The 53,567-nt window shown below is 72.5% G+C and carries 57 protein-coding genes (2 of these 57 cut by a window edge); 34 read left to right on the top strand and 23 right to left on the bottom strand.

Features of this window, described 5'->3' with window-relative positions; all coding sequences use genetic code 11:
• The 6 genes from FHS88_RS12565 to FHS88_RS12540 form a co-directional block, all read right to left on the bottom strand.
• Nucleotides 1-182, bottom strand: the 5' portion of a protein-coding gene (locus FHS88_RS12565) for a hypothetical protein (protein ID WP_184485121.1). It extends 19 nt beyond the left edge of the window; the window shows 182 of its 201 coding nt (coding positions 1-182); its start codon is at nucleotides 180-182; the stop codon falls past the left edge of the window.
• Nucleotides 179-1,936, bottom strand: coding sequence for a flavin-containing monooxygenase (locus FHS88_RS12560; protein WP_184485119.1), 1,758 nt, complete (start codon nucleotides 1,934-1,936; stop codon nucleotides 179-181). Before FHS88_RS12560 ends, FHS88_RS12565 begins: the two co-directional genes overlap by 4 nt.
• A gap of 79 nt (nucleotides 1,937-2,015) precedes the next feature.
• Nucleotides 2,016-2,960 carry an N-carbamoyl-D-amino-acid hydrolase gene (locus FHS88_RS12555; RefSeq protein ID WP_184485117.1) on the bottom strand — a complete coding sequence of 315 codons (945 nt, stop codon included), beginning with the start codon at nucleotides 2,958-2,960 and terminating at the stop codon, nucleotides 2,016-2,018.
• Complete coding sequence (locus tag FHS88_RS12550; protein ID WP_184485115.1) at nucleotides 2,957-3,250, bottom strand: hypothetical protein; 294 nt, start codon at nucleotides 3,248-3,250, stop codon at nucleotides 2,957-2,959. Before FHS88_RS12550 ends, FHS88_RS12555 begins: the two co-directional genes overlap by 4 nt.
• The gene (locus tag FHS88_RS12545; RefSeq protein ID WP_184485113.1) at nucleotides 3,234-4,625 is read right to left on the bottom strand and encodes a dihydroorotase; all 1,392 of its coding nucleotides are present in this window, start codon (nucleotides 4,623-4,625) and stop codon (nucleotides 3,234-3,236) included. Before FHS88_RS12545 ends, FHS88_RS12550 begins: the two co-directional genes overlap by 17 nt.
• 80 nt (nucleotides 4,626-4,705) lie before the next feature.
• The gene (locus FHS88_RS12540; protein ID WP_184485111.1) at nucleotides 4,706-5,608 is read right to left on the bottom strand and encodes a LysR family transcriptional regulator; all 903 of its coding nucleotides are present in this window, start codon (nucleotides 5,606-5,608) and stop codon (nucleotides 4,706-4,708) included.
• Nucleotides 5,609-5,714: 106 nt separating this feature from the next.
• Between FHS88_RS12540 and FHS88_RS12535 the strand changes: the two genes are divergently transcribed.
• The 5 genes from FHS88_RS12535 to FHS88_RS12515 all read left to right on the top strand — a co-directional run bounded on the left by FHS88_RS12535 (nucleotide 5,715) and on the right by FHS88_RS12515 (nucleotide 10,390).
• On the top strand, nucleotides 5,715-7,241 hold the full coding sequence (locus FHS88_RS12535; RefSeq protein ID WP_184485109.1) for an MmgE/PrpD family protein: 1,527 nt from the start codon (nucleotides 5,715-5,717) through the stop codon (nucleotides 7,239-7,241).
• A 69-nt stretch (nucleotides 7,242-7,310) separates the two neighbouring features.
• Entirely contained in the window at nucleotides 7,311-8,444 is a 1,134-nt protein-coding gene (locus FHS88_RS12530) for a bifunctional 2-methylcitrate synthase/citrate synthase (protein WP_184485107.1), read from the top strand.
• Between the two features lie 630 nt (nucleotides 8,445-9,074).
• Nucleotides 9,075-9,602 (top strand): histone H1-like repetitive region-containing protein, encoded by a 528-nt coding sequence (locus FHS88_RS12525; protein WP_211842311.1) that lies wholly within the window; start codon nucleotides 9,075-9,077, stop codon nucleotides 9,600-9,602.
• Between the two features lie 76 nt (nucleotides 9,603-9,678).
• A complete protein-coding gene (locus tag FHS88_RS12520; protein ID WP_184485103.1) occupies nucleotides 9,679-10,143 on the top strand; it encodes a GNAT family N-acetyltransferase in 465 nt (154 codons plus the stop codon).
• 94 nt (nucleotides 10,144-10,237) lie between these two features.
• Nucleotides 10,238-10,390: a hypothetical protein gene (locus FHS88_RS12515; RefSeq protein ID WP_184485101.1), complete on the top strand. Its 153-nt coding sequence runs from the start codon at nucleotides 10,238-10,240 to the stop codon at nucleotides 10,388-10,390.
• A gap of 11 nt (nucleotides 10,391-10,401) precedes the next feature.
• On the opposite strand, the gene FHS88_RS12510 is transcribed toward FHS88_RS12515, so the two are convergent.
• The 4 genes from FHS88_RS12510 to FHS88_RS12495 form a co-directional block, all read right to left on the bottom strand.
• Nucleotides 10,402-11,280 carry an MBL fold metallo-hydrolase gene (locus FHS88_RS12510; RefSeq protein WP_211842310.1) on the bottom strand — a complete coding sequence of 293 codons (879 nt, stop codon included), beginning with the start codon at nucleotides 11,278-11,280 and terminating at the stop codon, nucleotides 10,402-10,404.
• A 64-nt stretch (nucleotides 11,281-11,344) separates the two neighbouring features.
• Complete coding sequence (locus tag FHS88_RS12505) at nucleotides 11,345-12,253, bottom strand: DMT family transporter (RefSeq protein ID WP_184485097.1); 909 nt, start codon at nucleotides 12,251-12,253, stop codon at nucleotides 11,345-11,347.
• Nucleotides 12,253-13,188 (bottom strand): DMT family transporter, encoded by a 936-nt coding sequence (locus FHS88_RS12500; protein ID WP_338146553.1) that lies wholly within the window; start codon nucleotides 13,186-13,188, stop codon nucleotides 12,253-12,255. The genes FHS88_RS12505 and FHS88_RS12500 overlap by 1 nt, the downstream gene beginning before the upstream one ends.
• Nucleotides 13,189-13,218: 30 nt before the next feature.
• Entirely contained in the window at nucleotides 13,219-14,808 is a 1,590-nt protein-coding gene (locus FHS88_RS12495) for a hypothetical protein (RefSeq protein WP_184485095.1), read from the bottom strand.
• A gap of 144 nt (nucleotides 14,809-14,952) precedes the next feature.
• Here FHS88_RS12495 and FHS88_RS12490 point away from each other — a divergent pair, with 144 nt between their 5' ends.
• From FHS88_RS12490 to FHS88_RS12465, 6 genes are all read left to right on the top strand, one after another.
• A complete protein-coding gene (locus FHS88_RS12490) occupies nucleotides 14,953-15,681 on the top strand; it encodes a methyltransferase domain-containing protein (protein ID WP_184485093.1) in 729 nt (242 codons plus the stop codon).
• A gap of 17 nt (nucleotides 15,682-15,698) precedes the next feature.
• Complete coding sequence (locus tag FHS88_RS12485) at nucleotides 15,699-16,664, top strand: glycosyltransferase family 2 protein (protein WP_184485091.1); 966 nt, start codon at nucleotides 15,699-15,701, stop codon at nucleotides 16,662-16,664.
• The gene (locus FHS88_RS12480) at nucleotides 16,664-17,011 is read left to right on the top strand and encodes a DMT family transporter (protein ID WP_246419857.1); all 348 of its coding nucleotides are present in this window, start codon (nucleotides 16,664-16,666) and stop codon (nucleotides 17,009-17,011) included. Before FHS88_RS12485 ends, FHS88_RS12480 begins: the two co-directional genes overlap by 1 nt.
• Nucleotides 17,008-17,415 carry a DUF3574 domain-containing protein gene (locus FHS88_RS12475; RefSeq protein ID WP_184485087.1) on the top strand — a complete coding sequence of 136 codons (408 nt, stop codon included), beginning with the start codon at nucleotides 17,008-17,010 and terminating at the stop codon, nucleotides 17,413-17,415. Before FHS88_RS12480 ends, FHS88_RS12475 begins: the two co-directional genes overlap by 4 nt.
• 97 nt (nucleotides 17,416-17,512) lie before the next feature.
• Nucleotides 17,513-18,646 (top strand): glycosyltransferase family 2 protein, encoded by a 1,134-nt coding sequence (locus FHS88_RS12470; protein ID WP_184485085.1) that lies wholly within the window; start codon nucleotides 17,513-17,515, stop codon nucleotides 18,644-18,646.
• A 155-nt stretch (nucleotides 18,647-18,801) separates the two neighbouring features.
• On the top strand, nucleotides 18,802-19,800 hold the full coding sequence (locus tag FHS88_RS12465; protein WP_184485083.1) for an NAD(P)H-dependent flavin oxidoreductase: 999 nt from the start codon (nucleotides 18,802-18,804) through the stop codon (nucleotides 19,798-19,800).
• Nucleotides 19,801-19,981: 181 nt separating this feature from the next.
• Here FHS88_RS12465 and FHS88_RS12460 read toward each other — a convergent pair whose 3' ends face one another.
• Genes FHS88_RS12460 through FHS88_RS12445 form a run of 4 tightly spaced genes read right to left on the bottom strand, consistent with a single transcriptional unit; the run spans nucleotide 19,982 to nucleotide 23,486 of the window.
• A complete protein-coding gene (locus FHS88_RS12460; RefSeq protein ID WP_184485081.1) occupies nucleotides 19,982-21,118 on the bottom strand; it encodes a DegT/DnrJ/EryC1/StrS family aminotransferase in 1,137 nt (378 codons plus the stop codon).
• A 12-nt stretch (nucleotides 21,119-21,130) separates the two neighbouring features.
• The gene (locus FHS88_RS12455; protein WP_184485079.1) at nucleotides 21,131-22,123 is read right to left on the bottom strand and encodes an NAD-dependent epimerase/dehydratase family protein; all 993 of its coding nucleotides are present in this window, start codon (nucleotides 22,121-22,123) and stop codon (nucleotides 21,131-21,133) included.
• 59 nt (nucleotides 22,124-22,182) lie between these two features.
• Nucleotides 22,183-23,136 carry an ion channel gene (locus tag FHS88_RS21220; RefSeq protein ID WP_184485077.1) on the bottom strand — a complete coding sequence of 318 codons (954 nt, stop codon included), beginning with the start codon at nucleotides 23,134-23,136 and terminating at the stop codon, nucleotides 22,183-22,185.
• The gene (locus FHS88_RS12445; RefSeq protein ID WP_184485075.1) at nucleotides 23,133-23,486 is read right to left on the bottom strand and encodes a RidA family protein; all 354 of its coding nucleotides are present in this window, start codon (nucleotides 23,484-23,486) and stop codon (nucleotides 23,133-23,135) included. Before FHS88_RS12445 ends, FHS88_RS21220 begins: the two co-directional genes overlap by 4 nt.
• Before the next feature lie 89 nt (nucleotides 23,487-23,575).
• Between FHS88_RS12445 and FHS88_RS12440 the strand changes: the two genes are divergently transcribed.
• The 13 genes from FHS88_RS12440 (at nucleotide 23,576) to pcaB (ending at nucleotide 35,611) form a co-directional block, all read left to right on the top strand.
• Nucleotides 23,576-24,055, top strand: a complete 480-nt coding sequence (locus tag FHS88_RS12440) for a YqhA family protein (protein WP_184485073.1) — start codon at nucleotides 23,576-23,578, stop codon at nucleotides 24,053-24,055.
• 216 nt (nucleotides 24,056-24,271) lie between these two features.
• Entirely contained in the window at nucleotides 24,272-24,922 is a 651-nt protein-coding gene (locus tag FHS88_RS12435; protein WP_184485071.1) for a hypothetical protein, read from the top strand.
• 158 nt (nucleotides 24,923-25,080) lie between these two features.
• Entirely contained in the window at nucleotides 25,081-26,103 is a 1,023-nt protein-coding gene (locus FHS88_RS12430) for an ABC transporter substrate-binding protein (RefSeq protein ID WP_184485069.1), read from the top strand.
• A gap of 5 nt (nucleotides 26,104-26,108) precedes the next feature.
• A complete protein-coding gene (locus FHS88_RS12425) occupies nucleotides 26,109-26,918 on the top strand; it encodes an ABC transporter ATP-binding protein (protein WP_338146550.1) in 810 nt (269 codons plus the stop codon).
• Nucleotides 26,908-27,741, top strand: coding sequence for an ABC transporter permease (locus FHS88_RS12420; RefSeq protein WP_184485067.1), 834 nt, complete (start codon nucleotides 26,908-26,910; stop codon nucleotides 27,739-27,741). The genes FHS88_RS12425 and FHS88_RS12420 overlap by 11 nt, the downstream gene beginning before the upstream one ends.
• Nucleotides 27,741-28,457, top strand: a complete 717-nt coding sequence (locus FHS88_RS12415; RefSeq protein WP_184485065.1) for a maleate cis-trans isomerase family protein — start codon at nucleotides 27,741-27,743, stop codon at nucleotides 28,455-28,457. Before FHS88_RS12420 ends, FHS88_RS12415 begins: the two co-directional genes overlap by 1 nt.
• 69 nt (nucleotides 28,458-28,526) lie before the next feature.
• On the top strand, nucleotides 28,527-29,465 hold the full coding sequence (locus tag FHS88_RS12410; RefSeq protein WP_211842306.1) for a 2-dehydro-3-deoxygalactonokinase: 939 nt from the start codon (nucleotides 28,527-28,529) through the stop codon (nucleotides 29,463-29,465).
• Nucleotides 29,462-30,082 carry a 2-dehydro-3-deoxy-6-phosphogalactonate aldolase gene (locus FHS88_RS12405; RefSeq protein WP_184485063.1) on the top strand — a complete coding sequence of 207 codons (621 nt, stop codon included), beginning with the start codon at nucleotides 29,462-29,464 and terminating at the stop codon, nucleotides 30,080-30,082. Before FHS88_RS12410 ends, FHS88_RS12405 begins: the two co-directional genes overlap by 4 nt.
• 61 nt (nucleotides 30,083-30,143) lie before the next feature.
• Nucleotides 30,144-31,190: a TRAP transporter substrate-binding protein gene (locus tag FHS88_RS12400; RefSeq protein WP_184485061.1), complete on the top strand. Its 1,047-nt coding sequence runs from the start codon at nucleotides 30,144-30,146 to the stop codon at nucleotides 31,188-31,190.
• 16 nt (nucleotides 31,191-31,206) lie between these two features.
• The gene (locus tag FHS88_RS12395; protein WP_184485059.1) at nucleotides 31,207-31,701 is read left to right on the top strand and encodes a TRAP transporter small permease; all 495 of its coding nucleotides are present in this window, start codon (nucleotides 31,207-31,209) and stop codon (nucleotides 31,699-31,701) included.
• Complete coding sequence (locus FHS88_RS12390) at nucleotides 31,701-33,023, top strand: TRAP transporter large permease (protein WP_184485056.1); 1,323 nt, start codon at nucleotides 31,701-31,703, stop codon at nucleotides 33,021-33,023. The genes FHS88_RS12395 and FHS88_RS12390 overlap by 1 nt, the downstream gene beginning before the upstream one ends.
• Before the next feature lie 61 nt (nucleotides 33,024-33,084).
• A complete protein-coding gene (locus FHS88_RS12385; protein ID WP_184485054.1) occupies nucleotides 33,085-34,197 on the top strand; it encodes an S-(hydroxymethyl)glutathione dehydrogenase/class III alcohol dehydrogenase in 1,113 nt (370 codons plus the stop codon).
• Nucleotides 34,198-34,249: 52 nt separating this feature from the next.
• The gene (pcaB, locus tag FHS88_RS12380) at nucleotides 34,250-35,611 is read left to right on the top strand and encodes a 3-carboxy-cis,cis-muconate cycloisomerase (protein ID WP_184485052.1); all 1,362 of its coding nucleotides are present in this window, start codon (nucleotides 34,250-34,252) and stop codon (nucleotides 35,609-35,611) included.
• Here pcaB and FHS88_RS12375 read toward each other — a convergent pair.
• Both FHS88_RS12375 and FHS88_RS12370 read right to left on the bottom strand, forming a co-directional pair.
• Entirely contained in the window at nucleotides 35,604-36,245 is a 642-nt protein-coding gene (locus FHS88_RS12375; RefSeq protein ID WP_184485050.1) for a transglycosylase SLT domain-containing protein, read from the bottom strand. The two genes, pcaB and FHS88_RS12375, sit on opposite strands and share 8 nt — an antisense overlap.
• Nucleotides 36,246-36,683: 438 nt before the next feature.
• Complete coding sequence (locus tag FHS88_RS12370) at nucleotides 36,684-38,321, bottom strand: thiamine pyrophosphate-binding protein (protein WP_184485048.1); 1,638 nt, start codon at nucleotides 38,319-38,321, stop codon at nucleotides 36,684-36,686.
• Between the two features lie 91 nt (nucleotides 38,322-38,412).
• Here FHS88_RS12370 and FHS88_RS12365 point away from each other — a divergent pair, with 91 nt between their 5' ends.
• Genes FHS88_RS12365 through chrA form a run of 10 tightly spaced genes read left to right on the top strand, consistent with a single transcriptional unit; the run spans nucleotide 38,413 to nucleotide 45,881 of the window.
• Nucleotides 38,413-39,150, top strand: coding sequence for a succinate dehydrogenase/fumarate reductase iron-sulfur subunit (locus tag FHS88_RS12365; protein ID WP_184485046.1), 738 nt, complete (start codon nucleotides 38,413-38,415; stop codon nucleotides 39,148-39,150).
• Nucleotides 39,147-39,485: a succinate dehydrogenase gene (locus FHS88_RS12360; RefSeq protein WP_184485044.1), complete on the top strand. Its 339-nt coding sequence runs from the start codon at nucleotides 39,147-39,149 to the stop codon at nucleotides 39,483-39,485. Before FHS88_RS12365 ends, FHS88_RS12360 begins: the two co-directional genes overlap by 4 nt.
• A complete protein-coding gene (gene sdhC, locus FHS88_RS12355; RefSeq protein ID WP_184485042.1) occupies nucleotides 39,485-39,826 on the top strand; it encodes a succinate dehydrogenase, cytochrome b556 subunit in 342 nt (113 codons plus the stop codon). Before FHS88_RS12360 ends, sdhC begins: the two co-directional genes overlap by 1 nt.
• Complete coding sequence (locus FHS88_RS12350; protein WP_184485040.1) at nucleotides 39,816-40,547, top strand: sulfite exporter TauE/SafE family protein; 732 nt, start codon at nucleotides 39,816-39,818, stop codon at nucleotides 40,545-40,547. The genes sdhC and FHS88_RS12350 overlap by 11 nt, the downstream gene beginning before the upstream one ends.
• Nucleotides 40,548-40,564: 17 nt before the next feature.
• Nucleotides 40,565-41,473 (top strand): fumarate hydratase, encoded by a 909-nt coding sequence (locus FHS88_RS12345; RefSeq protein WP_246419852.1) that lies wholly within the window; start codon nucleotides 40,565-40,567, stop codon nucleotides 41,471-41,473.
• A gap of 1 nt (nucleotide 41,474) precedes the next feature.
• The gene (locus FHS88_RS12340) at nucleotides 41,475-41,990 is read left to right on the top strand and encodes a GNAT family N-acetyltransferase (protein ID WP_184485038.1); all 516 of its coding nucleotides are present in this window, start codon (nucleotides 41,475-41,477) and stop codon (nucleotides 41,988-41,990) included.
• Nucleotides 41,987-42,595 (top strand): fumarate hydratase C-terminal domain-containing protein, encoded by a 609-nt coding sequence (locus tag FHS88_RS12335; RefSeq protein WP_184485036.1) that lies wholly within the window; start codon nucleotides 41,987-41,989, stop codon nucleotides 42,593-42,595. Before FHS88_RS12340 ends, FHS88_RS12335 begins: the two co-directional genes overlap by 4 nt.
• Nucleotides 42,595-42,774: a hypothetical protein gene (locus FHS88_RS12330; protein ID WP_184485034.1), complete on the top strand. Its 180-nt coding sequence runs from the start codon at nucleotides 42,595-42,597 to the stop codon at nucleotides 42,772-42,774. Before FHS88_RS12335 ends, FHS88_RS12330 begins: the two co-directional genes overlap by 1 nt.
• 45 nt (nucleotides 42,775-42,819) lie before the next feature.
• Nucleotides 42,820-44,565, top strand: coding sequence for an L-aspartate oxidase (locus FHS88_RS12325; RefSeq protein ID WP_184485031.1), 1,746 nt, complete (start codon nucleotides 42,820-42,822; stop codon nucleotides 44,563-44,565).
• On the top strand, nucleotides 44,562-45,881 hold the full coding sequence (gene chrA, locus FHS88_RS12320; protein WP_184485029.1) for a chromate efflux transporter: 1,320 nt from the start codon (nucleotides 44,562-44,564) through the stop codon (nucleotides 45,879-45,881). The genes FHS88_RS12325 and chrA overlap by 4 nt, the downstream gene beginning before the upstream one ends.
• Nucleotides 45,882-45,899: 18 nt before the next feature.
• On the opposite strand, the gene FHS88_RS12315 is transcribed toward chrA, so the two are convergent.
• The 7 genes from FHS88_RS12315 to FHS88_RS21090 form a co-directional block, all read right to left on the bottom strand.
• A complete protein-coding gene (locus FHS88_RS12315; protein WP_184485027.1) occupies nucleotides 45,900-46,853 on the bottom strand; it encodes a sterol desaturase family protein in 954 nt (317 codons plus the stop codon).
• A gap of 10 nt (nucleotides 46,854-46,863) precedes the next feature.
• Nucleotides 46,864-47,631, bottom strand: a complete 768-nt coding sequence (locus tag FHS88_RS12310) for a polysaccharide deacetylase family protein (protein WP_338146549.1) — start codon at nucleotides 47,629-47,631, stop codon at nucleotides 46,864-46,866.
• A complete protein-coding gene (locus tag FHS88_RS12305) occupies nucleotides 47,615-48,559 on the bottom strand; it encodes a YncE family protein (protein WP_184485023.1) in 945 nt (314 codons plus the stop codon). The genes FHS88_RS12310 and FHS88_RS12305 overlap by 17 nt, the downstream gene beginning before the upstream one ends.
• Nucleotides 48,560-48,742: 183 nt before the next feature.
• Nucleotides 48,743-49,171, bottom strand: coding sequence for a peptide-methionine (R)-S-oxide reductase MsrB (msrB, locus tag FHS88_RS12300; RefSeq protein ID WP_184485021.1), 429 nt, complete (start codon nucleotides 49,169-49,171; stop codon nucleotides 48,743-48,745).
• Between the two features lie 11 nt (nucleotides 49,172-49,182).
• Nucleotides 49,183-49,743, bottom strand: a complete 561-nt coding sequence (msrA, locus tag FHS88_RS12295) for a peptide-methionine (S)-S-oxide reductase MsrA (protein ID WP_408902408.1) — start codon at nucleotides 49,741-49,743, stop codon at nucleotides 49,183-49,185.
• A 39-nt stretch (nucleotides 49,744-49,782) separates the two neighbouring features.
• On the bottom strand, nucleotides 49,783-51,939 hold the full coding sequence (locus tag FHS88_RS20835) for a hypothetical protein (RefSeq protein WP_184485017.1): 2,157 nt from the start codon (nucleotides 51,937-51,939) through the stop codon (nucleotides 49,783-49,785).
• A protein-coding gene (locus tag FHS88_RS21090; RefSeq protein ID WP_184485015.1) for a calcium-binding protein crosses the window boundary here: on the bottom strand, nucleotides 51,836-53,567 show its 3' portion. It continues 557 nt past the right edge of the window; the window shows 1,732 of its 2,289 coding nt (coding positions 558-2,289); its start codon lies off the right edge, out of view; it ends in the stop codon at nucleotides 51,836-51,838. Before FHS88_RS21090 ends, FHS88_RS20835 begins: the two co-directional genes overlap by 104 nt.

Here is a 53,567-nt window from a genome sequence, read left to right as displayed (position 1 = left end):
GCCGCGCCGTGCTTCATGCGCGCCCGCGCGACGGCGGCGGCGACCGCCTCCTCCCAGGCCTCGAGCAGCAGGTCCGCGAGATCATCCGCCGCGGCCCGGGTGCGGGCGATGCCGAGCGTCTCCGCCCGCGTGCTGACGATGCGGAAATGGCCGGTCGCCTCGTCGCGCACCACCGCGATCACGACACGAGGCCGAGCTCGCGCGCCTTGATCTGCAACGCCAGCACCTTCGAGAAGATGCGGCACTGCGCGAGGCCGCCGGCATGGAACCACAGCCCGGGCTGGCCCGTCGGGCGCCACATGCCGTGCAGTTCGCCCTCCTCGTTCCAGCCCCAGACCTGGCCGACGCGATCGCCCACCGCATCGCCGAAGAGCCGGCGCGCCGAGGCGGCCTGGCCCTCGTAGCCGGTCGCGAGCACGATCAGGTCGGCCGCCTTCACGCTGCCGTCCTTCATGTAGGCGCCTTCGGGGCCGAAGCGGGCGATGTCGTCGTACTGGATCAGGCCGACCTTGCCCTCGATGATCAGTTGCGAGCAGCCGGCATCGAAATAATACCCGCCGCCGCGCTGCTGATACATGATCTGCCAGCCCGTGCCGTCCGGGCCCGAGGTCAGGCGGAAGCCCTTCGCCTTCAGCCCTTCCAGCAGTTCGCGGTCGGCATGCTCGTTCATCCGCGTCATGCGCTGGTGCGCGGCGCGATAGACCGGGAAGGGGAAGGAGACGGCGAGCAGGTCCTTGTCCTCGAACGGGATCTCCTCGTCGTAGAGGGCGTAGGGCGCCTGGGCTTCCTTGAGGCTGACCACCAGCGTCGGGCGGCGCTGGATCAGCGTCACCTCCGCCGCACCCGAGACGGCGAGGTCCTGCGCCACGTCATGGCCCGAGGTGCCGGTGCCGAGCACCAGCGCCCGCTGCCCCGCCCAGTCGCGCCCGCTGCCGACGGCCGAGGAATGCCGCACCGCGCCCCGGAAGTCCTTCAGCCCCGGCAGGTCCGGCATGAGCGGCGTGGTGGAGGTGCCGTTGGCCATCACGATGTGGCGCGGGCGCATCCGCCGCTCGAACCCGTTCGGGCGGCGCAGCGTGACCTCCCAGCAGCCCGCCGCCTCGTCCCATGAGCCGCCCGTGAGTTCCGTGCCGGTCCAGACGTTCAGCTCCATCGCCTCGGCGTAGAGCTCGAACCAGTTCGCCAGCATGTCCTTCGGGATGAAGACCGGGAAGGATTTCGGGAAGGGCATGTAGGGCAGGTGGTTGACGCGCGTCTCGTTGTGCAGCGTCAGGGCGTGGTAGCGCTTGCGCCAGGACTCGCCGATGCGCGCATCCTTGTCCACGACCAGCGTGTCCACGCCGAGCATCGAGAGCCGCGCCGCGACCGACAGCCCCGCCTGCGCCGCGCCCACCACCAGGACCGCCGGGTCGCGGTCGGCATAGGCCGCGGCCTTGCGCCGCCGGTCGAGCCAGTTCTCGCCGCCGAAATTGCGCTTCCAGTCCACGTTCTGCCAGCGCGCGCCATTGGCCGGGTCCTCGTGCCCGCGGATCTCCTCGAGCACGGTCATCAGCGTCCAGGCGCGCGGCTCGCCGGCCTCGCTGACCAGGCGGACGACGCCGCTGCAGGGGCCGACCTCGGTCTCGAAGGCGAGGATGGCCTCGATCGCCTCCACGCCCGCGCGGCTGACCCGGCGCGGCGGCGTGCGGCCGGAGGCGAGCGCGAGCCCGCGCGGGCGCATGGCCGCAAGGCTGCCGGCGAGGCGCTCGGCGATCGGCCCCGCGCCCGAGGCGGTGCGCAGGCTCCAGGTGAAGGCGAGGATGTCCCGCCAGTGGCATTCGGCGGCGAAGAGGGCGGCGATCGCGCCCGGATCGCGGGCATCGAGCGCCGCCTGGAAGCCGCGGATCCAGGTCTCCGCCGCCGCCTCGGCCGTCGTGCCGGTCAGGATGCCGTCCATGGCGCCGTTCTCCTCCGCGTTTTGGTCTTTGGGCGGAGTTTGGGCGCCGGGGGGCGGCGGGGCAAGCGCGCGCCGCGGGTCAGGGCGGCGGGACGGCGCCCACCTGGTCGATGATGGGCCGGTACCATTGCGGCCGGCGATGGGCGGCGAAGTTGAACATCTTCTCCTTGCCCTGGCGGCAGGCGTCGAAATCCACATCCGCGACGATCACCTCGTCGCCGAGCGAGGTCGCCTGCGCCACCACGACCCCGTTCGGGTCCACGATCACCGAGCCGCCGATCAGCCCCGAGCCGTCCTCGTTGCCCGCCTTCGCCACGCTCACTGCCCAGGTCGCGTTCATGTACGCATTGGCCTGGACCGCAAGCGTCGAATGGAAGGTGCGCAGCTCGGCGCTTTCCGTGGTGCCGCCCATCGGGTCATAGGCGGCGGAGTTGTAGCCGATGAGCATCAGCTCCACCCCCTGCAGGCCGTAGACGCGCCAGCCTTCCGGCCAGCGGCGGTCGTTGCAGATGAGCATGCCGAGCACCGGCCGCCCCCAGGATTCCGGCCCGCGGAAGGCGGGGAAGCCCATGTCGCCGTATTCGAAGTAGCGCTTCTCGAGCTGCTGGAAGCGGTCCCCCGGACGGGGCTCGACCGTGCCGGGCAGGTGGATCTTGCGGTACTTGCCGAGGATTGTCCCATCCGGTCCCACCGTGACGGCGGAATTGAAGCGCTGCCCCTGCGGCGTGAGTTCCGCGTAGCCGACATACATGCCGACGCCGAGTTCGCGCGCCCGGTCGAACAGCGCCGCGGTGTTCGGGCCGGGCAGTTCGCGCTCGAAATAGGTGTCGAGCTCCTGCGTCGTCTCGATCAGCCAGCGCGGGAAGAAGGTGGTGAAGGGCAGTTCGGGAAAGACGACGAGCCGCGCGCCCTGCCCAGCCGCCTGCTCCAGCAGCGCGATCATGCGCTCGAGGATCGCCTTGCGGCTGTCGGCCTTCTGGTTCGGGCCCATCTGGGCGCCGGCGATGCGGAGGATGCGGCTCATGTGAACAGGTCCCTGACGTCCTGACGCGTTCCGCCGAAGCCGCGCCAGACCAGCACGGCGCCGAGGCAGATCCCGATGCCGGCGGCGAGGCCCGGCACGCCCTCCGGCGCACCGGCCCGCGCGGCGAGGCTGGCGCCGAGCAGCCCGAGCAGCAGCCCCGCGCAGACCGCGAGCGCGGCATGCCAGATGCCGGGCTTCTGCCGCGGCGGCGGAGCGTTGCCCGCGCGCGAGGGGCGCGGCGGGCGCTTGATCCAGTGGCGCGGCGGGCGCGCGTTATTCTTCCCCGACATAGGTCCCGTTGTGCTGCCGCGGCACGAAACGGCCCGTCCCCGGCTTCGCGAGCACGGTCTGCCCGTCCCAGATGCAGGTGCCGCGCAGCCAGGTCGCCGCCACGCGCGCGGCCATGCGCCGCCCGTCATAGGGGGACCATTTCGCGTCCTCCTCGTCGCGGATGTCGCGCGCATCGAAGGTGAACTCGCCGGTCTCGAGCACCACGAAGTCGGCATCGGCGCCGATGCGGATGGCGCCCTTCTTCGGAAAGAGGCCGTGGAACTTCGCCGGACGCTCGGCGCAGTACTTCGCCATCAGCGTCACCGGCAGGGAACGTTCGGAGAGCAGCGTGTACATCAGCGGCGCGAAGGACTGCAGGCCGGTCAGGCCCGCGCCGACGGCGAAGATGTCCCCGCTGTAGGTCTTGCGGTCGCGCGGCCAGGGCGCGTGGTCGGTCGAGACATAGGCGACCTGCCCGGCGGCGAGCGCCTCCCACATCCGCGCCACTTCCTCATGGGTGCGGAAGGGCGGGTTGCATTTCCCGAAGCCTTCCAGGCGGATGATGTCCTCCTCGGTCATGCAGAGATACTGGATGCAGGCCTCGCCGGAGGCCTTGCCGCCCATCCTGCGGAACACCTCCGCGATCTCGAAGCCGCGGGCGAGCGACGAATGGGCGATGTGCACATGCGCGCCCGTCTCGAGGCCGATCTCGAAGATCTCGAGATCCGCCATGGTCTCGCAGAGCGGGGGGCGGGTGCGGCAATGCCAGATCGGGCTGGTGTTGCCCGCGGCCTTCGCCTCCTCCGTCAGGCGGACGACGATCTCCTGGTCCTCGTTGTGGACGGCGACCATCAGGCCGGTCTTGGCGATCTCCCGGAAGGCGGCGACCATGGTCGGGTGGTCGATGCGCGGGAAGCGCACCGGGTCATACTCATATGTAGAGAGCTTGAAGGAGCAGACCCCGGCCTCGGCGAGGCCTGCGATGGCGTCCACGCCGCCGGTCTTGGTGATGGTGCCGTAGAGCGCGAGGTCCACATGGGCGGTGGCGTTCACCACCGCGATCTTCTCGGCCAGGATCGCGGCATCGGTCACCGGCCGCGGCACGTCGTAGGGCATGTCCACGCAGGTGGTGACACCGCCCGCCGCGGCCGACATGGACGCGCCCCTGATCCCCGGCCAGCCGCGGGCGGAGGAGGTGTGCATGTGCCCGTCCACTAGGCCGGGCAGGACATACTTGCCCGAATGGTCCACCACATCCTTCGCCGGCGGGCTGATCCCCTCCCCGATCGCGGCGATCGTCTCGCCGCGGATGGCGACATAGCCGTCGCGCAGCACGCGGTCTGTCAGCACGATGTCGCCGCGGATGACGCGGTCGAAGGGGGCGGCGTCGGACATGCGGGCATCTCCCGGGTGGTTCGGCGCCGACCCTACCGCCGCGCCCCTGGCCTGCCCACCCCGCCCCGGGGCTGCGAGCATCAGCGCGCGGGCGGGAAGCGCGCCTCGGCGATGCCGATGGCAAGCCGCGTCGCCTCGCTCTCGCGCTCCGCGTTCCAGGCGAGCGCCACGCCGACGCCGCGCACCGGCCCGGCGAGGACGCGGAAGGCCACGCCCGGCGGCTTCAGCCGCGCCATGCCCTCGGAAACCAGCGCGACACCCAGCCCCGCCGCGACGAAGCCGAGCTGCGCCATCGCCGAGCCGACCTCCCGCACCGCATGGGGTGCGAAGCCCGCGGCGCGGCAGGCGGCGGTCATCGCATCCGAATAGGCGGGGCTGATCGCGCGCGGCAGCACGAGCATCGGCGCCTCGGCCAGCAGCGCGAGCGGCAGCGGGTCCGGCCCGCCGAGCAGCGGGTGCCCCTCGGGCAGGGCCGCGACCAGGCGATCCTCACCGAGCGGGCGGAGGCGGATCGGCGGCACCTCCCGGTCGGCGCGCAGCAAGGCGAGGTCCACCTCGCCGCGCCTGAGCGCCTCCATCGCATCGGCGGTGTCCATCTCGCGCACGCCGATCGCCGCCTCGGGGCGCGCAGCCTGCATCGCGCGGACCAGCGGCGGCAGGTAGTCGAACAGCGCCGAGGTGACGCAGGCGAGCGCGACCGGCGCCGAGCGCCCGGCGCGCAATTCGCGCGCGAGCGATTCGAGATCCGCCGCATGGCCGGCGATGCGGCGGGCCAGCGGCAGCAGCGCCTCGCCCTCGCGCGTGGGCCGCGCGCCCTTGCCGGTGCGCTCGAGCAGCCGCACGCCGAGTTCGCGCTCCAGCGCCTGGATCTGCGCGGTCAGCGGCGGCTGGGAGATGCCCAGCCGCGCGGCGGCGCGGCCGAAATGCCCTTCCTCGGCGACGGCCAGGAAATGCCCGAGGCGGCGCACCAGGCGGAAATCCATCGCGATACGGAAAACCTATCCCGCCGCGCGGTCAATCGGATTGGACGATCAGGCGATCCAGGCGCACAAAGCGCGCCACCGATCCATGCAACCGGGGAGAACGCCGATGAAACTCCATCCCGTGAAAGTCCACCCCTCCAAGGCGCTGCTGCCGCGCGAGGAGCAGCTCGCCTGGAAGATGGCCGGGGTCGCCGTGGACAAGGTGGGCGTCGAGCGCGACGTGCAGGAGATGATCATCAACCGGATCATCGACAACGCCTCGGTCGCCATCGCCGCCATCAACCGCCGCCCCGTCGTCTCGGCGCGCGGCATGGCGCTCGGCCACGCGAAGAAGGAGCGCGGCGCGCAGGTCTTCGGCGTGCGCTCCGGCACCACCGTCTCCCCCGAATGGGCGGCCTGGGCGAACGGGACGGCGGTGCGCGAGCTCGACATGCACGACACCTTCCTCGCCGCAGACTACTCCCACCCCGGGGACAACATCCCGCCGATCCTCGCGGTGGCGCAGGCGATGGGGAAGTCGGGGCGCGACCTCATCCGCGGCATCGCCACCGGCTACGAGCTGCACGTGGACCTGGTGCGCGCCATCTGCCTGCACGAGCACAAGGTGGACCACATCGCCCATCTCTGCCCGGCCGCGGCGGCGGGCATCGGCACCCTGCTCGGGCTGAGGCAGGAGGTGATCTACCAGTCCATCCAGCAGGCGCTGCACACCTCGATCTCCTTCCGCCAGTCCCGCAAGGGGGAGATCTCCTCCTGGAAGGCCTTCGCCCCGGCCCATGCCGGCAAGCTCGCGGTCGAGGCGGTGGACCGCTGCATGCGCGGCGAGGGCGCGCCCTCGCCCATCTATGAGGGCGAGGACAGCGTCATCGCCTGGGTGCTGGCCGGGCGCTCGAACCGCCAGGACGTCTATGGCCCGGTCTACTACCACGTGCCCCTGCCCGAGCCCGGCGAGCCCAAGCGCGCCATCATGGCGACCTACACCAAGGAGCACTCGGCCGAGTACCAGTCCCAGGCGCTGATCGACCTCGCCTTCCGCATGCGCGAGCACATCACGGATTTCGAGGACATCGAGAAGATCACCATCCACACCTCCCACCACACCCACTACGTGATCGGGACGGGGGCGAACGACCCCCAGAAGATGGACCCCAAGGCCAGCCGCGAGACGCTCGATCACTCCATCATGTACATCTTCGCCGTCGCCCTGCAGGACGGGCGCTGGCACCACGTGGACAGCTACGCGCCCAAGCGCGCCGGGCGGCCGGACACCGTCCGCCTCTGGCACAAGATCGAGACGAAGGAAGACCCCGAGTGGACCCGCAAGTACCACTCGAAGGACCCCGACGAGCTCGCCTTCGGCGGGCGGGTCGAGATCCTGTTCAAGGACGGGCGGAAGCTGGTGGATGAGCTGGGTGTGGCCAACGCCCATCCGAACGGCGCCCGCCCCTTCGCCCGGCCGCAGTACATCCAGAAGTTCCGCACCCTGACCGAGGGCATCCTCTCGGCGCGGGAGGCGAACCGCTTCCTCGAGGTGGTGCAGGACCTGCCGCGGCTGAAGGCGGGCGAGCTCGGCGCGCTCAACGTCGCGCTGCCGGCGGGCGCGCTGCTCGAGAGCAAGCCCGGCATCTTCTGATCAAGGACCGGCGGCGGGCGCCCCGGCCGGGCGCGCCCGCCGCCCCGACACGCAAGAGCGAGGAAAGCCATGAGCGAAGCGATCGAAGTCCGGAAGGGACTGGTCGGCGTCTATGCGGACGATTCGGCGGTCTCGAAGGTCATGCCGGAGACCAACTCCTTGACCTATCGCGGCTATGCCGTGCAGGACCTGTGCGAGAACGCCTCCTTCGACGAGACCGCCTACCTGCTGTGGAACGGGGAGCTGCCGAACCGCGCGCAGCTCGCCGCCTTCCAGGCCGAGGAGAAGGCGAACCGGGCGCTGAGCCCGGCGCTGCTGCGCGTGTTGCGCGAGTTCCCGAGGGAGGCGCACCCGATGGACATGATCCGCACCGCCGTCTCCTTCATGGGGATGGAGGATCCCGAGACGGCCGACATCTCGGACGCGGCCCAGCGGCGCAAGGCGATGCGGCTGCTGGCCAAGATCCCGACCGCGGTCGCCGCCTCGAACCGGCTGTCCAAGGGGCTCGAGCCCATCGCGCCGGACCCGGCGCTGCCCTTCTGCGAGAACTTCTTCCACATGGTCTTCGGGAAGGTGCCGCAGAAGGAGGTCATCAAGGCCTTCGACGTCTCGATGATCCTCTACGCCGAGCACACCTTCAACGCCTCGACCTTCACCGCCCGGACCATCACCTCGACCATGGCGGACATGCACGGGGCGATCACCGGGGCGATCGCCGCGCTCAAGGGCCCGCTGCACGGCGGCGCCAACGAGGCGGTGATGCACATGCTGAAGGAGATCCCCTCCCCCGAGGCGGCCGAGGCCTGGATCCAGGACAAGTTCGACCACAAGGCGCTGGTCATGGGCTTCGGCCACCGGGTCTACAAGACCGGCGACAGCCGCGTCCCCACCATGAAGAAGTACGCCGAGATCATGGCCGAGGTGGTGGGCGACAAGCGGTGGATGAACACCTCCGCCGTGCTGGCGCGGGTGATGCTCGAGAAGAAGAACATCCACCCCAACCTCGATTTCCCGGCCGGGCCCGCCTACTACCTGATGGGCTTCGACATCCCGCTCTTCACGCCGATCTTCGTCTGCTCGCGCATCACCGGCTGGGCGGCGCATGTGCTCGAGCAGGCGGCGGACAACCGGCTGATCCGCCCGCTCTCGCGCTACACCGGGGTCGAGCAGCGGCCGGTGGTGCCGCTCGCCGAGCGCGGCTGAAGCCGCCACCTTCCCGCCGCATTCGCGCGCGGCGGGAAGGCATCGCGCGGTGCAGAGCACCGCGCCGCGCCGAGCGCCGACGCGACACGCGCGCCACACCCGACGCATCGCGATGAAGGCCGCGCGCATTTTGCGCGCGTGCATGTGCGGATTCTGTTGACACCGAACATGCGCGTGCAGATAGCGTGACGTTGCGCGAATCATCTTGCACGATTCGTCGGACTCGCTCTCAGGCACGACGCTCCGCACGACAGAGTCCGGATCGTCTGGCACCGGAAGCCGACGACGCATCGGGACAGGTGACCGCCGCAGCAGGGAAGGACGGTCGATGGACCGCGGACTCTCGGGACGGGTGGCGAGCATCGCCTTCCATCCCGCACCGCCAGGACGAGCAGCCGCGATGCTGCCGCCCGGCGGCCGAGACGCCGGACGCAGCGCGCGACGGGGATATGCCGCGCGCGTAAGCCGGGCCGGCGGCCGCGATCCGGAGAACGCCCTTACGCCCAAGGAGCGCGCCACGGGATCCGCGCGCCACGGGCTGGCCCGCCCGGTCCTGCTGTCCCCTGGGCGAGCGGCGCGCGGATGCGCTCCGCCCTCCCCTCACCGGAACGCACGGAGACACCACTCACCATGACGGACATCATCGAGACCACCGAGACCGAGGAAGGCCTGCGCGCCCAGCCCATGGCGATGGCCGCCGCCAAGAAGAAGGCGCCGGCGAAGCGCAAGCCCGCCGCGAAGAAGGCCGCGGCGAAGAAGCCGGCGGCGAAGAAGGCCGCGGCGAAGAAGCCCGCCGCGAAGAAGGCCGCCGCCAAGAAGAAGCCGGCTGCCAAGAAGACCGCCGCCAAGAAGCCGGCCGCGAAGAAGGCCGCGCCGAAGAAGGCCGCCGCCAAGAAGGCCACCGCGAAGAAGCCCGCCGCGAAGAAGGCCGCCGCCAAGAAGCCTGCCGCGAAGAAGGCCGCGCCGAAGAAGGCCGCCGCCAAGAAGGCCGCGCCGAAGAAGGCCGCCGCCAAGAAGCCGGCCGCGAAGAAGGCCGTGGTGAAGTCCGCCGCGCGCGTCGAGGCCGCGAAGAAGGCCGCCGCCACCCGCGCTGCCAAGCGCGCCGCGGCGGCTGCCGCCGCGGCCGCTCCCGCGCCGACCGACACGCCCGCGAGCTGACACCAGCGCCGATCCCGGCGAGGGGGCGCCGTCCGCGATGCGGGCGGCGCCCTTTTCGCGTCGAGGGCCACACGCGATGACCGCCATCCGCATGCTGCCACCGGCCGAGCGCCACCGCCTCGCGCCGCTGCTCGAGACCTATGCGGCGGAGATGCGCGCGACGCTCGCCGGCAGCAGGCCCGCGCGCGGAGCCGAGGCCGCGGCACTGCTCGCGGACGACCCGCGCGCGGAGGTGCTGGTGGCCGAGGAGGAGGACGCCATCCTCGCCTTCGCCATCGTCTTCGACCTGCCCGAGGCGGTCTTCGCGCGGCGCTGCGGCGCGCTCGACGACCTCTTCGTCAGGCCCGACCGCCGCGGCCAGGGCCTCGCGCGGCGCATGATCGAGGCGCTGGCCGCGCTGGGGCGCGCGCGCGGCTGGTCGCATCTGCGCTGGTTCGTGCCCGAGGGCGATGCCGGGGCGATCGCGCTCTACGAGCGGGTGGCGAGCCGGGCGGACTGGCGTTCCTATGTCATCCGCCTCGATCCCGAGGCCTCGCTGTAGCGCACGCCGGACCTGACAAACACCGGAAGTCCTGCACGCCGTCCCGCCGGGCGCGATCGCGAGCCTGCTCCCGACGCGCCGGCCCGGCCGCGCGATGCGGGAGCGTTGGAAACTGCCGCGGGGGGAGAGCGAGACGGCGGTGCGCGAGGCGCTCAGCCGCCGCTCCGACCTCCGCGACTGGACGGCGCCCTGCACCACGACGCTGCCGATCGCGACCGACCGGGCGAACCTCGCCCGCCGGGCGTGAGGGCGCCCCCCCTAGCGCGCTTCCCACGCCTCGCCGTCGCGCATCACCGCCCCCTCCGCGCCGAGCTTGATCAGATGCGCGAGCAGGCTGCGCGCCGCCGCGGGCACCAGCCGCGGGTCGAGCGCCGGGCCATAGACCGGCGCGACGAGATCGCGCGCTGTCGCCCGGCCCGCCGCGCGCAGCGCGTCGAGCACCATCGCCTCCCGCTCGCGCCGGTGGGCGGCGAGCGCGGCGAGGAAGGGCGCGGGCTCGGGCAGCGGCGGCCCGTGCCCGGGCAGGAAAAGGCGATCGTCGCGGGCCGCGAGCCGCGCGAGGGAGGCCATGTAGGCCGCCATGTCGCCATCCGGCGGGCTGACCACGCTGGTGGACCAGGACATCACATGGTCGGCGCTGAAGAGGATGCCCGTGCCCTCCAGCGCGAAGCAGAGATGGTTCGCGCAATGCCCCGGCGTGTGGATGGCGGCGAGGCGCCAGTCATCGCCTTCGAGCACGGCGCCGTCGGGCAGCGTCGCATCGGGGCGGAAGGCGTGGTCGCCGCCCTCCCCGCCCTGGTCCGGGGGCGTGAGATGCGGGCCGAAGCCGAAGGATGGCGCGCCGGTCGCCCGCTGCAGCGCCGCCACCCCCGGGGAATGGTCGCGATGGGTGTGGGAGACGAGGATATGCGTGATGCGCTCGCCCGCGGTCGCGCGCAGGATCGCCGCGGCGTGCGCCGCATCCTCCGGCCCGGGGTCGAGCACGGCGACCGAGCCGCCGCGGCCGATCAGCCAGGTGTTCGTGCCGCGGAAGGTGAAGGGGCCCGGATTGCCGCAGAGGATGCGCCGCACGCCGGGCGCGACCTCCTGCACCTCGCCCACCGGCAGCGGGTCGTCCTTCAGGAAGGGAATGCTCACGCCGTCCTCCGCACCGTCTTCGGCCATCCTGGCAGGGCGCGCGCGGGGGGCAAGCCGGCCCGGCTCAGCCGCCCCGGCGCTGGCGCGCCCGGACCAGTTCGCGATGCAGGATGTAGAGGCCCGAGGCGACGATCAGCGCGGCGCCGGCCAGCGTGCTCAGGCCCGGCGCGTCGGAGAACACCACCCAGCCGATCGCCACCGACCACAGGATCGAGGTGTAGGAATAGGGCCCGAGTGCCGAGACCTGCGCGGAGGCATAGGCCTCGGTCAGCATCACCTGCGCCACGCCGCCGACCAGCCCGACCAGGATCAGCAGCAGCCATTCGAGCGGGCTCGGCGTCGTCCAGAAGAAGGGCAGGGCGGCGAGGGTGAAGGCCGTCATCAGCAGGGACTGCCAAAGCACGATGGTGGCCGAGGATTCGGTGGCCGACAGGCTGCGGACCAGAAGCGTGGTCATGGCCGACCACACGCCCTGCGCCACCGCCACCGCCATGCCGATCGCCACCACCCGGTCGGGCAGGCTGCCGCCCTGGAAGGCGCCCTCCCCCAGCGCGATCACCATGATGCCGGCGAAGCCGAGCAGCACCGCCGACCAGCGATGGATGCCCACGCGCTCGCCCAGGAAGGGGATGGACAGCAGGGTCACGAACAGCGGCGTGGTGTAGGTGAGCGCCGTCTGCTCCGCGAGCGGCAGGACCGTGAGGGCGTAGAAGGAGCAGCCCTGCGCCATGGTCCCGGTGAAGGCGCGCACGACATGGGCGGGGAAGCGCCGGGTCCGCAGCAGCCCCCAGTCCCGCCCGCGGGCGGCGATGAACAGCATCACCGGCAGGGCGAAGGCGGAGCGGAAGAACATCACCTCGATGAAGTGGATGCTGTCCGACACGCCCTTGATGATGGCGGACATGATGGTGAAGAGCGCGGTCGCACCGAGCATCAGCAGGGCGCCGCGGCGGATGTCGTGGCGCAGGGGCATCAGCCCGGCCCGGACCGGCGCCGCTCCTCGGCCCGGCGCACCCGCTCGCGGTGCAGGTTGTAGAGGCCCGCGGCGATGACGATCAGGCTGCCCCCGATCGTCGTCCAGGCCGGGACTTCGAGGAAGACCAGGAAGCCCAGCACGCCGCCGAGCAGCAGCGGCGAGTATTCGTAGGGCGCGAGGGCGGAGACCGAAGCCAGCGAGAAGGCCCGGGCGAAGAGCATGTGCGCGACGGCATTCGCCACGCCGAAGAAGACCAGCGCAAGCAGGACGCCGGGGCCGGGGATGGCCTCGGGCGGCGGGAAGAACGGCAGCAGCACGAGGCCGACGGGGATATGGGCGACCATCAGCCAGAAGGCGATCGCCGCCGGCCCGTCCGTCGCCGAGAGCACGCGCGTCCAGATCCGCGTCACCGCCATGACGATCACGGCCAGGAGCAGCACCGGCGTCTCGATCCGCCAGAGGTCGCCCCCGGGCTGGAGCATGACGAGAACCCCGAGGAAGCCGACCGCCGTCGAGGTCCAGCGCCGCCAGCCCACCCTCTCGCCCAGGATGGGAATGGCGAGCAGCGTCATGGCGAGCGGCGCGGCGGCGGCGATGGCGTAGGAATCCACGAGCGCCATCCCGCTCGCCCAGGCCCAGTACCAGACGGCCGAGACGCCGCAATGGAGCAGCCCGCGCGCGGTCAGCAGGCCCCGGTTGACCGGGCCGATGCCGCGCCCGCCGGTCAGGGCCAGCACGGCGAGCGCGCCGATCACGCCGCGCACCAGCATCGAGACGGCGACGCCGACCTCGGGCAGCGCCCATTTCACCGCGACATCGGCACCGGTGATGACAAGGTAGGCGAACAGGATCAGGCCGATGCCGCGGACGGATTCGGCGCCGGTGGGCGTGCTCAGCCCGCGCGATGCGGGCCGCTTGCCAAGGTCATCCACGCCGCTTCGCGCGCCCCCGTGCCGCCACCGTCACCCGCGGCGGACATAGAGCCGGTAGCCGTCCATCTCGCCCACCGGGCGGAAGAGCTGGAAGGTCCGGGCGAAGAGCGGATCGCGCGAGAAATACTCGAGCAGGTCGAAGCGGTCCGGGCAGCCGCGCATGTGCGCGAAGCGGCTGACCAGCACCGCGCGGGGCGGGCGGCGCGCGAAATCCTCGGCGACGGTGCGGAACACGGAGGCCTCCACCGTGCCCATCTCCGCCGGCTGCCGGTACGGGGACTGGCCCGCGGGGCAGGTGCGGTAGGCCCCCTGGAGCAGCCATGTGCTCATGGTCCGCAGGGTTGGACGCGACTTCGCGTAGATCACGGATGGATAGACCGGCAGGATCTCGGGGCTCAGGACAAGGATACTCCCCCCTCGGACCTCGCGGCGCAACCATTCCGTGAGGCGCCCGGCCTGTTCCTGCGCGAACCAGATCTGCCGCCACGGCGTCTCGCCTCCGCGAACCGCATAGGCGCCGATCACGAAGGCGCCGATCACCGCCAGCACGGGCGCGGCCGCACGCGCGCGGCGCGGCGGCAGCCAGCGGTCGGCCTGGCGCGCCGCCGCCGCGGCCAGCGCCGCGAGCGAGAGGATCGTGACCGGCAGGACGTGGTAGGTCCATCCCTTGTGCTGCACCCAGGCCGAGAGGAAGGCGCCGATCGCCGCAAGGCTGAGCGCCTGCGCCGCGCTTCCCGAACCGCCCCTGAGCCCGATCGCCGCCGCGAGCAGCAGCAGCGGCAGCGCCGCGCCCATCAGCTCCGTGACCAGCACCGAAAGCGGCCCGGCGCCGTGTATCTCGCCGTAGAATTCAAGCGCAATGGGCACGATCTCCCGCAGATAGGCGGGGAACAGCAGCGGGATGCTGAGCGCATAGGCGCCCCAGACCGCCCCCATCACCGCCGGGACCGGATCGGCCAGCGCGCGGCCGAGCCCACGCCGCCACAGCACGAAACCCTCGACGAGCATCGGCACGGCCAGGAAATGCGGCTTCAGCGCGAAGGCCAGCGCGGCGGCGACGGCGGCCGTGATCGCCAGCCGCGGCGGAACCGGCGGCCCCTCGATCCGGCGCGCCGCCAGCAGCGCGTAGGGGATGGCGCTGATCGCCATCAGCGTCTCGCGCTGGCCGAAATCCGAGCCGGGCAGCACCATCAGCAGAGGGATCGCGGCGGCGAGGAGGGCGGCCTCGACAGGGCCTTCCGCGCGGTCCTGGCGCAGGGCCACGCTCAGCCGCCACAGCAGCGCCGCATGGGCGAGCAGGCAGAGCAGCAGCGCCTGGTGCGGCTCGAGCGGGGTGTATTTCGCGATCGCCGCCGGCAGGAGGGAGAGGATGAAGATCAGCGGCGGGTTGATGTCGATGAGATCGCCATAGAGCCGCCCGCCGTCGAGCCAACGCATGGCGAAATCGAGCACCGCCGCCACGTCGTGGTTCAGCGGCGGCATCAAGACCAGGACGAGGAAGCACAGCGCGGGCACGCCGGCGATCCAGTTGAGGGCATAGGCCCGGCCCAGCGCCGCGCCGGGGCTGTCCACCGCAGGCGCGGGCAATGCGGCATCCACCTCGGGCCGCGCCGATTCCATGTCGTGATGAGCCATAGGTCCCCTGACGTTTCGTCCCCCAGACCCGGCTTCTTGTTCTTGGCTGCGAAACTGCCGATGCGGCGGCCGCGCGGCAAGCGCGATCTGCCTTGTTCCGGCCTTGCTCGCCGTGCATGAAGCCATGCCGTGGAACCCGCCGAATACGACCTGATGGATGCGGCGGAGGAGCGCATGTGGTGGTACCGCGCCCTCCATGCCCGCGTGCTGGACGCGCTCGCCCGCCGCCCCGGGCCGCCGGGCGCGCTGCTCGATGCCGGCTGCGGCACGGGCGGGCTGCTGCGGCGCATGGCGGCCCTCGGGCGGCCGCTGGTCGGGCTCGACTACAACCCCGGCGCCGCCGCGCGCGCGGCGGCGAAATCGGGCGCCGTGGCCGCCGCCGGGGATGTCAACCGCCTGCCCTTCGCCGATCGCGCCTTCACCGCCCTCACCTCCTGCGACGTGATCAGCCACCGGGCGGTGGACCCGGGGGCGGCGCTGGCCGAGTTCCGCCGCGTGCTGGCGCCGGGCGGGACGATGGTGCTGAACCTGCCGGCCTACCAGTGGTTGTATTCCGCGCATGATGCGCGCGTGCACAACGCCCGCCGCTTCACCGCGCGCGGCGCGCGGGGCCTCCTCGCCGCGACCGGCTTCACCGCCATCGAGGCGCGCTACTGGAACGCGCTGCTGCTTCCGCTGATGATCCTGCAGCGCAAGGTGCTGCGCTCAGACGCTGAGGCGCGCAGCGACGTCGCGCCCTTTCCCCCCTTGCTCGATGCCGCGCTGCACGCCGTCACGGCGGCCGAGCGCGGCGCGGCGCGCCTCGGCCTGCGCTATCCTGCCGGCGGCTCGATCCTTGTGGTCGCGACGCGGCCATGACCCCGGAGAACCCTTCCATGCCCACCACCGCGGCCGGGACCACGCCCCCGGTCGGCCTGTCCATCGTCGTGCCCGTCTATCGCGGCGCCGCCACGGTCGGCACGCTGGTCGCCGAGCTTTCGAAGCTGCAGCCCGAGGGCGGGATCGAGATCATCCTGGTCAACGACGGCAGCCCGGACAATTCCGGCGAGGTCTGCCGGGAACTGGCCCGCATCGCCACCGTGCCGCTCACCTACATCGAGCACGCGCGCAACTTCGGCGAGCACAATGCGGTCATGACCGGCCTGCGCCATGCCCGCGGGGCCTATGTCATCACCATGGACGACGACCTCCAGAACCCGCCGGAGGAGGTGCTGAAGCTCTACGACCATTGCCGCCTCGGCGGCTTCGACGTGGTCTACACGCGCTATGCGGTGAAGGAACACGAGGGCTGGCGCAACCTCGGCTCCCGCTTCGCCAACTGGGTCGCCGACCAGCTCATGGACAAGCCGAAGGGGCTCTACCTCTCCTCCTTCCGCTGCATGTCGGCGCTCGCGGTGCGGGAGGTGATCAAGTATCGCGGCCCCTACCCCTATGTGGACGGGCTGCTGATGCAGGTGACGCAGCGGCTCGATTCCATCGAGGTGAAGCACTTCGCCCGCGCCGAGGGGCGCTCGAACTACACCATGCGCCGGCTGATCCGGCTGTGGCTGAACCTCGCGACCAATTTCTCGGTGCTGCCGCTGCGGCTCGCGATCATCGCCGGGGTGGCGATGGGCTTCCTCGGCCTGGTCGCGGCCTGCTGGGTCATCATGGAGGCGCTGCTCGGCGAGACGCCCTCCGGCTGGGCCTCGCTGATGACCGTCACGCTGCTCATCGCGGGCGTGCAGTTCATGATCCTCGGCGTGCTCGGCGAATATGTCGGCCGCGCTTTCATGTCGGCCAACGGCAAGCCGCAGGGCGTGGTGCGCGAGGTGATCGGCCCGGCGGAGCGCGCGTCATGATGCCCTATTGGCTCGCGCTCGCCGCGGCCATCACCACCTCGCTGGTCGGCCAGGTGCTGCTGAAGTCCGGCGCATCGGGCGCGGTGGCGGCGTCGGGGGGGTTCCTCGACCAGCTCTTCCGCCCGGCGACGATGATCGGCCTCGTCTGCTACGGCGGGGCCGCGCTGCTCTACATCGTGGCGCTGCGCCGCATCCCGATGAGCGTCGCGCTGCCCTGCACCGCGGCCTCCTACGTCGTCATCGCGCTGGTCGGCTGGGCGGTGTTCGGGGAATCGCTCGGCCCGGCGAAGATCGCCGCGATCGCGCTGATCTCCGCCGGCGTCGCGCTGCTCGCCACCACCGCATGAGGGCGCTCGTGGCGGCGGCACTGCTGCCGCTGCTCGGCGCCTGCGCGGGCGGGGCGCCGCCCTGCCCGCCGGGCACCACCGCCGCGACCGTCGCCGAGGCCTATTTCGGCCGCCATGCCCTCGGCCGCGCCGAGGTCAGCGAGGCCGAGTGGCGCGACTTCCTCGCCGACACGCTGACGCCCGCCTTTCCCGACGGGCTGACGGCGCTCGACGGTCTCGGTCAATGGCGCGACCGCGAAGGGCGCATCCTGCGGGAGGCGAGCAAGGTCGTCGTCATCGTCCTGCCCGGCGCGGATGCCCCGGCTGCGCGGGCGCGGATGCGCCCGGTGGAGGAAGCCTGGAAACGCCGCTTCCGGCAGGACTCGGTGCTGACGGTGTATCGGAGCGCCTGCGTCGGGTTCTGAACGGGGTGGCCGCGCGATGCGCCGCCGAGGCCGGCAAGGCCGCCATCCCGCCATGCGGCCCCTTCCGGCAGGGCGCGATATCCCCGATGGTCGCGCCATGACGACGGGACAGGCCACGCCGCGACCGCTGCTCTATCCGGCGACGCCGATCGCCGACATGCCGCCGGCCGGATCGCCCGGAAGCGTCGCGATCGTCATGCGCACGCGCGACCGTCCAGAGTTCCTGGGCCGTGCGCTGGACAGCGTCTGCGCGCAGGCCTGGAGGGACTGGCATCTCTACCTCGTCAACGACGGCGGCCCCGTCGCGCCGGTGGAGGCCGCGCTCGCGGCCCGCGAGGCCCGCCTCGCCGGGAGGGTCACCATGATCCGGCTTGCGGAGCCCGCCGGCATTGCTGGCAGCGCCAATGCCGGGCTTGCTCTTGCCAGGGAGGAGCTCGTCGCCGTGCACGACGACGACGATTCCTGGGAACCAGGCTTCCTCGAAGCCACGGTGGCGTTCCTCGCTGCGCCCGAGCACCGCGGCTTCGTCGGCGTCACCACGGGCTGCACGCTGATCGAGGAACGCCTGACGCCGGACGGACCGCGGGAGGTGCGGCGCCATCTCTGGCCGCATCACCGCGGCACGGTCGATCTCCGGCGCGCCCTGGTGGACCTCCAGATCCCACCGATCGCGTTGGTGTTCCGGCGCGCCGCGCTCGCGGCCATCGGCCCGCTGAACGACGCGCTGACATTCGTCAGCGACCTCGAGTTCAACTACCGGCTGCTTCTGCTCGGCGACATCGGCTTCGTGGACCGGCTTCTCGCCGCCTACCACCATCGCGTCCCCGGCACGGACGGGGCGGCCGCGAACTCCATCGCCGCCGGCCCGGACCGGAAGGAGCAGCATCTTGGCCTGCGCAACGGGCTGCTGCGGGCATCGCTCGCCGGCAGGCCGGAGGCCATCGGCGCGCTGCAGGCGGTGCTGCAGGCGATCGAGGAGAGCCGTCGCGCGTCCGAGGCGCGGATCGCCATCCTCGAGAGACGGCTCGAGACGGCTCTCCTGGCGCTGGAGCGTCGGGCGGCCGATCAGGACGACACGGCCCTCGTCATGCGGCGGGCGCTCGAGGAGATCCGGGAGGTCGCGGCCTGGCAGCGCACCATGTTGCGCCCGGTCCGCTGGGCCTGGACCCGCGCCCTGCCGCTGCGCCGCGCCATCGCGCGGGCGCGGGGGCGGAGCGGCCCGCGGCCATGATCGGCGCGGCGCAGGCGGCGGGTTTCCGCGCCCTCGCCGCCGCGATCCGGCTGGTGCGGGGGCCGGACGGCGCCGCCTGACCGATCGGTCGGGCGGGCCTCGACAAGCCGCACGGTTCCGGCAAGGCTTGCCGAAACGCGTCGCGAGGAACCGCCATGACCCTGCTCGAGAGCCTGAAGGGCCGCCTGCGGCTGCCCCTGATCGGATCGCCGCTGTTCATCGTCAGCGTGCCGGACCTCGTGGTGGCGCAGTGCACCTCGGGCGTCATCGGCTCGATGCCCTCGCTGAACGCGCGCCCGGCCGAGCAGCTCGACGAATGGCTGGCCGAGATCAGGGAGCGGCTCGCCGCGCATGACGCCACGCATCCCGACCGGCCGGCCGCCCCCTTCGCGATCAACCTGATCGTCCACCGCACCAACGACCGGCTGGAGCAGGACCTCGCCCTCTGCGTGAAGCACAGGGTGCCGCTGATCATCACGAGCCTCGGCGCGCGGCCGGAGGTGAACGAGGCGATCCACGGCTATGGCGGCCACGTCATCCACGACGTGATCAACCAGACCTTCGCGCACAAGGCGATCGAGAAGGGGGCGGACGGCCTCGTGCTGGTGGCCGCCGGCGCGGGCGGGCATGCCGGCGCGCAATCCCCCTTCGCCCTGCTGCAGGAGACGCGCGCCTGGTTCGACGGGCCGATCGCGCTCTCGGGCGCGATCGCGCATGGGCGCTCCATCCTCGCCGCCGAGGCGATGGGCGCGGACTTCGCCTACATGGGCAGCGCCTTCATCGCGACGGAGGAGGCGCGCGCGGTGGACGAGTACAAGCGCATGATCGTCGAGTGCAGCGCCGAGGACATCGTCTACACCAACCTCATCACCGGCGTGCACGGCAACTACCTGAAGCCCTCCCTGCGCAATGCGGGGCTCGATCCCGACAACCTCGCGGGGCTGGAAGGGTCGCAGATGAATTTCGGCACCGACCGCAAGCGGAAGTGGAAGGACATCTGGGGCGCGGGGCAGTCGGTGGGCGGCGTGGACGCGGTGGTGCCGGCCGCGGCGCTGGTGGACCGGCTCGCCGCGGAGTATGCGGCGGCGCGGCAGCGGCTCGCGGCCGGCTCGCCGCTCGTCAACGCGAATTGGGGGCGGCGCGCGGCGGCGTGAGGCGGCGGAGGGGGCGCCGCCTCCCTTAATCCGGCTCTTCTGAGAGGCGACTCACGGGAGTTCACGCGCGCGACCAACCCCCCCCCCCGAAACTCCCGACCACGTATCGGTTCCCAAAGGCCCTTCGGCCTTTGGCGGGTGGGGGCCCGGGGGAGGGCAGCGCCCTCCCCCGCCGCGCAGGCTACAACCCGCGCAGCGCGGCGCAGATCCGCTCCACCTGCGCGTCCGTCAGTTCCGGATACATGGGCAGGCTGAGCACTTCCTCCGCCGCGCGCGCCGTCTCGGCGCAGCCGGCGGGGCCGAGCGGCGTGCGGTCGCGATAGGCGGGCTGCAGATGCACCGGCACGGGATAGTGGATGCCGGTGCCGACGCCCTGCGCCTTCAGCGCGGCCTGCACGGCGGCGCGGCCCTCGCAGCGCAGCACATACTGGTGGAAGACATGCTCCGCGCCGGGCCGGCGCGCGGGCGGGGCGATGGGCCCGCCGGCGAGCGCCGCGTCATAGGCCGCCGCGATGGCCCGGCGGCGGGCATTGCCGGCATCGAGCGCGGTCAGCTTCACCCGCAGGATCGCCGCCTGCACCTCGTCGAGGCGCGAGTTCACCCCGACCATGGCGCTGATGTAGCGCTCCTTCCAGCCGTATTGCCGGATGGCGCCGATGCGCCCGGCGAGGTCCGCATCCGCGGTGGCCAGCACGCCGCCATCGCCGAGCGCGCCGAGATTCTTGGTGGGATAGAGGCTGAAGGCCGCCGCCGTGCCGAGCGTGCCGAGCTTCCGCCCGTCGAGCGTGGCGCCGTGGCATTGCGCGCAATCCTCGATCAGCGGGATGCCCCTGGCGGCGCAGGCGGCGAGCATGGGCACGAGGTCGCAGGCCTGGCCGTAGAGGTGCACCGGAATCACCGCCTTGATCGGCGGCAGACCCGGCGGCGGATGGTCGAGCACCGAGACGAGCTCGTCCGGGTCCATGGTGTAGGTGTCGGGGTCGATGTCGAGCAGCAGCGGCGTCGCGCCCACCATCTCGATCGCCGCGACGGTGGCGACCGCGGTGTGGGAAACGGTGACAACCGTCATCCCCGGCCCGATGCCGAGGCCGCGCAGGATCAGCGCGATGGCGTCGGTGCCGTTGGCGCAGCCCACGGCGTGCTGGCCGGCGCCGAGCCAGGCGGCGAATTCCTGCTCGAAGGCTGCACCCTCGCGGCCGAGGATGTACCAGCCGGACTCGAGCGCGCGCTGCACGGCGGCGTCGATCTCGGCCTTCTGGGCGCGGTAGCCGGCGCCGGGATCGGCCTGGGGAATCATCGCGAGCGTCGGGGCATTCATGGGCTTCGGGCCTTACAGGTAGTCGGCGAGGCGGGGACGATACCACGCGAGGGAGCGTCGCAAGCCCTCGTCGAGGTCCACCTTCGGCGCCCAGCCGGTGGCGGCGCGGAAGGCGCGGTCATCGGCGGCGTAGGAGCCGATGTCGATCGGCGCGCGGTCGGCCGGGAACGCCTTCGTCACGAAGGAGCCCTGCCCGTCATTGGCGGCGATCAGCCGCTGCGCGAGCTCGAGCAGCGAGGTCGGCGGGCTGCCGCCGATGTTGAACACCTGGCCCGCGAGCGCGGGTTCGGCGGCGCGCTCGGCGGCGAGGAGGAAGGCCGCGGTCACGTCATCGGCATAGGTCAGGTCGCGCAGCTGTTCCCCGCCCCAGACCTCGAAGGGCTCCCCTTCGAGCACGCGGCGGATCCAGATGCCGAGGAAGGTCTGGCGCGCATCCTTGATGCGCAGCCGCGGCCCGTAGCAATTGGTCAGGCGCAGCGAGACCACGGGGCGGCCATGCACGCGGTTCTCGAGCAGCCAGTACTGCTCGCCCGCCCATTTGGAGACGCCGTTGGCATCGGGCGGGTTGACGGGATGCAGCTCGTCCACCGGAAGGCTGCGCGGGCGGCCGTAGAACTGGCGGGTGGAGGCGTGCACCACCGTCGCCTTCGGCGCCACCTCGCGCATCACGCCGATCAGGCGCACCTGGGCCACCGCGTTGATGGCGATGTCGGCCACCGGATCCTTCTGCCCGCCCATGTGGGAGGTCTGCGCGGCCATGTTGAACAGCACGTCCACGCCCTCGCAGAGCGAATGCAGCTCGGTGTCGCGGATGTCCCCGCGCACCAGCAGCACGCCCGCCCCTTCGAGGTTGCGCGGGGAGGCGCCGCCATCGGGCACCATGGCATCGAGGGCGGTGACGCGCGCGCCGAGCCCGGCCAGCGCATGGCAGAGGTTCGAGCCGAGGAAGCCCGCGCCCCCGGTCACCAGAACGCGCCGCCCGCGCCAGTCAGCCTGTCCCGCCATCGCAGCCACTTCCTCTCGCCTGCATGCCAGCATCGGGCAGGATTGCGGCCGAAACCAGCCTAGTCCCCGGCGGGTTCGCGGCGGCGCGGCTCCCCGCCCGTCACGCGGCGCGTGCGCATGATCTCGGCGAAGCCGAAGAGCAGCAGCACCTGGCCGGCGATGACCTGCACCGAAGCCAGCAGCCGGATGCCCTCGTCATGCGGCGTGACGTCGCCGTAGCCCACCGTCGCCTGGGTGACGAGGCTGAAATAGAGCGCATCGGGGAAGCGCAGCGGCACCGGCCCCTGCGGCCCGGCGAAGAGCGGCACGACCGAAAGCCCCTGGGCGATGCGGTAGAAGCAGGCGAAGGCCACGACCAGCATCGCATACATGGCGAGGAAGGCGACGACCGGCACCAGCAGCCGCGAGGCGCGGGAGGCGAGCTCCTCGGTCAGCAGCGCCATGTCCGTCAGCAGCCGCACAACGCCGCCGACCGAGGCCGCGACGACGACGGAGATCACCCCCATCGCCGCCAGCAGCGCGACCGCCTGCTCGGGCGGCGGCAGGCGGTTCACCGGCAGGGCGAGGCAGAGCGCGCCGACCGACCACACCGGGACCAGCCAGCGCGCCATGCGCGGCAGGTGCACGAGGTCGAAGGGCCGCTCGGCCTCGGCGACCAGGCGCAGCGATCGTCGCCGCCGCCATATCGCGACCAGGAAGGCCGCGACCGGCAGCAGGAAGGCGGGTGCGCGCGCCCAGCCCGGCGCCTCGGGGAAGGCGGCGCGCCCCATCACCGCGAAGAGGCAGGCATAGACGGCGAAGCCCGCGCTCGCGCCGAAGGCGAAGTGCAGCCCGTGCGGGAACAGCAGGTAGAGTGTGCCGACGCCGAGGGCGGCGACGCCGATGACGAGGAAGGGAAAGACCGTGCCCTCATCCGCGACGCCGCCGGCGACCAGCAGGCCGAAGCCGAAGGTCATCAGCACCGAGCGCAGCCAGCCCTCGGGCGGGCGGTAGGGTTCGGGCGGCGCGTTCACGCGGGGGCGCGGGCCACGCCGGTGATCTCGACCCGCCAGGCGGGATCCACGAGCGGGGCCTCGATCGTCATGCGCGCGGGCTTGTGGCCGCGGTCGAGCCAGGCATCCCAGGCGCGGTTCATCGCCGGCGCGTCGCGGATGTCGGCGAGCACCACGGTTACGCTGAGTAGCGCGCGCTTGTCGGTGCCGGCCTCGGCCAGCAGGGCGTCGATCTGGCGCAGGATGTCGGCGGTCTGGCCCTCGGCATCGAGGCTCGCATCGTCGGCGACCTGTCCCGCGAGCCAGATGAAGCCGCCGGAGACGACAGCGCCCGAGAGGCGCTCCTCCTCGGCGATGCGTCGGATGTCCATCGGTTCACTCCCCTCCGGTCGCGCGTTCGGCCATAAGCATGCCCGCGGAGGTTCATCCCATGCGGCCGATTCTCGCCAACCTCATTCTCATGAGCCGCTGGATCGCGGCGGTGTTCCTGCTCGGCCTCGTCGTCGCGCTCGGCTTCTTCGCGGTGCGCTTCCTGGCCAAGCTGTGGAAGTTCGGCACCGGCATCCTGAGCGCGCCCGAGGACCAGGCGCTGCTCGACCTGCTGCACCTGCTCGACTGGACCCTGGTGGCGGCGCTGGTGGTGATGGTGATCCTCGCCTCCTGGGACAGCCTCGTCTCGCCCTTCGGGGAGCAGGGCAAGGCGCAGGGGATGGGCTGGATCCGCAAGCTCGACCCGGGGAACCTCAAGGTGAAGCTCGCGGGCTCGATCGTGGCGATCTCCTCGATCCAGCTCCTGCAGATGTTCCTGCGCGCGGATGGCTATTCCGACCGGACGCTCGCCTGGGCGGTGGGGCTGCACTGCGTCTTCCTGGTGGGCGCGCTGATCCTCGCGCTGACCGACCGGATCGCGGCGGGCGGCAAGCCGGAGAGCAAGGCCTGAGCCGGGCTCGGCGCGGCGGAATCACGCCCCGGCAGGGGTTTGGACCGCACTGCTGAGATCCGGTCAAAAAGCGCGCCGCGTTCATTTCCATGGCGCGCGTTTACTTTTCGTCAAATCAACCATTGAGCGTCCCAAGGACCGGGATTCCGCTTGCCCGGCGTCAAGCTCGCGATATTTTCGCGTTTAGGTTGATAACAAGGTCCGTGAATTCCTCTCATGAGCGAGCTCCGCCGTTTCGCACGTCGTCCCGAGCGTCTCGACACCCTGGTCCGCGACCGCCTCAAGACCTGGCCGCAACGCCCCCCGGGCACGGCCAGCCTCGGGGCGGAGGGCGCCTGGCTGCGCGGCCGCCCCTCGGACGGGGAGCCGGTCGCGCAGCCCTATCTGAAGATCCCCGGCTCGGACCGCATGCGCACCATCCCCGACGGGCTCTGGCTGCATTTCGGCGGCACCGCGGAGGATCCCTATGCCGACATCCTCTGCATCGAGGCCTGCTCGACCTACCAGAACCTGCTCGACAAGCGCTCGCGCTTCGCCCCCTCGACGGTCGCGCTGCTGGCCCATTGCCCGCTGCCCTGGCTGCTCGCCCCGCTGCAGGCCAATGACCCGACGCCGCGCTGGCGCATCATCCCCTTCCTGGCCGCCGAGCCGGTCGCCGCGCTGACGGTGCCGGTGCGCGACCTGCGCGTGCTCTACGGCCTGCAGCGCGAGCAGTATGACGGCTTCGCCCGCCATCAGGTGCCGCACCCGCACGAATACTTCTGCCCGATGGACGCGCTGACCGCCCATGAGGGGCATGCCAACCCGGCGATGCGGTCCCTGCTCGCCCGCGCCTGCGCGGCCTCGGCCTTCATGGTGCCGCCCTGAGGCGCGCCCGGCGCCGGCACCTGCCCATTCGGCGGGCATCGCCCGCCCGCGCAGCGCGGTTTCCCGCCCCTGGCCCCGCCGCGCGCCTTGCGTGACAGGCCCGTGATGCCGCACAGAGCATCCGGGCCGGTCCGCCCGGCCGTCAGGGAGACATCACCATGGTCCTCGGCTTCTCGCGTCGCGCAGCCCTTCTCGCGGCGGGCGGCGTGCTCGCGGCACCCGGCCTCGCCCGCGCCCAGGCCGCGCGGGTGCGCCTCACCCTCGACTGGGCCTTCCAGTCGCCCAACGCCTTCGCCCTGGTGGCGCGCGAGAAGGGCTATTTCCGCGAGGCCGGCCTCGAGGTGACGGTGGACCGCGGCCAGGGCTCGGGCGGCGTGCCGGTGGCGCTGGCCGGCGGCTCCTACGACATGGGCTATGCCGACCTGAACCCCGCCATCCGCTTCATGGCCGAGAACCCCGATCGCGGCATCGTCGCGGTCGCGATCATGCACGACCGCAGCCCGCTCTGCGCCATCGTGCGCGCCGACGGGCCGATCCGCACGCCGAAGGATCTCGAGGGGCGGCGCCTCGCCGCGCCGGACTTCGACGCCGGCCGCCAGCTCTTTCCCGCCTTCGCCAAGGCGGCGGGGATCGACGCCTCGAAGGTCACCTTCATCTCGGTCACGCCCGCGCTGCGGGAGCCGATGCTGGTCCGGCGCGAGGCCGACGGCGTGACCGGCTTCGTGACCACCTCGGCGCTCGCGCTCAAGGGCATCGGGCTGCCCCACAACCAGCAGCGCGTGATGATGTACTACGACCACGGGCTGAACCTCTATGGCGGGGCGATCCTGACCACCCGCCGCTTTCTCGAGGCCAACCCCGCCGCCGTGCGCGGCGTGACCGCGGCGCTGATGCGCGCCTTCGTCGAGGGCGTGCGCAACGGGCAGGAGATGCTCGACGTGCTCCGCCGCGTCGAGCCGCTGACCGACGTGGCGCTGGAGCGCGAGCGGCACGAGATGAATGTCGAGCGCGTCATCATGACCGACAATGTCCGCGCCAACGGCATCTCCGCCGTGGACCCGGCCCGGCTGCAGGCCGCCATCCGCGCGGTGGAGGAGGCCTACAACCTCCAGCCGCGGCTGCAGGCCGCGCAGATCTACACGCCGGACTTCCTGCCGCCCGCGGCCGCCCGGCGGATCTGAGCCCGGTGGCGGCGCCGTTCCTGCAGATCGACGGCGTCGCCATGCGCTATGGCGGCGTCGAGGGCACGCTGGCGCTCAGCGGCACCAGCCTCGATGTCGCCGAGGGCGAGTTCGTCGCCGTGGTCGGCCCCTCGGGCTGCGGCAAGTCCACGCTGATGCGCCTCGTCACCGGCCTCTGGCCGCCCACCGAGGGCACGGTGATCGTGGACGGGCGGGAGGTCGCGGGCCCGCTCTCCATCGCCGGCATGGCCTTCCAGAACCCGACGCTGCTGCCCTGGCGCAGCATCCTCGACAACGTGATGCTGCCGCTCGAGGTCGTGCAGCCGCACCGCCGCGAGCTGCGCGCCAAGCGCGGCAGCTACGAGCGGCACGCCCGAGCGCTGCTCAGGCTCGTCGGCCTCGAGGGGTTCGAGGCGAAGTTCCCCTGGCAGCTCTCGGGGGGCATGCAGCAGCGCGCCTCGCTCTGCCGGGCGCTGGTGCACGACCCGCGGCTGCTGATGCTCGACGAGCCCTTCGGCGCGCTCGACGTCTTCACGCGCGAGGATCTGTGGGACGTGCTGCAGGATGTGTGGCTGGCGAAGAAGCCGACCGTGGTGCTGGTGACGCACGACCTGAAGGAGGCGGTCTATCTCTCGGACCGCGTGCTGATCATGTCCGCCCGGCCCGGGCGCATCATCGCCGAGCGCCGCGTGCCCTATCCGCGGCCGCGCCGCCTCGACCTCACCTACGAGGCCGGCTTCCAGGCCATCGTCCACGAGCTGCGCGACCGCATCAGCGACGCCCGCCGCGCGGTGGAGGCGAGCGATGCGCCCTAGCGCCGCGCGTTCCGCCGAGGCGCTGGCCGAGGCCGCCCGCCGCCGCCGCCGGCTGGAGAACGCCCTGCCCTGGCTCGTGATCGCGGGGATGTTCCTGGTCTGGGAAGCAGCGGTGCGCCTCTTCGGTATCGAGCCCTTCATCCTGCCCGCGCCGAGCGTGATCGCCGAGAGCATGGTCCGCTGGTGGCAGCCCCTCCTCTCCAACGCCTGGGCGACGCTGCTCACGACCGTGATCGGCTTCCTCCTCGCGGTGGTGTTCGGGCTGCTGCTCGGCGTCGCGATCGGCAGTTCGGTGCTGGTCTATCGCGGGCTCTATCCGCTGCTGATCGCCTTCAACTCGGTGCCCAAGGTCGCGGTGGTGCCGATCCTGGTGATCTGGTTCGGCGCGGGGTTCTGGCCGGCCGTGCTGACCGCCTTCCTGATCTCCTTCTTCCCGATCGTGGTGAATGTCGCGACCGGCATCGCCACGGTGGAGCCCGAACTGCGCGACGTGCTGCGCGCCCTCGGCGCGAGCCAGCGCGACATCATCGCCAAGGTCGGCCTGCCGCGCTCGATGCCGTATTTCTTCGCCTCGCTGAAGGTCGCGATCACCGTCGCCTTCGTCGGCTCCATCATCAGCGAGACGGTGGCGGCGAACGAGGGGATCGGCCACCTGATGCTGGTCGCCTCCTCCCGCTTCGACGTGCCGCTGGTCTTCGCCGGGCTGATCGTCACCGGCGTGATGGGGGTGGCGATGTACTGGGTGGCGGTGACGATCGAGGAGCGCACCACCGGCTGGGCGACGCGCGGACAGAACGACCCGCGGCTCGCGACGGGGGGCTGATGGCAGCCGCGGTCCGGCTCGGGATGCTCACCCCGTCCTCGAACACCGTGCTGGAGCCGTCCACGGCGCGGCTGCTCGCGGGCACCGAGGGCATCACCGCGCATTTCCAGCGCCTGCGCGTGCTCTCCATCACCCTCGAGGGCGGCTCGACCGGGCAGTTCGACATCGCGCCGATGCTCGCCGCGGCGGAGATGCTGGCCGATGCGAAGGTCCATGCGATCTGCTGGAACGGCACCTCGGGCGCCTGGCTCGGCGCGGCGGCCGACCGCGCGCTCTGCGCGGCCATCACGGCGGCGACGGGCATCCCGGCCACCACCGCCACCCTCGCGCTGCACGCGGCGCTGCGCGCGCTCGGGGCGCGGCGGGTCGGCCTCGTGACGCCCTATCTGTCGAGCGTGCAGGCGGCGATCCTCGCCAATCTCCGCGCCGAGGGCTTCGAACCCGCGGCCGAGCGCCACCTCGAGGATCCCGGCAACTTCTCCTTCGCCGGCCATCCGCCCGCGCTGGTGACGCGGCTGGTGCGCGAGGTCGCCGCCGAGGGCTGCGATGCCATCGCCGTGCACTGCACCAACTTCCGCGGCCTCGATGCCGCCGCCGCGGTGACGGATGTGCCGGTGCTCGATTCGGTCGCGCTCGCTTTGTGGGGGGCGCTGCGCGCCGCAGGCGCCGAGCCGGCGCGCGTTCCGGCCCTTGGCCCGCTCGCGCGGCTTGGCTGAACGGGCCGCCGCCCCCGGCATGGACAAGCGCCGGACAGGTCTGTAGGCAGCGCATGAAACCCGGGGTTGATGTTCCTCCCGGGATACGACAACGGCGCGGCGCGCCGCGAGAGGAAGGGCGTCATGATCGGCGTTGACTGGGGCACTTCGAGCCTCCGGGCCTATCGCATCGGGCCGGACGGGGCGCTGGGCGGCACGCGCTGCCTCCCGCGCGGCATCCTGACGGTCGAGCCGGGAGGCTTCGCCGCGATGCTCGAGGAGATCGCGGGCGACTGGATCGCGGCGGGGGAGCGGCGCGTGCTGCTCTCGGGCATGGTGGGCAGCCGGCAGGGCTGGGTGGAGGCGCCCTATCTCCCCTGCCCCGCCGGCCTCGATGGCCTTGCCGCCGCCGCCGTTCCCGCGCCCTTCGCGGCCGCCGAGGTGCGCGTGCTGCCCGGCCTGTCCTGCCGCGACGCCCATGGCGTGCCGGAGGTGATGCGCGGGGAGGAGACGCAGATCCTCGGCGCCGCCGCGGCGATCGGCCCGCAGGAGGCGACCGTCTGCCTGCCCGGCAGCCATTCGAAATGGGCGCAGGTGAAGGGGGACGCGGTGCTCGGCTTCCGCACGCATCTGACGGGGGAGGCCTTCGCGGCGCTGGCGGGCCATACGATCCTCGCGCGCATGATGGACATCCGCGCGCCCCACCATCCCGGCGGCTTCGCCCGCGGGCTCGCGCGCGCCAGGCAGGGCGGCGGGCTGCTGCACCACCTCTTCGGCCTGCGCGCCGCCGCGCTGTTCGACGAGATGGAGGAGGCCGAGGCCGCCTCCTGCCTCTCGGGCCTGCTGATCGGGCACGAGGTCGCCGCCGCGCTCGAGGAGGGCGTCGCGCCGCCGGTCGTCCTGATCGGCGCGGAAAGCCTCACCGCGCGCTACGGCGAGGCGCTCGACGCCTTCGGCGTGCCGCACCGCACCGCGCCCGCCCATGCCGCGGCGCGGGGCCTGTTCCTCGCGGCGGAGCGGCTCCGGTGAGCCTCGCCCCCTGGCTCGACGCCTGCCCCATCGTCGCCATCCTGCGCGGCATCCGCCCCGAGGAGGCGGAGGCCGTCGGCGCGGCGCTGCTCGCCGAGGGGCTCAATGTCATCGAGGTGCCGCTCAACTCCCCGCGACCCTTCGAGAGCATCCGCCGCCTCGCGGCCGCCTTCGGGGATCGCGCGCTGATCGGCGCCGGCACCGTGACGACCGAGGAGGAGATCGCGGGCGTGGTGCGCGCGGGCGGGCGGCTGATGGTCACGCCGCATGCCGACCCGGCGCTGGTGCTCGCCGCGCGGGCGCGCGGGCTGATCGCCTGCCCCGGCTTCCTCTCGCCCGCCGAGGCCTTCGCGCTGCTCGGCGCGGGGGCGGATGCGCTCAAGCTCTTCCCGGCCGAGATGGCCTCGCCTTCGGTCGTCCGGGCGCTGCTCGCGGTGCTGCCGAAGGGCACGGCGATCCTGCCGGTGGGCGGGATGTCGGCGCAAACCATCCCGGCCTGGAAGGCGGCCGGGGCGGCCGGGTTCGGCGTCGGCTCCGCGCTCTACCGGCCGGGCGATTCCGCCGAGGCGGTCGCCGCGAGGGCCCGCGCCCTGCGCGAGGCGGTCGGTTTCGCTTGATCCGGCGCGGCGCCCGGCGTCGTATCCCGCCAGGGCTTCACGAGAGGGAGGGGAGGAACCGATGCCGTCACGCCGCCTGCTGCTGACCGCCACGGCGCTCGCCATGCCGGCGATGCTCGCCTCGCGCCGCGCCGCCGCGCAAGAGGTGACGCTGCGGCTGCACCACTTCCTGCCGGCCGTCTCCAACGTCCATCGCCACTTCCTGGTGCCCTGGGCGAACAAGCTGCGCGAGGAATCGGGCGGACGGCTGCGGGTGCAGATCTTCCCCTCCATGCAGCTCGGCGGCGCGCCGCCCCAGCTCTACGACCAGGCGAAGGACGGTGTCGCCGACATCGTCTGGACGCTGCCCGGCAACACGCCCGGCCGCTTCCCGCGCATCGAGGTGATCGAGCTGCCCTTCCTCGCGCACAAGCGCGCGAGCGTGAATGCGCGCGTGACCTGGGAGCTGTTCGACCGCCACATGCGCGCCGAGTTCGGCGAGACGCACATGATCACCGCCTGGGCGCACGACCACGGCCTGATCCATGCGCGGCGCGAGGTGCGGACGATGGAGGACCTGCGCGGGCTCAAGCTGCGCTTCCCGACGCGCCAGGCCGGCGAGGCGCTGCGCGCGCTCGGCGCGACCGCGATCGGCCTGCCCATCCCGCAGGTGCCCGAGGCGCTCTCCCAGGGCGTGATCGACGGGGCGGTGGTGCCGTGGGAGGTGGTCCCGGCGATCCGCCTGCACGAGATGGTGCGCAACCATGTCGGCATCCCCGGCAGCCCGACCTTCTACGTCGCCTCCTTCGTGCTGGCGATGAACAAGGCGCGCTACGAGGGCCTGCCGGCCGAGCTGCGGCGCGTGCTGGACGCCAATTCCGGCGCGGTGGCGGCGGAAATGGCGGCGAAGGTGTGGGACGAGGAAGGCCCGAAGGTGGAGGAGATCGTCCGCCGCCGCGGCAACGCCATCACCGAGATCACCGCGGAGGAGAAGGCCCGCTGGCAGGCCGCCTGCGCGCCGGTGGTGCAGGCCTGGATCGCCCAGCTGCGCGAGCGCGGGGTGGATGGCGGCGCGCTGGTCGAGGAGGCGCGCGCGCTGATCGCCCGCTACGGCCAGGGCGTCGCCTGACGGCGCGGCGCGGGCCATGACCGGGGCCGGACCGCCGCGCGGCGCCGTCGCGCGGCTCGCCACCGTCCTTGCTCTGGCGGGGGGCGTTGCGCTGCTCGGCGTCGCGCTGCTGACCACCGCCTCGGTGCTGCTGCGCTGGGCGGGCGCCGGCCCGGTGACCGGCGATGTCGAGATGGTGCAGCTCGGCGGCGGGCTCGCGGTGCTTGGCTTCCTCGCCTACGGGACGCTGATGCGCGCGAACATCATGGTGGACAGTTTCACCGCGCGGCTGCCGCGGCGGGTGACGCGCAGGATGGACGGCCTGTGGTCCCTGCTGTGGGGCGTCGTGGCGCTGGTGCTGGCCGAGCGCATGGCGGTGGGCGCCGCCGAGGCGCTGGCCAACCGCACCGCCACGATCGGCCTGCTTGGCCTGCCGCTGTGGTGGGCGATCGGCCTCGGCGCCCTGGGCTTCGCGGCCACCGGGCTCGCGGCGCTCCACTGGGGCGGGCGGCTGCTCAGGGACCGCGGCTGATGGCCGAGGAGTTCGTCCTCGCCGCCGCGGGCTTCGCGGCGCTGCTGCTGCTGCTCGCGCTGCGCTGCCCGGTCGGGCTCGCGATGCTTCTCGTCGGCGCGGCGGGATACGCGCACATCGTGGATGCGACGCGGCTGCTCGCCTACCTCAAGACGACGCCCTTCTTCCTCTTCGCGAACTACACGCTGACCGTCATCCCGCTCTTCATCCTGATGGGCGCGCTGGCCGAGCGCGGCGGCCTGGCGCGGGACCTTTTCACGGCGGCCCATGCGCTGGTGGGCCACCGGCGCGGCGGGCTCGCCATGGCGGTGATCGGGGCCAGCGCGGGCTTCGGGGCGGTGTGCGGCTCCTCCGTCGCGACCACCGCGACGATGGGCCGCGCCGCGCTGCCCGAGCTGCGCCGCTACGGCACGGCGGCGGGCTTCGCGACCGGCACGGTGGCGGTGGGCGGCGTGCTCGGCATCCTGGTGCCGCCCTCGGTCATCCTCGTCGTCTATGCCATCAGCACCGAGCAGAACATCGCGCGGCTGTTCATGGCGGCGCTGCTCCCCGCGGTCCTGGCCGTCGCCTTCTATGTCGCGGCGATCGGGCTGATGGTGCGCGCAAGGCCCGCGCTCTGCCCGGCGGGGCCGCGCGTGCCGGCGGCGGAGCGGCGGCAGGCGCTGCGCAACGTCATCCCGGTGCTCGCCATCGCGGTGGTGGTGGTCGGCGGCATCTATGGCGGCGTCTTCACGCCCACCGAGAGCGCGGGGGTGGGCTGCATCGCGACGCTGCTCGTCGGGCTCGCGCGGCGGACGCTGCGCCCGCGCCATGTGATCGAGAGCCTGAAGGCGACCGCGGAGACCACCGCGATGATCTTCGTCATCCTGCTCGGGGCCGAGGTGTTCAACGCCTTCCTCGCGCTGAGCCAGGCGCCCGCGCTGCTGGCGCTGTGGGTGAGCGAGCAGGGCTTCCCGCCCTATGGCGTGCTGGTCGCCTTCCTCGTGGTCTATCTCGTCCTCGGCGCGGTGATGGACGAGCTCGCGATGATGCTGCTGACCCTGCCGGTGTTCTTTCCCGTCATCACGGCGCTCGAATTCGGCCTGACGACGGAGGAGACGGCGATCTGGTTCGGCATCCTGGTGCTGATCACGGTCGGCATCGGGCTGACGGCGCCGCCGGTGGGGCTGAACGTGTTCGTGGTCAGCGGCCTCGCGCGCGACGTGCCGATCATGGCGACCTATCGCGGGGTGCTGCCCTTCGTGGCGACGGACCTTCTGCGGCTCGCGGTCTGCGTGGCCTTTCCGTGGCTGTCGCTCGCGCTGGTGCGCGCCCTGGGCTGACGGTTGCGCGGAGGCAGGCCCGCGGACCATCCTGCCGCCCCCGTTCACGGAGTCCCGCCGCATGAAGACCCGCGCCGCCGTCGCCTGGAAAGCAGGCGCCCCGCTGAGCATCGAGACCATCGAGATCGAGGGCCCCAGGGCGGGCGAGGTGCTGGTGGAGGTGAAGGCCACGGGCGTGTGCCACACCGATGCCTACACGCTCTCCGGCGCCGACCCGGAAGGGATCTTCCCCGCGATCCTCGGCCATGAGGGCGCGGGCATCGTGCGCGAGGTGGGCGCGGGCGTCACCACGCTGAAGCCGGGCGATCACGTCATCCCGCTCTACACGCCGGAATGCCGGCAGTGCAAAACCTGCCTGTCGCGCCGGTCGAACCTCTGCACCGCGATCCGCGCCACGCAGGGCAAGGGCGTGATGCCGGACGGCACCTCCCGCTTCTCCTGCGACCAGGGGACGGTGTTCCACTACATGGGCTGCTCGACCTTCGCGAACTTCACCGTGCTGCCCGAGATCGCGCTGGCGAAGGTCCGGCAGGACGCGCCCTTCGACAAGATCTGCTACATCGGCTGCGGCGTGACGACGGGCATCGGCGCCGTGATCAACACCGCCAAGGTCTGGCCCGGGGCGAATGTCGCGGTGTTCGGCCTCGGCGGCATCGGGCTCAACGTGATCCAGGGCGCGCGGATGGTGGGCGCGGACCGCATCATCGGCGTGGACATCAACCCCGCGCGGGAGGCGATGGCGCGGAAGTTCGGCATGACGCATTTCGTCAACCCCGATGCCGTCGGCCGCGACAAGGTGGTGCAGGCGATCCAGGACCTGACCGATGGCGGGGCGGACTTCACCTTCGAATGCGTGGGCAATGTCACCCTGATGCGCCAGGCGCTGGAATCGGCCCATCGCGGCTGGGGCGAGAGCATCATCATCGGCGTCGCGGCATCGGGGCAGGAGATCGCCACCCGCCCCTTCCAGCTCGTGACCGGCCGCGTCTGGAAGGGCACCGCCTTCGGCGGCGCGCGCGGGCGCACCGACGTGCCGAGGATCGTGGACTGGTACATGGACGGCAAGATCGAGATCGACAGCCTGATCACCCACACCATGCCGCTCGATCAGATCAACACCGCCTTCGACCTGATGCACGAGGGCAAGTCCATCCGCTCGGTGATCGTCTATTGATCGAGGCCACGGGCCGGGCTTTCCTCCGCGCCGACATGCGAGAGGTGATGCCATGCCCGTGAATCCCGCCGACGGCGCCGTGCTCGGCGCGCTCTACGGCACCGATGCGATGCGCGCGGCCATGGGCGAGGACGCCTTCCTCCAGCGCATGCTGGACGTGGAGGCGGCGCTCGCGCGCGCGCAGGCGCGGCTGTCCATCATCCCGGCCGAGGCGGCCGCCGCCATCACCGCGGCGGCCGATGCCACCCGGCTCGACCGCGCGGCGATGGCGGCGGCGACGCGCAACACCGGCTATCCCGTCGTCGCGCTGGTGAAGCAGCTGAGCGCCCTCGCCGGCCCGGATGCCGGGCGCTGGACGCATTGGGGCGCGACGACCCAGGACATCATGGACACCGGCCTGGTGCTGCAGGTCCGCGACGGGCTCGCGCTGATCGAGGCCGACCTGCGCGCGACCTGCGCCGCGCTCGCACGCATGGCCGAGGCGCACCGCGACACGGTGATGGCCGGGCGCACGCATCTCCAGCACGCGCTCCCCGTGACCTTCGGCTACAAGGTCGCGGTGTGGCTCTCGCCGCTGCTGGCCTCGCTGGATGCGCTGCCGCGCGTGCGGGAACGCGCGCTGCGCCTGTCCTTCGGCGGCGCGGCGGGGACGCTCGCCTCGCTCGGGGATCAGGGCCTGGCCGTCACGCGGGAACTGGCGAAGGAACTCGATCTCGCGGAAGCGGACATTCCCTGGCATGTCGCGCGCGACGGCCTCGCCGAGGCCGCCTGCTGGCTCGGCATCCTGTGCGGCGCGCTCTCGAAGATCGCGACCGACGTGATGCTGATGATGCAGAACGAGGTCGCCGAGGTCAGCGAACCGCATGTGCGCGGCCGCGGCGGCTCCTCCACCATGCCGCAGAAGCGCAACCCGATCGCCTGCGAATACATCCTCTCGCAGTCGCGCGGCGTGCATGCGCTGGTGCCGCAGATGCTCGCGGCCATGGCACAGGATTTCGAGCGCGGCACCGGCCCCTGGCAGGCCGAGCTGCTGGCGCTGCCGCAGGCCTTCCTGCTCGCCCATGGCGCGGTGGCGCAGGCGCGCTTCCTCGCCGAGGGGCTGGTGGTGGATGCCGCGCGCATGCGGCGCAACCTCGATGCCACGCAGGGGCTGATCGTGTCCGAGGCGGTGATGATGGGCCTCGCCCCGGTCTTCGGCCGCGGCGAGGCGCATCACATCGTCAACGACGCCTGCGACCTCGCCATCGCCGAGGGCATCGGCCTGACCGAGGCGCTGCTGCGCGATCCGCGCGTCTCCGCCCGGCTCGATGCCGCGGCGATCGCGCGGATGACCGATCCCGCGGCCTATCTCGGCAGCGCGGGGGCCTTCACGGACCGCGTGCTGGCGCGCGCGCGGTCCATGGGGATCAGTTAGCGGCCTCGGCCAGTTCGAGCAGGGCCCGGCCGTTCTCGCGGAAGCGGGCCATCTGCGCGGCGGTGCCGCGGCAGCGTTCGGCGAAGATGCCGCTGTCGGGCGCGACGACCTCGATCTTGCTGCGCACGCGGCAGACGAGGCGCGTCATCATGCGCGGATTCCCGCCATGCCAGCGCACCACCGCCATGCCCCAATCGCCGTAGGTGTCGTAGTGCTGGCGCAGGTAGCCCGCGGCCCAGTCGGTCGCGCGCCAGGGGTCGAGCGGCCAGGTCTCGCCGCCACGCGCATGCACCCGGGCGTTCACCTGCACGCAGCCCGCCATGACATAGCCCGCGCGCGTGCTGCGGAGCAGGCGGCGCGCCTCCTCCCGGCTGTCCGGGTAGTAGGCGCGGCCGGCGATGTTCAGCGCATGGGCGTGCAGGCCGCTCTCGTTCAGCGCGATGCCGACGAGCAGGCCCTCGGGCAGGCCGTGCTTGCGCTCGGCGAGGCGGGCCGCCTCGAGGCAGGCGGTGCGGGGGGAAAGGCCCTCGTCCGGCTCGGCCGCGGCGGTGGCGGCGGCGTTGACGGGCGCCGGCGCCTCCGCCTGGGCGCAGGCGACGGTCCCGAAGGCGAGAAGGCCCGCGAGCGCGGCCACGCGCAGCGGGACGCGCCGGCGCGCGCCGCGGCGGAGGCGGGTCCAGAGGCGGCGCAGGCGGAGCCGGGTTGAACGGACGCCCCGCCGCAATGCGCGCGGGGGCGCCGCAAGATGTCGCCGGCGGGGGGAGGCCGGCAATCCATTCGCGGTCGTCATGGGCGCGCCTCAAAGCACAGGATGGGCCGACAGGCAAATCCTCCGCCCGAAGACCCGCAATCACCCCTCAGTCAGCCGGAATATGGCAGGATTTTGTCAAAGTTGTTTTTCAGTCTCCTGGACAGGAGATACTCAGATTCTTATGCGGCCTATAATATTCGATACTTTTCTTGATTGAAGTTTTGGCGGCCGCATGACATCCAGCCCGCCCATTCGCGCCGAGGGACACGGGCGGGGCATCTTCACGCGCCCCGCCCGCCCCCCCTGAGGCCAGACGCCGCCTCAGCCCATCCGGATCGCCGGTGCGGGCTGGCCCTCGATCACCACGTTCACGCAGGCCGGCTTGCCGCTGGCGAAGGCGCGCTCCAGCGCCGGGGCGAGGTCCGCCGCGCGGGTGACGAATTCCCCATGCGCGCCGAGCGCCGCGGCGACGAGGTCGTAGCGCGTGCCGGGCGCGAGTTCGCAGCCATGGGCGCGGCCCGCGCCGTATTCGCGGAGCTGGATCTGGTGCTCGGCATTCCAGCGCGCATCGTTGCCGACCACCGCGACGAAGGGCAGGCCGTGCCGATGCGCGGTGTCGAACTCGGCCATGTGGAAGCCGAAGGTGCCGTCGCCCATCACCGCGAGGATGCGCGCCTCGGGCCGCGCGCAGCGCGCGGCCATGGCGAAGGGAATGGCCGGCCCGATCGCGCCCGCCACGCCGTTGATGATGCGCGCCGGGGCGGCGAGTATGGCCTGCGCCCATTGCCCGATCTCCCCGCCGTCGCTCACCAGCACCGCATCCGGCCCGGCGAGCCAGGGCCGCAGCGCGTGGCACAGCGTGGCCGGATGGATCGGCCCCTCGGGCGCGCCGGCCAGCCCCTCCCAGGCCGGCGGGCGGAAGGCGATGGCGCCCGCGAGCCGCGCCGCCCAGTCGGCGTTGCGGTGCGGGACCAGCGGGGCATCCTCGGCGCCGAGCGCGGCCACGGCCTCTGCCGCCCCGGCCAGCGCCGAGAGCGCCAGCCGATCGCCCAGGGCGCGCGCCGCGCGCGCGAGCAGCGCCGCATCGGGCTCGACCACGACGAAGCGCGCCGCGCCGGGAATGGCGGGCGCGCGGCCGAATCGCAGTGTGAAGTCGAGCGCCTTGCCGAGCAGCACGACCAGGTCCGCCTCCCCCAGCGCCTGCGCATAGGCGCCGAGCGAGGGATCGGCGAGCCCGCGCGGGCTTTCCATCGGCACCACCGGCAGGCCGCAGCGCGCAGAGAGCCGCGCCGCCAGCGCGCGTCCGGCGGGCGTGCAGAGCGCGGGCGGGACGATCAGCACCGGCCGCTCCGCCTGCGCGATGGCGGCGGCGATGGCCGACGCGCTCTCGGGCGCGAGCGGCATCGGCACGGGCGCGTAGGCGGCGGGGCCGCGGATGCTGGGCGGGGCGATGCGCGCCTCGAGCACGTCGGTCGGCAGGGAGAGATGCACCGGCCCCGGCCGCCCCGACCGCGCGAGGCGGATCGCGGCCGCGACCTCCTGCGCGAGCGTCTCCGGCGCGGCGGCGGTGAGGGCCTTCTTGCAGAGCGGCTCGGCCATGCGCGCCTGTTCGAGTTCCTGGAAGGCGCCGAGGCCGAGTTCGGAAAGCGGCGCATGGCCCGAGAGCAGCAGCACCGGCACCTCGCCGGCGAGCGCCGTCGGCAGCGCGGCGACCGCGTTGGTGTGCCCCTGCCCGCCGGTGACCAGCGCCACGCCGACCTCGCCGCTCAGCCGCGCCCAGGCATCGGCCATGTGGACGGCCGCCGCCTCGTGCCGCGTGTGGATGATGGCGATGCCCGAGCCCAGCAGCGCGTCATAGACCGGCATGATGTGGTTGCCGGACAGGCTGAAGACGCGGCTGACGCCCGCCGCCTTCAGCGCCTGCACCAGGATGTCCGCGCCGCGGATCGTCTCTGCCATGGGTTCCTCCTGCGGGATGGCCCGCACCTCGCCACGGGCTGGACAGCCTGTCCAGCGCCGGTAGTCTCGGGCGCGTCCAGGGGAGAAGCGCATGGCCGAGCCGGCCAGCCTGAAGGTCAGCGTGTGGCGCGGCGGCGCGGATGGCGCGCTCGCGCGCTTCGAGGTGCCCGCGCGCGAGAACCAGACCGTGCTCGACGTGGTCACGCACATCCAGCGCGAGCTCGATCCCTCCCTTGCCTATCGCTTCGCCTGCCGCGTCGGCATGTGCGGCTCCTGCGCCATGACGGTGAACGGGCGGGCGCGCTGGACCTGCCGGACGCATGTGCGCAAGGTGGTCGGGCCCGATGGCGCGCTGGAACTGCGCCCGCTCGCCAACCTGCCGGTGATCCGCGACCTCGCGGCCGACCTCACGCCCTTCTTCGAGAAGTGGCGCCGCGCGCGCGGCCGGTTCGAGCCGCGCGAGGCCCCGGACGGCGCGGTGCCCGAGGATTTCGCCGTGGTGCCGCCGGCCTCCAGGGCGCGAAGGGAGGCCGATGCCGGCATCGAGTGCATCGGCTGCGGCGTCTGCTACGCCTCCTGCGACGTGGTGGCCTGGAACCCCGACTATCTCGGCCCGGCCGCGCTCAACCGCGCCTGGACGCTGGTGAACGACGTGCGCGACGGGGCGCGGGCCGAGAGGCTCGACGCGGTGGCGGGCGATGCCGGCTGCCATTCCTGCCATTCCACGCAATCCTGCACGGAACGCTGCCCCAAGGGCCTCGATCCCTCCTCGGCGATCGCGGGGCTGAAGCGCACGCTGTTCTGGGACACGCTGTTCGGGCGGCGATGAGCGCGCGCGGCCAGACGCATCTGTGGGTGGTGCAGCGCGTGACGGCGATGCTGCTCGCCATCGCCGTGACGGTGCATCTCGTCACCATCGTCATCGCCGTGCGCGGCGGCCTCACCGCGGCCGAGATCCTCGCCCGCACCCGCGGCAGCGAGGGCTGGCTCGCCTTCTACTGCGTCTTCGCGCTGGCGGCCGGGCTGCACGGCGCGATCGGGCTGCGCGCCATCGCTGCCGAGACGCTCGGCCTGCGCGGGCGCGGGGCGGATCTCGCCTGGGTCGCGATCGGCCTGCTGACCGCGGCCTTCGGCATCCGCGCCGCCATCGGGCTCTATGCGTGATGGACCTGCGGCCGCGTTCCCACCCGACCTATCTCGCCTTCGTGGTCCACCGCGTGTCGGGGCTGCTGCTCGCGCTGTTCCTGCCGCTGCATTTCTGGGTCCTCGGCACCGCCATTACGGGCGAGGCGCGGCTCGAGGGGTTCCTGCGCTGGGCGGACAACCCGCTGGTCAAGGCGGCCGAGACCGTCCTCGTCGTGCTTCTCGCGGCGCATCTGGCGGGCGGGCTGCGCGTGCTGGCGCTCGAGTTCCTCGGCTGGCGGTCCAGGCAGAAGGACCTGGTGGCGGCCTCGGCCGGCATCGCGCTGCTGGCCGGCCTCGCCTTCCTGCTCAATGTGGTCTGAGGCGGCGCTCGTCGCGGGCGCCTGCTTCCTCGCCGGCTTCTGCTCCGGCATGGCGGGCTTCGCCTTCGTGCTGGTGGCCGCCTCCATGCTGCTGCATGTCGTCTCGCCGGTGCTGACGGCGCCGGTGCTGGTCCTCGGCAGCCTGATATCGCAGGGCATGAGCCTGCCGATGCTGTGGAAGCACATCGAATGGCCGCGCATGCGCTTCTTCCTCGCGGTGGCGGTGGCGGGCATTCCGGTCGGCATCCTCGTGCTGGCGAAGGGGCCGGCGGCGCTGATCGTCGCGGGCGTCGGCGCGCTGCTCGTGCTCTATTCCGGCTACATGCTGGCGCGCATCGCGCTGCGCATGGCCCCGCCGGAGGTCGGCGGCAGCCGCGCGGCGGATGGCGCCGTGGGCTTCGCCTCGGGCATCCTCGGCGGCATCGGCGGCTTCGTTGGCGCGCTGCCGGCGATGTGGGCGGACATCCAGGGCTGGCCCAAGGACCGCGCGCGCGCCTTCATGCAGCCCTTCATCGTGTTCATGCAGGCAATCACGGCGGCAGGGCTCGGCCTTGCGGGCTTCTTCACCGTCGAGGCGCTGGTGCTGACCGCGCTTGCCACGCCGGCGCTGGTGCTCGGCACCTGGCTCGGTCTGCGCGCCTACAGGGTGCTGCCCGCCCAGGGCTTCCGCGTGGTATTGCTGGGGCTGCTGCTCGTCTCGGGCATCTCGCTGCTGATCTGACGGGAGGACAAGGTGCGATGACGCTGATGACGAAGCCCGGGGTCGAACCCCTGCGCATCGAGCCAGAGGCGGTCGAGGAAGCGGCGAAGCTGCTCTACATCCGCGCCTGCAAGGTGCTGCCCGACGACATCAAGGAGGGTTTCGCCCGCCTCGACGGCGCCGAGACCGACGCGACCGCGAAGACCATCCTCGCCACCATGATCGAGAACATCGGCGTGGCGGAGCGGATGGACAACCTGCTCTGCCAGGACACCGGCATCCCGATCTTCAACGTGCTGATCGGGCGCAACGTGCAGGTGGATGGCTGGGCGCTGAAGGAGGCGATCGCGCGCGGGACGGCGCGGGCCACGCGCGAGCATCCGCTGCGTTCATCGGTCGTTCACCCGATCACGCGGAAGAACGAGCACACCTCCTGCGGGGAACGCGTGCCCGTGATCAATATCGACTTCACCGATGCCGAGCGCGAGCTGCGCCTCGAGATGATCCCGAAGGGCTCGGGCTCCGAGAACGGCTCATTCCTGCAGATGCTGGTCCCGGCCGATGGCGTGGCGGCGGTCAAGCGCTTCGTGGTGGACCGCGTGATCCAGGCCGGCGGCAAGGTCTGCCCGCCGACCATCGTCGGCGTGGGCATCGGCGGCACCTCCGATCTCTGCATGCATCTGGCCAAGGTCGCGGCGACACGGCCGCTCGGCACGCGCTGCGCCGATGCCGAGGGCGCGAAGCTGGAAGCCGAGCTGACCGAGGCGGTCAACAGCCTCGGCATCGGCCCGCAGGGCCTGGGCGGGGATTCCACCGCCTTCGCCGTGCATGTCGAGACGGCGGCGACGCACATCACCATGAATCCCGTGGCGGTGAACATCCAGTGCCATTCGGCCCGGCGCGCCAGCGCCACCTTCACGCCGGACGGCATCCGCATCGGCTTCTGAGGTGGGTGGGCGCGGCATCACCATCGCCGAGGCCGGGCCGCGCGACCGCGTGGCGCTCGCGGCGCTGCTGGCCGAGATGGGCCGCTTCTACGGCGAGCGCACCGATGCCGCGACCATCGGTGCGGCGGCCGAGGCCCTGAGCACGCCGGCCGGGCGGGCGGGGCCGTTCTGCCTGCTCGCGCGGCTCAACGGCGCACCGGCGGGGCTCGTTTCACTCTCGGGCTTCTTCCCGGCCTTCGACTTCACCTGGGGGCTGCTGCTGAAGGACCTCTTCGTCGCCGAGGCGGCGCGGCGCACCGGCACGGCCCGGGCGCTGATGACCGAGGCGATGCGCTTCGCCGCCGTGCAGGGCTACACGCGGGTGGACTGGACGACCGAACCGGCGAATGCGCGCGCCCGCGCCTTCTATGCCTCGCTCGGGATCGCCCCGGCGGGCCGGATCTTCTATCGTCTGGAGGGCGAGGGGCTGGCCGCCGCCGCCCAGGGCCGCTGGCCCGCGACCGAGGAGGCACCATGACGCATCACGTGCTGTCCATGCCGGCGACCGAGGAGCAGATCCGTCGCCTGCGCATCGGCGATACGGTGACGCTCGAAGAGGTGCTGTTCGGCATCCGCGACGCGACGCAGATCCACATGTTCGACCATGGCCGGCGGACCAAGTTCGACCTGCGCGGCCATGCCGTGATCCACACCGCGCCGAACCTGCGCAAGGTGGAGCGGTCCGGCACCAACCATTCGGGCTACGAGGCGGTCTGCGTCGGCACCACCACCTCCGACCGCATGGAGCGCTTCACCCGCCCGCTGATGGAGCGCGAGGGCGTGCGCATCATCATCGGCAAGGGCGGGCTGCGGGAGGGGTCGCTGGAGGCCTTCCGCGACCTCGGCGGCGCCTATCTCGCGGTGGTGGGTGGCGCCGCCGCGCTGGAGACGACCTGGATCGAGGCGGTGGAGGATGTGGACCTCGACGACCTCAATCCTGAATCGCTCTACAAGTTCCGCATCAAGGGCTTCGGGCCGCTGCTGGTGGCGATGGATTCCCACGGCGGCAGCCTCTACGCCAGCGTGAACGCCGAAGCGGCGCGGCGGCGCCAGGCGGTACTGGAGAAGCTGGGGGCGGCGTGATGCTGGTCCTGCCGCTCATGGTCCTGGTGCAGGTCCTGCCGCCGCCGCTCGGCGCGATCGCCGCCGCGCGCCTCTTCGCCACGGGCGGCCATGTCGCCGCACTGACGGCGCCGGAATCCGCGGCCGCCGCGGGGGGCTGCGACTGCGGCGTTCCATCAAGCCCGCGCGGCCCGCGATGAGCGCACGCAATCGCAACGCGCCAGATCCCCGGAGGCTCGCCCCCCATGCCTGACAGCACGGCCATCGAGCGCCGCCGCACCGACATCCTGGTCCTCGGCGCCGGCGGCGCGGGGCTGCTCGCCGCGCTGCACGCCAAGGACGCCGCGCCGCAGCTCGAGGTGACCATCGCGGTGAAGGGCCTGCTCGGCAAATGCGGCTGCACGCGCATGGTCCAGGGCGGCTACAACGTCGCCATCGCGGCGGGAGATTCCGCCGAGCGCCATTTCATGGACACGCTCGACGGAGGCAAGTGGCTGAACGACCAGGACCTCGCCTGGACGCTGGTGGTCGGCGCGCAGCGGCGCATCCGCGAACTCGAGAACCGCTGGGGCTGCTTCTTCGACCGCAACCCGGACGGCACCATCCACCAGAAGGCCTTCGCCGGGCAGACCTTCGACCGCACCGTGCACAAGGGTGACCTGACGGGCATCGAGATCGTCAACCGCCTCGCCGAACAGGTCTGGGCGCGCGGCATCAACCGCATGGAGGAACACCGCGCCGTCGCGCTGATCCGCTCGAAGGACGGCGCGCGCCTCTCGGGCGTGCTGCTGATCGACATGCGCTCGGGCGGGCTGGTCTTCGTGCAGGCCAAGGCCGTGCTGCTGGGGACCGGCGGCGGGCCGACCATGTACAAGTACCACACGCCTTCCGGCGACAAGGCCTGCGACGGCATGGCGATGGCGCTGCGCGCGGGCCTGCCCTTGCGCGACATGGAGATGGTGCAGTTCCACCCGACGGGCGTGCTGGCCGGCCCCGGCACGCGCATGACCGGCACCATCATCGAGGAAGGGCTGCGCGGCGCGGGGGGCTATCTGCTCGGCGGCGACGGGCAGCGCTTCATGCACAAATACGACCCGCGCGGGGAACGCGCGACGCGCGACATCGTCTCCCGCTCCATGCAGCGGGAGATCCTGGCGGGCAATGTGAACGAGGCGGGGGGCCTCTGGATCGAAATGGCCCATCTCGGACCCGAGCGCGTGCGGCGCGAGTTCAAGGGCATGGTCGAGCGCTGCGCCGACAACGGCTTCGACCTCGCCGCCGGCCGCGTGCCGGTGGTCCCCACCGCGCATTACATGATGGGCGGCGTGGTGTTCCGCACCGATGGGAGCACCGACCTGCCCGGCCTCTTCGCCGCCGGGGAGGATACCGGCGGCGTGCATGGCGCGAACCGCCTCGGCGGCAATGGCGTGGCCAACTCCACCGTCTTCGGCGGCATCGCCGGCGACACCATGGGCGCCTGGGTGCCGCGCGAGGGCGCCTTCGAAGAGCCCGACGAGGCCGCGCTCGATGAGGCCACGGCCTTCGTCCAGGCCCCCTTCGCGCGGCCGGCGCGCAACCTCTCGTCCATCCGCGACGCGCTGCTCGAGCTGATGTGGGACAAGGCGGGCATCCTGCGCGATGGCGCGGGGCTGGCGGAGGCCGCCGCCGGCCTCGATGCGCTGGAGGCGGAGGTGGATGCCGCCGGCGTGGACGGGCGCGACCGCGCCTTCAACCTCACTTGGCACGACTGGCTGAACCTGAAGTCGCAACTGCTGGTCAGCCGCGCCATCGTCGCGGCGGCGCGGGCGCGCGAGGAATCCCGCGGCGCCCATTGGCGGGAGGATTTCCCGCAGACGAACGACGATGCCGCGGGCCTTGCCGCGACGCGCGTCACGCTCGCGGGAGGCCGCATCGCGCTCGACTGGCAGCCGGTTGCCTTCACCCGCCTGAGACCCGGCGAGAGCCTGCTGCAGCCCGCGGCGGCGGAGTGAGCGCGCCCTTCCCCACCTTCGCCGAGGCCCTGCGCGTCTGGCTGCGCGTCGGCCTGCTCTCCTTCGGCGGGCCGGCGGCGCAGATCGCGGTCATGCACCGGGAGGTCGTGGACCAGCGCCGCTGGGTCTCGGATGCGCGGTTCCTGCACGCGCTCAACTTCTGCATGCTGCTGCCAGGGCCGGAGGCGACGCAGCTCGCCACCTATCTCGGCTGGCTGATGCATGGGGTGAAGGGCGGCATCGCGGCCGGCGTGCTCTTCGTGCTGCCCGGCGCGGCGGTGATGCTGGCGCTGTCCATCCTCTACGCGACGCTCGGCGCCGTGCCGGTCGTGGCGGCCCTGTTCTTCGGCCTGAAATGCGCCGTGCTGGTGCTGGTGATCGAGGCGCTGCTGCGCGTGGCGAAGCGCGCGCTGCACGGGCTCGCGCCGTGGCTGGCGGCGGCCGCGGCCTTCCTCGCGCTCGCCGCCTTCGCGGTGCCCTTCCCGCTGGTGGTGCTGGCGGCGCTGGGGCTCGGCTTCGCCGCGCCGGGGGCCTTCGTCGCGGCCGGGCACGGCCAGGCGAAGCAGGGACCGCCCTCGCTCCTCGACGCCGCCATCGCGGCCGAGCCCGACCGCATCGCGCGCCTTGCCCCGGCGGCGCGGCGCGCCGGCCTCGCCATCCTCGTGCTCTGGATCTGGCCGGTGGTGCTGCTGCTCGGCACGCCGCTCTGGGGGGACATCGCCTGGTTCTTCTCCAGGATGGCGGTGGTCACCTTCGGCGGCGCCTATGCGGTGCTCGCCTATGTCGCGCAGGAGGCGGTGGAGCACTACCGCTGGCTGAGCGCGGCGGACATGCTGGCGGGCCTCGGCCTCGCCGAGACCACGCCGGGCCCGCTCATCCTGGTGCTGCAGTTCGTCGGCTTCCTCGCCGGCTTCCGCGAGGGCGGGATCACGGGCGGCGTGTTCGCGAGCCTGCTGACCCTCTGGGTCACCTTCGCGCCCTGCTTCGCCTGGATCTTCCTCGGCGCGCCGCTGGTCGAGCGGATGCACGACGCCCCCCGGCTCAAGGGCGCGCTCGCCGGCGTGACGGCCGCCGTGGTCGGCGTCATCGCCAGCCTTGCGCTGTGGTTCGGGCTGCGCGTGGTCTTCGCGGAGGTCGGGCGGCTGCCGCTCGGCCCGGCCGCGATCGACTGGCCGGTGCTGGCCTCGGCGCAGCCGGCCGCGATCGCGCTCGCGCTTCTCGCCGCCGCGCTGCTGTTCGTCGCGGGGCTCGGGCTCGCGCGCACGCTTGCGGTCAGCGCCGCGGCCGGGCTGCTCGTCTCGCTGCTGCCCTGGTGACGGGCGGCGCGGCCCGCCTCACGCGGCGCCGCGGCGGAAGATCGCCCCGGCCATGCGCCGGAGCCCGACCACCTGCTGGCGCAGCCAGCCGCCCGTCGCCAGCGCCTCCGGCGCCTCGGGGTCGCCGGTGCGCGGATAGTGGTCGCGGCGGAAATCCGCCGTGCCGAAGATCCAGTCCCAGACCGGGAAGAGCACCGCGTAGTTCCGGCCGTGCTCGGCGGCCGACATCACGCCGTGATGGACGCGGTGGAAGCGCGGGGAGACGAGCAGCCTCTCCCCCAACCGGCCGAAGGAGAGGCGCACATTCGCGTGGCTCAGGCTTTCCGCGAGGCGCATGATCAGCACCAGCAGCGGGAACTGCCCGGGCGGCACGCCGATCAGCAGCGCGAGCGTGCCGAACCACAGCGCGGCGATGATCTCGTCCAGGATGTGGTTGCGGTCGTCGGTCCAGAAGGTCATCTGGCGCTGCGCGTGGTGGATGGAATGCAGCGCCCACCACCAGCCGAACATGTGCTGGAAGCGGTGCCGCCAGTATTCCCCGAAATCGAGGATCACCACGTAGAGGAGGAAGGCCAGCAGCGGCATCTCGCGCAGGCCGGGGATCAGCGTCTCGAGCGTCGGCGGCACGAAGCCGCTGTCCGCGACCAGCCCCGCCCACCAGGCCTGCAGCGAAGCGAGCAGCACGAAGGCGACCATCGGAAGCAGGCCGAGCCGGGTCAGCAGCGTGTAGACGATGTCGGTGCGGATGGCGCCGCGGTCGGTCACGGGCTCGACCGGCCGCCACGCCTCGAGCGGGCGGCAGACGGCATAGACCACCAGGATGGTGAACAGCCCGAACAGGCCGAACTCGATCCATTGCAGCGCGTCGTCGGCCCAGTCCATCAGGCCGAGCGCGTACATCGCCGGCTGCACGGCGGCCTCGAAGATCCAGCCGGTCACGTCGTCCAGGGCGCGGTTGAAGGCGTCGAGCATCGTGCGGGTCTCAGCGCCGCCCCTCGGGCGGCAGGGTGGCGAAGCAGAAGCCGCGGGCCTGCAGGCCGGCGATCACCTCGTCCAGCACATGGACGAAAGGCTCGCGGCGGGAACGGATGCCCCAATGCATGACCATCACCTCCCCGTCGCGGGTGAAGCGCAGGGCGCGGGCCAGCAGGGCGGCATTGGGATGGGCATCGCTCGGCAATTCGTCGCCGAGGAAGCCGTTGGCCGTCCAGCCCTGGTGGCGCAGGCCGCAGCCTTCGCCGAGGCGGATCGCATTTGGCGTGGTGATGCCCCCCGGCGCCCGCCACAGCGGCAGCACCACCGCATCGGGCACCGCCTCGCGCAGCCGCTCGATGGGGCGGGCGAGCTCGCGGCACATCGCCGCCTGGTCGAGAACCTCCTGGCCCTCGCGCCCGCGGGAGACGTAGCGCACGCGGCCCGGCGCGGGGTCGCCGCGGAAGTACCAGTGGCGGTCGGTGTGGGAGGCGAAGACATGCCCCTCCGCCGCGCGGGCGCGCCAGAAGGCGGCCCAGCCGGGTCCGAGGGCGCGCTCGCCGGTATGAGTCGGCTCGTTGGCGACGAAGAGCGTCGCGCGCACGCCGCGGTTGCGCAGGATCTCGGCCACGCGCTCGGCCTCGCGGCCCCAGCCGGTGTCTATGGTGAGATAGACCGTGCCCGCGCGGCAGGCGGCCGGCCCCTGCGCCCTCGCGGGCAGGGCAAGGCCGAGCGCGGCGAGGACGAGCAGGAGCGCGCGCCTAGTTCCGTTCCGCACGGCGGGGATGCACGAAGATGCCATGGGGGCTGCGGCCGACGCGGATGGTCTCGAACTCGCCGCTGCGCGGGTCCACCCGCGCGATGCGCCCGGCCCAGCGCAGCGTGGCCCAGATGCGCCCGTCGGGGTCGAAGGCGATGCAGTCCGGCCCGCCGGGCAGTTCGATGAGGCGCCGGACCTCGAGCGTGTCCGGGTCGATCTCGGCGAGCCGGCTCTGGACGCGGCTCGTCGCCCACAGCGCGCGCCCGTCCGGGGCGGGGAAGATGGTGTGCGCGCCGCGGCCCACCGGGATGGTGCGCTCGATCTGCTGTGTCTGAGGGTTCAGCACCACGAAGTTCTCGCTGCCCATGATGCCGACGATCAGCCGGCCGCGATGCCAGATGATGCCCGCGGGCTCGCGCCCCACCGGCGCCTCCCAGAGCGGCTGGCGCGTCTCGAGGCTGATCGCCGCCACCGTCCCGCTGCCCTGCAGCGTCACATAGACCACCCGCGCATCCGGGCTGAAGGCCATGTGCGAGGGCTTTTCCGGCATCCTCAGCCGCGCGAGCAGCGTCGGGCCGTTGGCGTCGTAGATGTCCACCTGGTTGCGCCGCAGGCTGGCGATGACGAGGTGCCGGCCGTCGGGCGAGAAATCGAGGTGGTAGGGGTTGGAGATGCGCTCGCGCCGGCGGACGTCGCCCGTGGCCGGGTCCACGAAGAAGATCTCGTTGCCGCCGGAATCCGCGATCAGCAGGTCACGCCCGTCCGGCGAGAGCACGAGGTGATGCACCTCCCGCAGCGCGGGGATGCGACGGACCTCCTGGCGCGTGAAGGCGTCAAGGATCGAGATCGTCGCGTCGGTCGAGTTCAGCACATAGACGAGATCGGCCGCCGCCGGCCGCGCGGCCGCCAGCAGGCAAAGCATCAACAGGGCGGCGAGACGGCGCATGGCGTGACCGTGGGCGAGGGGGCGACGGAGGGGGCGCCGTCGCCCGGAAACTGCGCCGGCGCCTCGCCCGACGCAAGCGCGGAGTCGCATCGCCGCGCGGAACGGCGCCGGGCATGACGCGGATCAATATCTCTCGCGCCCCGGTTGCGCGCGGGCGGGCGCGGCGCAACCGGGCTTGCGCCTTCAGCCCTCCCGCGGCGTGAAGGCGAGCGAGACACCGTTCATGCAGTAGCGCAACCCGGTCGGCGCCGGCCCGTCGGGGAAGACATGGCCGAGATGCCCGCCGCAGCGCGCGCAATGCACCTCGGTGCGCGTCATGAAGAAGGAGCGGTCGGTGCGGGTGCCGACCGCGCCCTCGATCGGCGCGAAGAAGGAAGGCCAGCCCGTGCCGCTCTCGTACTTGGCGGCGGCGTCGAAGAGCGGGTTGCCGCAGCCCGCGCAGGCGAAGATGCCGGGCCGCTTCTCGGCATTCAGCGGCGAGGTGCCGGGGCGCTCCGTGCCGTGCTGGCGCAGCACGCGGAAGGCCTCGGGCGAGAGCGCGGCGCGCCATTCGGCCTCGCTCCTCTGCACGGGAAAGACGGCTTCGGGCCCGGTCTCGCGGCGGAACAGCATGGCGGCCTCCCTCACGCCGCGCGCTTGAGGCGGTCGGCGAACAGCTTGCGGAACTTCGCGACCTTGGGCGCGACCACGGCCCGGCAATAGCCCGACCAGGGGTTGCGCGCGAAGTAGTCGTGGTGCTCGGGCTCGGCCGGCCAGAACGGGGCCTCGGGGACGAGCTCGGTCACCAGCGGGCCGTCATAGAGGCCGGCTTCGGCGACCTCGGCCATCACCGCGCGCGCCGTCGCCTCCTGCTCCGGGGAATGGGCCAGGATGATGGAGCGGTATTGCGGCCCGACATCGGCGCCCTGGCGGTCCCTGGTGGTGGGGTCGTGGATCGTGAAGAAGACGCGCAGCAGGTCGGCATAGGCGAGTTCGGCCGGGTCGAAGACCACGCGCACCACCTCGGCATGGCCGGTGCGCTTGCCGCAGACCTGCTCGTAGGTCGGGTTCTCGACATGCCCGCCGGCATAGCCCGACATCACCGAGACCACGCCGCGCAGCTCCTTGAACACCGCCTCGAGGCACCAGAAGCACCCGCCGCCGAGGGTCGCCGCCTCGTGGCCCGCCTGAGCTATCATCTGCATCCTCCTGCTCCGTCGCCTCCCCCATGTGGGGGCGACGGGTCACGCCAGGAAGACGAAATCCCCCGACGACAGCGCGGCCTTCGCCACGCCCGCGAGCAGCACGGAATCCCCCGCCGCAAGGTCGAGGACCGCCCCGCTTGCCTCGTCGCGCGTCGCGGCCATCAGCGCCTGGAAATTCGCGAAGCCGAAGCCCTGGAGCAGAATGCGGTCCATCCCCGGCTCGAAATCCGCCACCACGTCGAGGCCCGAGCCCGGGGCGAAGAGGAAACTGTCCCGCCCGGCCTGGCCGAACAGGATGTCGTTCCCGCCCCCGCCGGCCAGCGTGTCGTTGCCATCCCCGCCGAGCAGCGTCTCCGCGCGGAAGGATCCGACGATGCGGTTGGAGGCGGCATTGCCGACCCCCGAGGCAGGCCCGTCGAGGTGCAGCTCCTCGACGTGTTCGGGCAGGAAGACGGTGCCGCCGCCGCGGTGGATCAGCACGTCCCAGCCCTCGCCGGCGTTCTCGATCACGACATCGCCCGCCTCGGCCGCGGTGAAGGTGTCGTTGCCGGTCCCGCCATACATCACGTCCGCCCCGTCGCCGCCGTCGAGCCAGTCATTGCCGGCCCCGCCGCGCAGGATGTCGTTGCCCGCCCCGCCGAGGATCGTGTCGTTGCCGGCATCGCCCTGGATGTTGTCGTTGCCCGCCCCGCCCTCGATCCAGTCGTTGCCGTCGCCGCCGAGGATGATGTCGTTGCCCTCCTCGCCGAACAGCACGTCGTGGCCGCCCTGGCCCTGGATGCGGTCGATGCCCGCGCCGCCCCAGATGGTGTCGTTGCCGTCGCCGCCGACGAGCAGGTTGTCGCCCTCGTTGCCGACCAGCCGCTCGTCGCCCGCCGTGCCGATGGCGAAGAGGTCGCCCGCGCCGGGCAGGATGATGAACCATTCGATCTGCGGGCGGAGCCACCAGGAGGTGGTGGAATAGACGGTGTCGTCGCCGCCGTTCACCGGCTCGTAGATCACCTGGTTCGAGAGGTTGATGAAGTAGGTGTCGTTGCCGTTGCCACCCCACATGTGGTCGGCCCCGCCGCCGGCGATGATGGTGTCGTTGCCGTCGCCGCCCTCGATCGTGTCGGCGCTCGGCCCGCCGACGAGGGAATCGTCCCCGCCGCCCCCGCGCAGCGTGTTGAAGCCGGCGCCGCCGATCAGCGTGTCGTTGCCGCCGAAGCCCGAGAGGAAGTCGAAGCCCGCCCCGCCGTCGATCCAGTCGGGCTGCGCGCTGCCCGTGATGGTGTCGGCGAAGCTGCTGCCGATCGCGCCCTCGAAGCCGATCAGCGTGTCGCCGGCCGCGAAGAAGCTGCCGAGGCCGATGCCGGCGAGCGAGATGCTCACGCGGTTCGGCGCATCGGCATAGGAGACGGTGTCCCGCCCCGCCCCGCCCTCCATGTAGTCCGCCCCGGTACCGGGGATGATGAGGTCGTCGCCCTCCCCGCCGAAGAGCGAATCCGCCCCCGCCCCGCCCACCAGCGTGTCGTTGCCCGCCCCGCCCGAGAGGATGTCGGCATGGGCGCCGCCGATCAGGTGGTTGGCCTCGGCCGAGCCGGCAATGATGACCGCGCCCGTGGCGGCCGAGGCGTTCACCGCCTCGAAGCCGCGGAGGATGCCGCCGCCCGTGAGCTGGTCCTCCGCATCCGCGAGGTCCATCACGACGGGCAGGCCGACGATCAGCCAATCCCAGTCGTCGCCGCCATCCACCCAGGGGTCGTCGGGGTCGAGGAGCACGGTGTCATTGCCCGAGCCGGCGTCGATCCGGTCCGCCCCCGGCCCGCCCTCGATGCTGTCGGCGCCGTCGCCACCCTCGATGGTGTCGTCACCGGCCCCGCCGAGCAGCGTGTCGGCGCCCGCCCCGCCGTAGAGGAAGTCGGCATCCGCGCCGCCATCGAGCCAGTCGCGCCCGTCCGCGCCCCAGAGACTGTCCCGCCCCGCGCCGCCGAGCAGCGTGTTGCGCCCGAGGAAGCCGTCCACCTCCGCCGTGCCCGGGCCTTCGGCGTAGAGCGCGTCGTCGCCATCGCCGCCCTCGAGCCGGTCATCGCCGCCGCCGCCCCAGAGTTCGTCATCGCCCGCGCCGCCGAGCAGCGTGTCGTTGCCGTCGCCACCGAGCAGCCGGTCCGGCCCACCGCTGCCGATCAGCAGGTCGTTGCCGCCGAGGCCGAACACCTCCTGACCGCCCGCCCCGGCCGACAGCGTGTCCGCCGCCGCGGTTGCCGACCAGCACGCGGAAGGAGCCCGCGGCGAAGGCCGTCTGATCAAGGCTCACCGGCGCGCCGGCGCCGCCGAGCCGGAGCACGAAATCCTCCGCGCCGAGCAGGTGGTCCTGGTCGAGATCCACCACGAACCAGCCCCCGGCATCCGCCGCGCCCGCAAGCGCGGGGACCCAGAAGGCCTGGTAGTAGCCGGTGCCGATCCCCCCGCCCGGCAGCGCGAGGCCGAGCGGCAGGCCCGCGGCGAGGTCGCGCGGCGCGATCGCCCCGCGCCAGACCAGCGGCCCCAGCCCGAAGCCGCCCATCGCCATGCCGGTGGTGGTGCCGAGGGCGATGCGGTCGCCCGCGCCCGGGTCGAAATCCGTGATCCAGTCCGGCGCGGCGGCGGAGGCGCCCTTCTGGCCCGGCGCCATCAGGTCGTAGAGGAAGAGGTCCGCACCCGGCCCGCCGGTCATGGTGTCGCGGCCGGGGCCGCCGGTCAGCGTGTCGTCGCCCTCCCCGCCGTCCAGGACGTCATCCCCGGCCCCGCCGAAGAGGATGTCGTCGCCCTGCCCGCCGAGCAGGCTGTCGTCGCCGGCATCGCCCCAGAGGACATCGTCCTCGGTGCCGCCTTCGAGCGTGTCGCGGCCGAGGCCGCCGAACAGCATGTCCGGCCCGGCGCCGCCGATCAGGCGGTTGCGGTCCCCGGGGCTCTCGGTCTCGGGCGCGTAGGGGTCGGCGGCGAAGAGCGTGTCCCAGCCGTCGCCGCCCTCGAGCCAGTCGCTGCCCGGCCCGCCGTAGAGCAGGTCGGCGAGGTCGCCGCCGCGCAGCGTGTCGTCCCCGGGCCCGCCATGCAGCTCGTCCACGCCGTCGCCGCCGAGCAGGCTGTCGTTGCCCTCGCCGCCGAAGAAGAGGTCGTCGGTGCCGCCGAGGCCCGCCATGGTGTCGTCGCCTGGCCCGCCGAACTGGGCGCCGAAGCCCACCGCGAAATCGGCCGCCATCAGCGCGGTGGCAGCATCGCCTTCCGGCACCGCGACGCGGAAGAAGAGGTCCGTGGTGCCGAAGCGCCCGTCATCGTCGAGATCCACCCAGATCTCGAATCGCCACTCCGCACCCACGACGACGCGCCAGAGGACATCCACGATGCCGTCGCCGATGCGCGAGGAGGGGATCTGCTGGCCCGATTCCGCGTAGCCGACGAAGGCGAAGTCGGCCGGCGCGACGTGGAAGGCAAGCACGCGCCCGATCGCGACCTGGCCGGGCAGCGCGATGCGGTCCCCGCCGGGGATGCCCGCGCCCTCGAAATCGAGGATCAGGTCGGGCGAGGCCGGCGTGCTCTGCGGGACGTCGCGGGCGGTGAAGACGAAGAGGTCGTCCCCGGCGCCGCCGACGAGGACGTCCTGCCCGCCGCCGCCCTCGATCGTATCGTCGCCGGCGCCGCCATGGATGGTGTCGTCGCCCGCCCCGCCAACAAGCCGGTCGGCGAGAAGCCCGCCGACAAGGGAATCATCCCCCGCCCCGCCGAGCAGCGCCATGCCCCCCGAGACGACCGCGCCGCCCATGACGGTCAGCCGCGCATTCGTCCCCTGGCCGCCCGCATCCACC

The sequence above is a fragment of the Neoroseomonas alkaliterrae genome, assembly GCF_014199195.1.
GTDB classification, from domain to species: Bacteria; Pseudomonadota; Alphaproteobacteria; order Acetobacterales; family Acetobacteraceae; genus Neoroseomonas; species Neoroseomonas alkaliterrae.
This window is presented reverse-complemented; position numbering and strand designations above follow the sequence as displayed.

Excerpts from the sequence above, each read along its gene's own strand:
- FHS88_RS12560 (WP_184485119.1), bottom strand. The coding sequence starts at position 1,936 with ATGGACGGCATCCTGACCGGCACGACGGCCGAGGCGGCGGCGGAGACC.
- FHS88_RS12555 (WP_184485117.1), bottom strand. The coding sequence starts at position 2,960 with ATGAGCCGCATCCTCCGCATCGCCGGCGCCCAGATGGGCCCGAACCAG.
- FHS88_RS12550 (WP_184485115.1), bottom strand. The coding sequence starts at position 3,250 with ATGTCGGGGAAGAATAACGCGCGCCCGCCGCGCCACTGGATCAAGCGC.
- FHS88_RS12545 (WP_184485113.1), bottom strand. The coding sequence starts at position 4,625 with ATGTCCGACGCCGCCCCCTTCGACCGCGTCATCCGCGGCGACATCGTG.
- FHS88_RS12540 (WP_184485111.1), bottom strand. The coding sequence starts at position 5,608 with ATGGATTTCCGCCTGGTGCGCCGCCTCGGGCATTTCCTGGCCGTCGCC.
- FHS88_RS12535 (WP_184485109.1), top strand. The coding sequence starts at position 5,715 with ATGAAACTCCATCCCGTGAAAGTCCACCCCTCCAAGGCGCTGCTGCCG.
- FHS88_RS12530 (WP_184485107.1), top strand. The coding sequence starts at position 7,311 with ATGAGCGAAGCGATCGAAGTCCGGAAGGGACTGGTCGGCGTCTATGCG.
- FHS88_RS12525 (WP_211842311.1), top strand. The coding sequence starts at position 9,075 with ATGACGGACATCATCGAGACCACCGAGACCGAGGAAGGCCTGCGCGCC.
- FHS88_RS12520 (WP_184485103.1), top strand. The coding sequence starts at position 9,679 with ATGACCGCCATCCGCATGCTGCCACCGGCCGAGCGCCACCGCCTCGCG.
- FHS88_RS12515 (WP_184485101.1), top strand. The coding sequence starts at position 10,238 with ATGCGGGAGCGTTGGAAACTGCCGCGGGGGGAGAGCGAGACGGCGGTG.
- FHS88_RS12505 (WP_184485097.1), bottom strand. The coding sequence starts at position 12,253 with ATGCCCCTGCGCCACGACATCCGCCGCGGCGCCCTGCTGATGCTCGGT.
- FHS88_RS12495 (WP_184485095.1), bottom strand. The coding sequence starts at position 14,808 with ATGGAATCGGCGCGGCCCGAGGTGGATGCCGCATTGCCCGCGCCTGCG.
- FHS88_RS12485 (WP_184485091.1), top strand. The coding sequence starts at position 15,699 with ATGCCCACCACCGCGGCCGGGACCACGCCCCCGGTCGGCCTGTCCATC.
- FHS88_RS12480 (WP_246419857.1), top strand. The coding sequence starts at position 16,664 with ATGCCCTATTGGCTCGCGCTCGCCGCGGCCATCACCACCTCGCTGGTC.
- FHS88_RS12475 (WP_184485087.1), top strand. The coding sequence starts at position 17,008 with ATGAGGGCGCTCGTGGCGGCGGCACTGCTGCCGCTGCTCGGCGCCTGC.
- FHS88_RS12470 (WP_184485085.1), top strand. The coding sequence starts at position 17,513 with ATGACGACGGGACAGGCCACGCCGCGACCGCTGCTCTATCCGGCGACG.
- FHS88_RS12465 (WP_184485083.1), top strand. The coding sequence starts at position 18,802 with ATGACCCTGCTCGAGAGCCTGAAGGGCCGCCTGCGGCTGCCCCTGATC.
- FHS88_RS12460 (WP_184485081.1), bottom strand. The coding sequence starts at position 21,118 with ATGAATGCCCCGACGCTCGCGATGATTCCCCAGGCCGATCCCGGCGCC.
- FHS88_RS12455 (WP_184485079.1), bottom strand. The coding sequence starts at position 22,123 with ATGGCGGGACAGGCTGACTGGCGCGGGCGGCGCGTTCTGGTGACCGGG.
- FHS88_RS12445 (WP_184485075.1), bottom strand. The coding sequence starts at position 23,486 with ATGGACATCCGACGCATCGCCGAGGAGGAGCGCCTCTCGGGCGCTGTC.
- FHS88_RS12440 (WP_184485073.1), top strand. The coding sequence starts at position 23,576 with ATGAGCCGCTGGATCGCGGCGGTGTTCCTGCTCGGCCTCGTCGTCGCG.
- FHS88_RS12435 (WP_184485071.1), top strand. The coding sequence starts at position 24,272 with ATGAGCGAGCTCCGCCGTTTCGCACGTCGTCCCGAGCGTCTCGACACC.
- FHS88_RS12430 (WP_184485069.1), top strand. The coding sequence starts at position 25,081 with ATGGTCCTCGGCTTCTCGCGTCGCGCAGCCCTTCTCGCGGCGGGCGGC.
- FHS88_RS12420 (WP_184485067.1), top strand. The coding sequence starts at position 26,908 with ATGCGCCCTAGCGCCGCGCGTTCCGCCGAGGCGCTGGCCGAGGCCGCC.
- FHS88_RS12415 (WP_184485065.1), top strand. The coding sequence starts at position 27,741 with ATGGCAGCCGCGGTCCGGCTCGGGATGCTCACCCCGTCCTCGAACACC.
- FHS88_RS12410 (WP_211842306.1), top strand. The coding sequence starts at position 28,527 with ATGTTCCTCCCGGGATACGACAACGGCGCGGCGCGCCGCGAGAGGAAG.
- FHS88_RS12400 (WP_184485061.1), top strand. The coding sequence starts at position 30,144 with ATGCCGTCACGCCGCCTGCTGCTGACCGCCACGGCGCTCGCCATGCCG.
- FHS88_RS12395 (WP_184485059.1), top strand. The coding sequence starts at position 31,207 with ATGACCGGGGCCGGACCGCCGCGCGGCGCCGTCGCGCGGCTCGCCACC.
- FHS88_RS12390 (WP_184485056.1), top strand. The coding sequence starts at position 31,701 with ATGGCCGAGGAGTTCGTCCTCGCCGCCGCGGGCTTCGCGGCGCTGCTG.
- FHS88_RS12385 (WP_184485054.1), top strand. The coding sequence starts at position 33,085 with ATGAAGACCCGCGCCGCCGTCGCCTGGAAAGCAGGCGCCCCGCTGAGC.
- pcaB (WP_184485052.1), top strand. The coding sequence starts at position 34,250 with ATGCCCGTGAATCCCGCCGACGGCGCCGTGCTCGGCGCGCTCTACGGC.
- FHS88_RS12370 (WP_184485048.1), bottom strand. The coding sequence starts at position 38,321 with ATGGCAGAGACGATCCGCGGCGCGGACATCCTGGTGCAGGCGCTGAAG.
- FHS88_RS12365 (WP_184485046.1), top strand. The coding sequence starts at position 38,413 with ATGGCCGAGCCGGCCAGCCTGAAGGTCAGCGTGTGGCGCGGCGGCGCG.
- FHS88_RS12360 (WP_184485044.1), top strand. The coding sequence starts at position 39,147 with ATGAGCGCGCGCGGCCAGACGCATCTGTGGGTGGTGCAGCGCGTGACG.
- sdhC (WP_184485042.1), top strand. The coding sequence starts at position 39,485 with ATGGACCTGCGGCCGCGTTCCCACCCGACCTATCTCGCCTTCGTGGTC.
- FHS88_RS12350 (WP_184485040.1), top strand. The coding sequence starts at position 39,816 with ATGTGGTCTGAGGCGGCGCTCGTCGCGGGCGCCTGCTTCCTCGCCGGC.
- FHS88_RS12345 (WP_246419852.1), top strand. The coding sequence starts at position 40,565 with ATGACGCTGATGACGAAGCCCGGGGTCGAACCCCTGCGCATCGAGCCA.
- FHS88_RS12335 (WP_184485036.1), top strand. The coding sequence starts at position 41,987 with ATGACGCATCACGTGCTGTCCATGCCGGCGACCGAGGAGCAGATCCGT.
- FHS88_RS12330 (WP_184485034.1), top strand. The coding sequence starts at position 42,595 with ATGCTGGTCCTGCCGCTCATGGTCCTGGTGCAGGTCCTGCCGCCGCCG.
- FHS88_RS12325 (WP_184485031.1), top strand. The coding sequence starts at position 42,820 with ATGCCTGACAGCACGGCCATCGAGCGCCGCCGCACCGACATCCTGGTC.
- FHS88_RS12315 (WP_184485027.1), bottom strand. The coding sequence starts at position 46,853 with ATGCTCGACGCCTTCAACCGCGCCCTGGACGACGTGACCGGCTGGATC.
- FHS88_RS12305 (WP_184485023.1), bottom strand. The coding sequence starts at position 48,559 with ATGCGCCGTCTCGCCGCCCTGTTGATGCTTTGCCTGCTGGCGGCCGCG.
- msrB (WP_184485021.1), bottom strand. The coding sequence starts at position 49,171 with ATGCTGTTCCGCCGCGAGACCGGGCCCGAAGCCGTCTTTCCCGTGCAG.
- msrA (WP_408902408.1), bottom strand. The coding sequence starts at position 49,743 with ATGCAGATGATAGCTCAGGCGGGCCACGAGGCGGCGACCCTCGGCGGC.